57 protein-coding genes and 2 pseudogenes (1 of these 59 running past the window's edge) are annotated in these 57671 nt (G+C 40.6%); 34 read left to right on the top strand and 25 right to left on the bottom strand.

The features are described 5' to 3' along the window. The 3 genes and pseudogenes from V7L31_RS12600 to V7L31_RS12610 all read right to left on the bottom strand — a co-directional run. The coding region (locus tag V7L31_RS12600; RefSeq protein WP_334696535.1) for a hypothetical protein at positions 1–495 on the bottom strand (495 nt) is incomplete at its 3' end. A gap of 31 nt (positions 496–526) precedes the next feature. Then, entirely contained in the window at positions 527–802 is a 276-nt protein-coding gene (locus V7L31_RS12605; RefSeq protein WP_334696536.1) for a hypothetical protein, read from the bottom strand. Positions 803–845: 43 nt separating this feature from the next. Next, positions 846–2217: pseudogene (locus tag V7L31_RS12610) on the bottom strand (site-specific integrase). Between the two features lie 265 nt (positions 2218–2482). On the opposite strand from V7L31_RS12610, the pseudogene V7L31_RS32605 reads away from it, so the two are divergent. From V7L31_RS32605 to V7L31_RS12670, 13 genes and pseudogenes are all read left to right on the top strand, one after another. Further along, positions 2483–2650: pseudogene (locus V7L31_RS32605) on the top strand (nitrogenase molybdenum-iron protein alpha chain); the annotation flags it as partial. 230 nt (positions 2651–2880) lie between these two features. Beyond that, positions 2881–4416 (top strand): nitrogenase molybdenum-iron protein subunit beta, encoded by a 1536-nt coding sequence (gene nifK / locus V7L31_RS12615; protein WP_334696537.1) that lies wholly within the window; start codon positions 2881–2883, stop codon positions 4414–4416. A 194-nt stretch (positions 4417–4610) separates the two neighbouring features. Beyond that, positions 4611–4958, top strand: a complete 348-nt coding sequence (locus V7L31_RS12620; RefSeq protein WP_334696538.1) for a Mo-dependent nitrogenase C-terminal domain-containing protein — start codon at positions 4611–4613, stop codon at positions 4956–4958. 166 nt (positions 4959–5124) lie between these two features. Beyond that, positions 5125–6507 (top strand): nitrogenase iron-molybdenum cofactor biosynthesis protein NifE, encoded by a 1383-nt coding sequence (gene nifE, locus V7L31_RS12625; protein WP_334696539.1) that lies wholly within the window; start codon positions 5125–5127, stop codon positions 6505–6507. After that, the gene (gene nifN / locus V7L31_RS12630) at positions 6508–7845 is read left to right on the top strand and encodes a nitrogenase iron-molybdenum cofactor biosynthesis protein NifN (RefSeq protein WP_334696540.1); all 1338 of its coding nucleotides are present in this window, start codon (positions 6508–6510) and stop codon (positions 7843–7845) included. A 253-nt stretch (positions 7846–8098) separates the two neighbouring features. Then, the gene (gene nifX, locus V7L31_RS12635; RefSeq protein ID WP_069069804.1) at positions 8099–8512 is read left to right on the top strand and encodes a nitrogen fixation protein NifX; all 414 of its coding nucleotides are present in this window, start codon (positions 8099–8101) and stop codon (positions 8510–8512) included. Next, on the top strand, positions 8509–8985 hold the full coding sequence (locus tag V7L31_RS12640; protein WP_118163723.1) for a NifX-associated nitrogen fixation protein: 477 nt from the start codon (positions 8509–8511) through the stop codon (positions 8983–8985). Before nifX ends, V7L31_RS12640 begins: the two co-directional genes overlap by 4 nt. Positions 8986–9184: 199 nt before the next feature. Continuing rightward, positions 9185–9400, top strand: coding sequence for a CCE_0567 family metalloprotein (locus tag V7L31_RS12645; protein WP_322667906.1), 216 nt, complete (start codon positions 9185–9187; stop codon positions 9398–9400). Next, the gene (nifW, locus tag V7L31_RS12650; RefSeq protein WP_251959881.1) at positions 9397–9714 is read left to right on the top strand and encodes a nitrogenase-stabilizing/protective protein NifW; all 318 of its coding nucleotides are present in this window, start codon (positions 9397–9399) and stop codon (positions 9712–9714) included. Before V7L31_RS12645 ends, nifW begins: the two co-directional genes overlap by 4 nt. Before the next feature lie 10 nt (positions 9715–9724). Beyond that, positions 9725–10522 (top strand): HesA/MoeB/ThiF family protein, encoded by a 798-nt coding sequence (locus V7L31_RS12655; protein ID WP_334696541.1) that lies wholly within the window; start codon positions 9725–9727, stop codon positions 10520–10522. A gap of 86 nt (positions 10523–10608) precedes the next feature. Continuing rightward, a complete protein-coding gene (locus tag V7L31_RS12660; RefSeq protein WP_094327427.1) occupies positions 10609–10980 on the top strand; it encodes a HesB/IscA family protein in 372 nt (123 codons plus the stop codon). A 215-nt stretch (positions 10981–11195) separates the two neighbouring features. Continuing rightward, positions 11196–11495: a 2Fe-2S iron-sulfur cluster-binding protein gene (locus V7L31_RS12665; protein ID WP_069069799.1), complete on the top strand. Its 300-nt coding sequence runs from the start codon at positions 11196–11198 to the stop codon at positions 11493–11495. A 104-nt stretch (positions 11496–11599) separates the two neighbouring features. After that, on the top strand, positions 11600–11860 hold the full coding sequence (locus tag V7L31_RS12670) for a FeoA family protein (RefSeq protein WP_334696542.1): 261 nt from the start codon (positions 11600–11602) through the stop codon (positions 11858–11860). Positions 11861–12396: 536 nt separating this feature from the next. Here V7L31_RS12670 and V7L31_RS12675 read toward each other — a convergent pair. Next, positions 12397–12606, bottom strand: a complete 210-nt coding sequence (locus tag V7L31_RS12675; RefSeq protein ID WP_334696543.1) for a TOBE domain-containing protein — start codon at positions 12604–12606, stop codon at positions 12397–12399. A 317-nt stretch (positions 12607–12923) separates the two neighbouring features. Here V7L31_RS12675 and V7L31_RS12680 point away from each other — a divergent pair, with 317 nt between their 5' ends. The 5 genes from V7L31_RS12680 (at position 12924) to V7L31_RS12700 (ending at position 17438) form a co-directional block, all read left to right on the top strand. Further along, on the top strand, positions 12924–13805 hold the full coding sequence (locus V7L31_RS12680) for an AAA family ATPase (protein ID WP_334696544.1): 882 nt from the start codon (positions 12924–12926) through the stop codon (positions 13803–13805). 35 nt (positions 13806–13840) lie between these two features. After that, positions 13841–14980: a homocitrate synthase gene (gene lysS / locus V7L31_RS12685; protein ID WP_334696545.1), complete on the top strand. Its 1140-nt coding sequence runs from the start codon at positions 13841–13843 to the stop codon at positions 14978–14980. A 327-nt stretch (positions 14981–15307) separates the two neighbouring features. Then, a complete protein-coding gene (locus V7L31_RS12690; protein WP_334696546.1) occupies positions 15308–15796 on the top strand; it encodes an ankyrin repeat domain-containing protein in 489 nt (162 codons plus the stop codon). Then, complete coding sequence (locus V7L31_RS12695) at positions 15759–17045, top strand: SagB/ThcOx family dehydrogenase (RefSeq protein ID WP_334696547.1); 1287 nt, start codon at positions 15759–15761, stop codon at positions 17043–17045. The genes V7L31_RS12690 and V7L31_RS12695 overlap by 38 nt, the downstream gene beginning before the upstream one ends. An 18-nt stretch (positions 17046–17063) precedes the next feature. Then, positions 17064–17438, top strand: a complete 375-nt coding sequence (locus V7L31_RS12700) for a hypothetical protein (protein WP_099099965.1) — start codon at positions 17064–17066, stop codon at positions 17436–17438. Between the two features lie 32 nt (positions 17439–17470). Here V7L31_RS12700 and V7L31_RS12705 read toward each other — a convergent pair whose 3' ends face one another. From V7L31_RS12705 to V7L31_RS12720, 4 genes are all read right to left on the bottom strand, one after another. After that, entirely contained in the window at positions 17471–17941 is a 471-nt protein-coding gene (locus V7L31_RS12705; protein ID WP_334696548.1) for a hydrogenase maturation protease, read from the bottom strand. Between the two features lie 18 nt (positions 17942–17959). After that, the gene (locus V7L31_RS12710) at positions 17960–18301 is read right to left on the bottom strand and encodes a XisI protein (RefSeq protein WP_334696549.1); all 342 of its coding nucleotides are present in this window, start codon (positions 18299–18301) and stop codon (positions 17960–17962) included. Further along, positions 18289–18705 carry a XisH family protein gene (locus V7L31_RS12715; protein ID WP_334696550.1) on the bottom strand — a complete coding sequence of 139 codons (417 nt, stop codon included), beginning with the start codon at positions 18703–18705 and terminating at the stop codon, positions 18289–18291. Before V7L31_RS12715 ends, V7L31_RS12710 begins: the two co-directional genes overlap by 13 nt. A 195-nt stretch (positions 18706–18900) precedes the next feature. Beyond that, complete coding sequence (locus V7L31_RS12720) at positions 18901–19323, bottom strand: hypothetical protein (RefSeq protein ID WP_334696642.1); 423 nt, start codon at positions 19321–19323, stop codon at positions 18901–18903. 263 nt (positions 19324–19586) lie between these two features. Between V7L31_RS12720 and V7L31_RS12725 the strand changes: the two genes are divergently transcribed. Together V7L31_RS12725 and V7L31_RS12730 are read left to right on the top strand one after the other, a co-directional pair. Next, entirely contained in the window at positions 19587–20255 is a 669-nt protein-coding gene (locus V7L31_RS12725; RefSeq protein ID WP_334696551.1) for a DUF1294 domain-containing protein, read from the top strand. Positions 20256–20419: 164 nt separating this feature from the next. After that, the gene (locus V7L31_RS12730; protein WP_442936104.1) at positions 20420–21028 is read left to right on the top strand and encodes a Uma2 family endonuclease; all 609 of its coding nucleotides are present in this window, start codon (positions 20420–20422) and stop codon (positions 21026–21028) included. Between the two features lie 82 nt (positions 21029–21110). Here the strand turns inward: V7L31_RS12730 and V7L31_RS12735 are convergent, their stop codons facing one another. The 3 genes from V7L31_RS12735 to V7L31_RS12745 form a co-directional block, all read right to left on the bottom strand. Further along, the gene (locus V7L31_RS12735) at positions 21111–22706 is read right to left on the bottom strand and encodes a nickel-dependent hydrogenase large subunit (protein WP_334696552.1); all 1596 of its coding nucleotides are present in this window, start codon (positions 22704–22706) and stop codon (positions 21111–21113) included. A 235-nt stretch (positions 22707–22941) separates the two neighbouring features. Continuing rightward, entirely contained in the window at positions 22942–23904 is a 963-nt protein-coding gene (locus V7L31_RS12740; RefSeq protein WP_334696553.1) for a hydrogenase small subunit, read from the bottom strand. A 539-nt stretch (positions 23905–24443) separates the two neighbouring features. Further along, positions 24444–25223, bottom strand: coding sequence for an Rpn family recombination-promoting nuclease/putative transposase (locus tag V7L31_RS12745; RefSeq protein WP_334696554.1), 780 nt, complete (start codon positions 25221–25223; stop codon positions 24444–24446). A gap of 446 nt (positions 25224–25669) precedes the next feature. Between V7L31_RS12745 and V7L31_RS12750 the strand changes: the two genes are divergently transcribed. The 11 genes from V7L31_RS12750 (at position 25670) to hypB (ending at position 36264) form a co-directional block, all read left to right on the top strand. After that, entirely contained in the window at positions 25670–26638 is a 969-nt protein-coding gene (locus V7L31_RS12750) for a hypothetical protein (RefSeq protein WP_334696555.1), read from the top strand. 97 nt (positions 26639–26735) lie between these two features. Then, a complete protein-coding gene (locus V7L31_RS12755; RefSeq protein ID WP_334696556.1) occupies positions 26736–27002 on the top strand; it encodes a hypothetical protein in 267 nt (88 codons plus the stop codon). A gap of 8 nt (positions 27003–27010) precedes the next feature. Continuing rightward, complete coding sequence (locus V7L31_RS12760) at positions 27011–27235, top strand: hypothetical protein (protein ID WP_334696557.1); 225 nt, start codon at positions 27011–27013, stop codon at positions 27233–27235. A 56-nt stretch (positions 27236–27291) separates the two neighbouring features. Beyond that, positions 27292–28137: a NifU family protein gene (locus tag V7L31_RS12765; RefSeq protein ID WP_334696558.1), complete on the top strand. Its 846-nt coding sequence runs from the start codon at positions 27292–27294 to the stop codon at positions 28135–28137. A 630-nt stretch (positions 28138–28767) separates the two neighbouring features. Further along, positions 28768–29985, top strand: coding sequence for a hypothetical protein (locus V7L31_RS12770; RefSeq protein WP_334696559.1), 1218 nt, complete (start codon positions 28768–28770; stop codon positions 29983–29985). Then, positions 29975–32323 (top strand): carbamoyltransferase HypF, encoded by a 2349-nt coding sequence (gene hypF, locus V7L31_RS12775; RefSeq protein WP_334696560.1) that lies wholly within the window; start codon positions 29975–29977, stop codon positions 32321–32323. The genes V7L31_RS12770 and hypF overlap by 11 nt, the downstream gene beginning before the upstream one ends. A gap of 95 nt (positions 32324–32418) precedes the next feature. After that, entirely contained in the window at positions 32419–32679 is a 261-nt protein-coding gene (locus tag V7L31_RS12780) for a HypC/HybG/HupF family hydrogenase formation chaperone (RefSeq protein ID WP_334696561.1), read from the top strand. 77 nt (positions 32680–32756) lie between these two features. Further along, positions 32757–33935, top strand: a complete 1179-nt coding sequence (hypD, locus tag V7L31_RS12785; RefSeq protein WP_334696562.1) for a hydrogenase formation protein HypD — start codon at positions 32757–32759, stop codon at positions 33933–33935. A gap of 60 nt (positions 33936–33995) precedes the next feature. Beyond that, positions 33996–35099, top strand: coding sequence for a hydrogenase expression/formation protein HypE (gene hypE / locus V7L31_RS12790; protein ID WP_334696563.1), 1104 nt, complete (start codon positions 33996–33998; stop codon positions 35097–35099). 20 nt (positions 35100–35119) lie between these two features. Further along, positions 35120–35461, top strand: coding sequence for a hydrogenase maturation nickel metallochaperone HypA (gene hypA / locus V7L31_RS12795; protein WP_334696564.1), 342 nt, complete (start codon positions 35120–35122; stop codon positions 35459–35461). Then, positions 35452–36264, top strand: coding sequence for a hydrogenase nickel incorporation protein HypB (gene hypB / locus V7L31_RS12800; RefSeq protein ID WP_334696565.1), 813 nt, complete (start codon positions 35452–35454; stop codon positions 36262–36264). Before hypA ends, hypB begins: the two co-directional genes overlap by 10 nt. 220 nt (positions 36265–36484) lie before the next feature. On the opposite strand, the gene V7L31_RS12805 is transcribed toward hypB, so the two are convergent. The 3 genes from V7L31_RS12805 to V7L31_RS12815 form a co-directional block, all read right to left on the bottom strand. Beyond that, positions 36485–39442, bottom strand: a complete 2958-nt coding sequence (locus tag V7L31_RS12805; protein WP_334696566.1) for a beta strand repeat-containing protein — start codon at positions 39440–39442, stop codon at positions 36485–36487. 263 nt (positions 39443–39705) lie between these two features. Next, positions 39706–39933 carry a hypothetical protein gene (locus tag V7L31_RS12810; protein WP_334696567.1) on the bottom strand — a complete coding sequence of 76 codons (228 nt, stop codon included), beginning with the start codon at positions 39931–39933 and terminating at the stop codon, positions 39706–39708. 37 nt (positions 39934–39970) lie between these two features. Continuing rightward, a complete protein-coding gene (locus V7L31_RS12815) occupies positions 39971–43666 on the bottom strand; it encodes an NB-ARC domain-containing protein (protein ID WP_334696568.1) in 3696 nt (1231 codons plus the stop codon). 119 nt (positions 43667–43785) lie between these two features. Between V7L31_RS12815 and V7L31_RS12820 the strand changes: the two genes are divergently transcribed. After that, a complete protein-coding gene (locus V7L31_RS12820) occupies positions 43786–45639 on the top strand; it encodes an adenylate/guanylate cyclase domain-containing protein (RefSeq protein WP_334696569.1) in 1854 nt (617 codons plus the stop codon). Positions 45640–45867: 228 nt separating this feature from the next. Further along, entirely contained in the window at positions 45868–47451 is a 1584-nt protein-coding gene (locus V7L31_RS12825; protein WP_334696570.1) for an alpha-amylase family glycosyl hydrolase, read from the top strand. A gap of 106 nt (positions 47452–47557) precedes the next feature. Here the strand turns inward: V7L31_RS12825 and V7L31_RS12830 are convergent, their stop codons facing one another. The 6 genes from V7L31_RS12830 to V7L31_RS12855 all read right to left on the bottom strand — a co-directional run bounded on the left by V7L31_RS12830 (position 47558) and on the right by V7L31_RS12855 (position 50783). Then, on the bottom strand, positions 47558–47932 hold the full coding sequence (locus V7L31_RS12830; protein WP_334696571.1) for a hypothetical protein: 375 nt from the start codon (positions 47930–47932) through the stop codon (positions 47558–47560). Next, on the bottom strand, positions 47922–48929 hold the full coding sequence (locus tag V7L31_RS12835; protein ID WP_334696572.1) for an LLM class flavin-dependent oxidoreductase: 1008 nt from the start codon (positions 48927–48929) through the stop codon (positions 47922–47924). Before V7L31_RS12835 ends, V7L31_RS12830 begins: the two co-directional genes overlap by 11 nt. 123 nt (positions 48930–49052) lie before the next feature. Further along, positions 49053–49415, bottom strand: a complete 363-nt coding sequence (locus tag V7L31_RS12840) for a hypothetical protein (RefSeq protein ID WP_334696573.1) — start codon at positions 49413–49415, stop codon at positions 49053–49055. Positions 49416–49734: 319 nt separating this feature from the next. Then, a complete protein-coding gene (locus V7L31_RS12845) occupies positions 49735–50046 on the bottom strand; it encodes a hypothetical protein (protein ID WP_334696574.1) in 312 nt (103 codons plus the stop codon). 2 nt (positions 50047–50048) lie between these two features. Next, positions 50049–50321 carry a hypothetical protein gene (locus V7L31_RS12850; protein WP_334696575.1) on the bottom strand — a complete coding sequence of 91 codons (273 nt, stop codon included), beginning with the start codon at positions 50319–50321 and terminating at the stop codon, positions 50049–50051. Between the two features lie 39 nt (positions 50322–50360). After that, positions 50361–50783 carry a hypothetical protein gene (locus tag V7L31_RS12855; protein ID WP_334696576.1) on the bottom strand — a complete coding sequence of 141 codons (423 nt, stop codon included), beginning with the start codon at positions 50781–50783 and terminating at the stop codon, positions 50361–50363. Between the two features lie 1088 nt (positions 50784–51871). Between V7L31_RS12855 and cysK the strand changes: the two genes are divergently transcribed. Further along, positions 51872–52831 carry a cysteine synthase A gene (gene cysK, locus V7L31_RS12860; protein ID WP_334696577.1) on the top strand — a complete coding sequence of 320 codons (960 nt, stop codon included), beginning with the start codon at positions 51872–51874 and terminating at the stop codon, positions 52829–52831. 591 nt (positions 52832–53422) lie between these two features. Here the strand turns inward: cysK and V7L31_RS12865 are convergent. The 5 genes from V7L31_RS12865 to ctaD form a co-directional block, all read right to left on the bottom strand. Beyond that, positions 53423–53908 (bottom strand): ArsC/Spx/MgsR family protein, encoded by a 486-nt coding sequence (locus V7L31_RS12865; RefSeq protein WP_334696578.1) that lies wholly within the window; start codon positions 53906–53908, stop codon positions 53423–53425. A 58-nt stretch (positions 53909–53966) separates the two neighbouring features. Next, positions 53967–54578 carry a cupin gene (locus V7L31_RS12870; protein WP_334696579.1) on the bottom strand — a complete coding sequence of 204 codons (612 nt, stop codon included), beginning with the start codon at positions 54576–54578 and terminating at the stop codon, positions 53967–53969. A gap of 199 nt (positions 54579–54777) precedes the next feature. Further along, positions 54778–55263: a hypothetical protein gene (locus V7L31_RS12875; protein WP_334696580.1), complete on the bottom strand. Its 486-nt coding sequence runs from the start codon at positions 55261–55263 to the stop codon at positions 54778–54780. Between the two features lie 107 nt (positions 55264–55370). After that, entirely contained in the window at positions 55371–55967 is a 597-nt protein-coding gene (locus V7L31_RS12880) for a cytochrome c oxidase subunit 3 (RefSeq protein WP_334696581.1), read from the bottom strand. Positions 55968–56100: 133 nt separating this feature from the next. Continuing rightward, positions 56101–57671: the 3' portion of a cytochrome c oxidase subunit I gene (gene ctaD / locus V7L31_RS12885; RefSeq protein WP_334696644.1), read on the bottom strand. 118 nt of this gene lie beyond the right edge of the window; the window shows 1571 of its 1689 coding nt (coding positions 119–1689); its start codon lies off the right edge, out of view; it ends in the stop codon at positions 56101–56103.

A 57671-nucleotide genomic window follows, 5' to 3' on the forward strand; every position in this document is an offset into this window, starting at 1 on the left:
AATCACAATCAAACTAATATATTTTAAGCCTTCGCCCAAAACTACCATATTTTGGGTTATTTTTATCGAATTTTTCTTAACATTCAACACTTTTGGCTCTATTTCAACCACTTCTTTAGGAATATCATTGCAATAAATTGGAGCAATTTGACATTTTTCCTGCGTTCCCACAAAAAAGTATCCATCATCCTCGACCATAAAAAGGGGAAACAAATGAAAAGAACCTTTCCAATCTTGAGCAATACTAATTGCTTCTTCCAATGAGAAGAATCTGGCAATATCCCAAGCATCGGGGTGAGGAAGAAAAGGATTTACACCACCGTTTTTCCATTGATAAAGTTCATAAATTTCTTCTGGTAAATAAAAGGGAAGTTCTTTAGCTTTTGCCTCAATTGCATCACGGCTTAATCCTTCGTTCATTTCAGCAGGATGATTTGGCATATATTGCTGCACCCAATCAAAAACTAACTCAAGAGCTTCAGTTAAAGCGGACATATCTTTTCATTTATATTAACTGCATTTGTATCTAGGAGATAGGCCATTGAATCTCCTCCCGTTCCTCAAAGGGAAGCTGTTCTGGACGTTCAAGCGGATCACCTTCCCAACTACCTATTACTTCTTCAACAAATTTACGAGAGTATCCTAGTTCTTCCGGCGTTTTAGTTGGAGGCTCTGAGGATTTTTGTATAACAGGTTGAAAGACAATCACTACATCTAATTCTTGGTTGGTAATTTCCGGCGGAAGCTGAATTTGCAGAATTTCATCATCACCAATATATGTTCTAATCTTAATGCTTTCCATAACTGACCTCCAAGTTTATTATATTATCAGTATTTGGGCAAGTTTAACTTTGTTTATAAATCATTTCCATCCTTAACTTTTCAATCTCCAACTTCAAATTTTCATTCTCCATCCTCAACTTAGCATTCTCCTCCCTAATCAACTCAACTTCATTCCTTTTACTCAAAGCCTGATTAATCGCTAACTTCCGCATATCTAGCGAAAACCAACGCTGATAAGTTTGGGTGTGAACTTGTACACTATGACCCAAATTATCCGCCGCAGCTTTAATTGGTATCCCCAAAATATGCGCCCGAATTGCCCAAGCGTGACGTAAATCATAGGGTTTAAAATCTAATCCTATCTTGCGAAACCACCAACTAACTCGCTGTGTTAACGCTGTTATCTCAGCATGATTTGTGTTATCTTTTTTAGCGATCGCACTCCCCAACATCTCTGCATATTTAGGATTCCTCAAATCAAAGTCATCAATCCATTGCCGATGTAATGGTAATGCTTGTCTCTCACCAGTCTTAGAATCCTTATGAACTTTCCATGTCAAATCTAGATTTTCTGGACTCAACCACCAATCAATATCGGGATTAATAAAAAGTTCCCGTGGACGTAAACCAAAAACTGCTAACATTCCATACGTCCAGCGCCAAAGTTGCCAGCTATCTTGAACATTTTGATTAACTTGATTACCTCTGTTATGTTGGTAATCTTCAAACTTGATAATTCCCTCAAATATTTCTGCATCGGTCGGTATATTTCTGGAATTATTCTCCGGTATTTTGGAATATTTCGATAAATCAATTTCGATATTGAATGTCACACAAAATGCTGCGATCGCTCTAGCTGCATTATACTTAGCCCATTCTTTATCGATTTGCTCAATTGAACTTATCAGATTTTCAGCAGTTGCCAAATCTTGAGGATTAGTAAATCTCTTGGTGCGGGAAAAGTAATAAAAAAAAGTATGTTCGCTTTTAGTTGTGCGTTTGTGAGTTTTAAAATATTCTTCTTCAAACTTTTCAAGTAATTCCCTTATAGATTGAGAATCTTTTCTAATTGCTTCATTACCTAAATATTTATCATTCCATTCAAACGTTTTACGAGCAATTAACTTCCCTAATTCATAAGCTTCTTCCTCAGCCGTCTTGAGTCCATCCAAGTTAGCGGGAATATTCAAACTGAGATTGTATTGCTTTCTCCCAGTTCCGTTGCTATCTTTGTCTCCCGGTTTAATTGGTAACGTCGCCCGTAATTGCAGACTTCCATTCGATTCTCTAATTGTCACCTTTGCCTTTGCAGACTTCAAACGCAGATTAACTTTCTCTAATTCTAGTAGTACTTTCGTTCTCATCGTGCGCTCTTTGTTGCTGTGATTGCAGAGATAAACATAAACAGCGGGCGGAGTTGCATATTTGCGGCATGATTTTGCTGGTTTTGTGGGATGGGCATCTTGCCCGTCCTTTGTATTTCCAGGCGGGCAGGATGCCCACCCTACAAGAATCATCCCTTGATTCAGCAACGCCCTGGCTCAGGACAACATTTAGATGATGGGTGAGTCCTAAACCTGATTATGCATCGCTGTGTTTTTAGCCTATATTTAGGCTAAAAATAAATGTGTTCTCAGAAAACAATGTTTAGCAGAGACATTGCTTACTGCAAACATTAGACAGTTGAAAAGAATTAAACCACAAAAAGGATTACTCCGGCCCTTATCATGGTTATGACGGCTTCGCCATCTTCGCTCGTGATATGGACTTGGCACTCAACAGCCCAACCTGGTCATTAATTGGCGCTCCTTGGAATGAAAAAGCTCAGGCTAAGAAGGCTGAAGCTAAGGCTAAGGCTGCCGTCTAGAGAAATGGGAGAGAGCGATAAGTAAGGATAACCTGGGGCTAAAACCCCAGGGGGGAGTTGGGAATCCAAAATTCAAAACTGAAAAATTAAAAATTTCTTTTGATTTTTGCATTTTGAATTTTGAATCATATTCCCACCTCCCTTGTACAGACGCGATTAATCGCGTCTCTTCCGCCTCAAATCCTCATTCCTCGCTCAGTAAAGAATTCAGTAACCTTGGAGATCCAGAAATGCCTCAGAATCCAGAAAAAATTCAAGATCACGTCGAGTTATTCCACCAGCCTGAGTACCAACAGCTATTTGAAAACAAAAAGCAGTTTGAAAACGGTCACGAACCCGAAGAAGTAACACGGGTTGCAGAGTGGACAAAGGGTTGGGATTATCGTGAAAAGAACTTCGCTCGTGAAGCTTTAACCGTTAACCCTGCTAAAGGTTGTCAACCATTGGGAGCAATCTTTGCTGCTGTTGGTTTTGAAGGTACTCTACCTTTCGTTCAAGGTTCTCAAGGTTGCGTTGCTTATTTCCGCACCCACTTAACCCGTCACTACAAAGAACCATTCTCTGGTGTATCTTCTTCAATGACTGAAGATGCAGCCGTGTTTGGTGGTCTGCAAAACATGATTGACGGGTTGGCGAACTCTTACCAACTGTACAAGCCTAAAATGATCGCTGTCTGCACCACCTGTATGGCAGAAGTAATTGGTGATGACTTGCAGTCTTTCATCAACAACGCCAAGGAAGCTGGTTCAGTTCCTCAAGATTTCCCAGTACCTTACGCTCACACCCCTAGCTTTGTCGGTTCCCACATCACTGGTTACGACAACATGATGAAGGGAATTCTTTCTAACTTGACCGCAGGTCATAAGAAAGAAACCAGCAATGGTAAAATCAACTTCATCCCAGGTTTTGACACCTACGTAGGCAACAACCGCGAAATCAAGCGGATTGCTTCTTTGTTCGGCTTTGACTACACAATTCTAGCCGACAACAGCGACTACTTGGATTCACCAAACACAGGTGAGTTCGATATGTACCCAGGTGGTACAAAGCTGGAAGATGCAGCAGATTCAATCAATGCGAAAGCGACGATCGCTCTGCAAGCACACTCTACACCCAAAACCCGCGAATACATCGAAAAAGAGTGGAAGCAACCAACCTCAGTTTCCCGTCCTTGGGGTATTAAGGGTACTGATGAGTTTTTGATGAAACTCAGCGAATTGAGTGGTATCCCCATTCCTGAAGAATTGGAAATCGAACGCGGTCGTGCAGTTGATGCCATGACTGATTCTCACTCATGGATTCACGGCAAGCGCTTCGCTATCTACGGCGAACCAGATTTAGTATACAGCGTAGTTGGCTTTATGCTAGAAATGGGTGCTGAACCTGTGCATATCTTGGTTCACAACAGCAACGAAGTATTTGAAGCAGAAATCAAAGAATTGCTGGCTTCTAGCCCCTTCGGTCAACATGCAACTGTTTGGCCTGGTAAAGACTTGTGGCACATGCGATCGCTGTTGTTCACCGAACCAGTAGATTTCTTGATCGGTAACACCTACGGTAAGTACCTGTGGCGCGACACCAAGATTCCCCTCGTGAGAATCGGCTACCCCATCATGGATCGCCACCACTTACACCGCTACGCCACCATTGGTTATCAAGGTATAATCAACCTCCTCAACTGGACTGTAAACACCCTGTTTGAAGAAATCGATCGCAACACCAACATTCCTTCTAAGACAGATATTTCCTACGACTTGATTCGTTAGAAATTGCGTAGAAACACAACGTGTTAATTAAAGGGTAAAGAAGGGGAGTAGGGAGTAGGGAATAGGGAATAGGGAATGGAGACTAGGGACTGGGAAAACACCCAATACCCAATGCCCAATACCCAATGCCCAATACCCAATTCCCAATCCCCAACTCCCCTTTTTCTTGATAGCATTTACCCAAGGAATTGATAATGGAAACCATCAATCACACTCACGAACACACTCACACTCATCCTCATCCTAATTACCATCCACCTAATCAGAAAAAACCAGGGTGGTTCCACAATCTTCTTAATCCGTTGCGCCGTGTAGTGGATGGAATTCAGGTTAAACATAATCGCTTCGCTCATCTAATTTGCCAAACAATTCCTTGTTGTTGTCCCTTTGAGCGACAAATTAAATTATTTGGGAAGTCTATTGATATTCCACCACTATGTAAACTCAATCCTTTATATGACGAATTTGTAGGATTGCGTTTTCGCGCCTTATCTTACCTTGCCGATGTATGTGGAGAGGATGTCACAAGATACATTTGTTAGTCATTGGTCATTGGTCATTAGTCATTGGTCATTAGTCATTAGTCATTAGTTGTTAGTTATTCAAATGACAAAGGACAAATGACGAAGAACAATTAGTCATTAGTTGTTAGTTATTCAAAGGACAAATGACAAATGACAAAGGACAATTAAAATTAAGAGAAGAGAGATGAAAAGCACCCAAGGCAAAATCAACGAGCTGCTGACTGAGACAGGATGCGAACATAATCAGCACAAACAAACGGAAAAGAAAAACAAGTCTTGCGCCCAACAGGCACAACCTGGCGCGGCTCAAGGGGGCTGTGCCTTTGATGGTGCAATGATTTCTTTAGTGCCGATCGCAGATGCAGCGCATCTAGTCCACGGGCCGATCGCCTGTGCTGGTAATTCCTGGGGCAGTCGTGGTAGTCTGTCGTCTGGCCCTCTACTCTACAAAATGGGCTTTACCACTGACTTGGGTGAAAATGATGTCATCTTCGGTGGCGAAAAGAAACTCTACAAGGCGATTCTGGAACTCAAAGAGCGCTACCAACCAGCAGCAGTATTCGTCTATGCCACTTGCGTTACAGCCTTAATTGGCGATGATATGGATGCTGTCTGCAAAGCGGCGGCTGAGAAAATTGGTATTCCTGTTGTTCCCGTCATTGCCCCAGGATTCATTGGCAGTAAAAATCTCGGCAACCGTTTTGGCGGTGAAGCTTTATTAGAATATGTTGTCGGAACAGCAGAACCGGAACATACAACGCCCTATGATATTAACTTAATCGGTGAATATAACATCGCCGGTGAAATGTGGGGAGTCACACCACTGCTGGAAAAATTAGGCATCCGTATTTTATCTAAAATTACGGGCGATGCTCGCTACGATGAAATTCGCTACGCCCACCGCGCCAAACTCAACGTCATGATCTGCTCACGAGCGTTGCTGAATATGGCGAGAAAGATGGAGGAGCGTTACAACATCCCCTACATTGAAGAGTCTTTCTACGGCATTGATGATATGAATCGCTGTCTGCGAAATATCGCCGCTAAATTAGGCGACGCTGATTTACAGGAGCGGACAGAAAAGCTCATTGCAGAAGAAACGGCTGCTTTAGATTTGGCATTAGCTCCCTATCGCGCTCGACTCAAAGGTAAGCGAGTTGTGTTGTATACAGGTGGTGTTAAGAGTTGGTCGATTATTTCGGCTGCTAGAGACTTAGGCATTGAAGTTGTTGCTACCAGTACTCGCAAAAGTACTGAAGAAGATAAAGCCAAAATCAAGAAGCTGATCGGCAACGACGGTATCATGCTGGAGAAAGGCAACGCTCAGGAATTGCTACAACTGGTTAAAGACACTCACGCAGATATGCTGATTGCTGGTGGACGTAACCAATACACAGCTTTGAAAGCTCGAATTCCTTTCCTTGATATCAACCAAGAACGCCACCATCCTTATGCAGGTTATGTGGGAATGATTGAAATGGCGCGGGAATTATACGAAGCTCTCTATAGCCCGATTTGGGAACAAATACGCAAACCCGCTCCTTGGGAAGAAGAGGAGGAAGTTTAAATGGCGATCGTTACCGTTACTAACAAAGCACTGACAGTTAATCCCCTCAAGCAAAGTCAAGCTTTGGGCGCAACCTTAGCCTTTCTGGGATTGAAAGGGACGATGCCCTTATTCCACGGTTCTCAAGGTTGTACTGCTTTCGCTAAAGTTGTCCTCGTGCGGCATTTCCGGGAAGCGATTCCTTTAGCTACCACAGCGATGACGGAAGTCACTACCATTTTGGGTGGTGAAGAGAATGTGGAGCAAGCAATTCTGACTCTGGTGGAAAAAGCTAACCCGGAAATTATTGGTTTATGTAGTACTGGGTTAACGGAAACTAGAGGCGATGACATTGAGGGTTTTCTTAAAGAAATCCGCGATCGCCATCCCGAATTGAATAATTTAGCGATCGTTTTTGCACCTACCCCAGATTTTAAAGGTGCGTTGCAAGATGGCTTTGCTGTTGCTGTTGAAAGCATAGTTAAGGAAATTCCTCGCGCAGGTGGACTCAGAACTGAACAAGTCACAGTTTTGGCGGGTTCTGCCTTCACACCTGGGGATGTACAGGAAATCAAAGAGATAATCACGTCCTTTGGATTAGTGCCGATCTTTGTACCTGACCTTGGTGCTTCTCTAGATGGACATTTAGAGGATAATTATAGTGCAGTTACAGTCAGTGGGACTACCTTAAAACAGCTACGAGAAGTAGGTAGTTCTGCTTTCACCTTGGCATTGGGCGAAAGTATGCGGGGTGCTGCCAAGATTCTGGAAGAACGCTTTGGCACACCTTACGAAGTGTTTGGCGAACTGACGGGATTAGAACCAGTAGATGAATTTATCCAAGCATTGGCGATTTTGAGCGGTAACAGCGTACCCGAAAAATACCGCCGCCAACGTCGTCAGTTGCAAGATGCGATGTTGGACACCCACTTTTACTTCGGTGCAAAACGAGTTTCTTTAGCACTAGAACCAGATTTGTTGTGGTCAACAGTGCATTTCCTGCAATCGATGGGAGCGCAAATTCATGCAGTGGTGACAACCACGCGATCGCCTCTCTTAGAAAAACTCCCAGTTAAAAGCATTACCATCGGCGATTTAGAAGACTTAGAGAGTCTAGCAGGCGGTTCTGATTTGCTGATTGGTAACTCGAATGTTGGGGCGATCGCAAAACGCCTCTCGATTCCTCTTTATCGTTTAGGATTGCCCATTTATGACCGCTTAGGTAATGGTCAGTTTACTAAAGTTGGCTATCGAGGCACGATGGAGCTTTTATTTGGCATCGGCAACCTGTTTTTAGAGGCAGAAGAAGCGAGAGTTAAACAGTTCCAAGAGTTCGGAACTGTGAGCGCAGAGTTTTGAATTCTTCTTCAAGAATTCAGAAGTCAGAATCCAGAATTCAGAATACAACCACTAATACCAATTCTTTCTTTGTGTCCTTCGCGTCCTTTGCGGTTCGTTCCTCATATAATTTGGCGCATCTTAAACAGAATTGGTCTAAATATGCAGATTTGCTTCTGCCGGTCAAACTCTAATTACTTCTGAATTCTGACTCCTGACTCCTGAATTCCTTCTTTCCAATTCAAAATTCAAAACTTTAGAGAGGAGAATTACAATGAAAATAGCCTTCACGACGAGTGACCGAGTTCATATTAATGCCCACTTTGGATGGGCAAAAATGATTGATGTTTACGAAATTACAGATGAGGGATATCACTTCGTAGAAACCCTCACCTTTGAAGGCGAACTCAAAGAAGATGGGAATGAAGACAAAATCACCCCAAAACTTGAGTCAATAGGTGACTGTACGATTATTTACGTAACAGCAATTGGTGGTAGCGCTGCCGCTCGGTTAATCAAGAAAGGTGTCACCCCAGTGAAGGCGCGATCGGAAGAAGAAGAAATTAGTGAAGTGCTAAATAAGTTAGTGAAAACCCTCAAAGGTAATCCTCCACCTTGGTTGCGTAAAGCTTTACAACCAAAAACCACAAACTTTGCTGATGAAATCGAAGACGAAGCAACAGTATGACCGCAAATAACAGTGTTAACGGAACCGCTACAACTGAAGTCTTGAACTCGCCTTTTCTTAAGGTATTAATCAAACAAATCCGTGGTCAAGACAGTTATGGAGTTTATCGTACTTGGTCGGATGAGTTGATTCTCAAACCCTTTATTGTTACCAAACAAAAGAAACGGGAAATCTCCGTTGAAGGCGAAGTTGATGCGGTAACTCAAGCCCGGATTATGGCATTTTTTCGAGCTGTAGCTGCTGGGATTGAACAAGAAACAGGTTTGATATCCCAGGTTGTAGTTGATTTGAGCCATGAAGGATTTGGTTGGGCGCTAGTTTTTTCTGGTCGTCTTTTGCTAGCTGTGAAAACTCTGCGAGATGCTCATCGTTTTGGCTTTGACTCGCTAGAGAAGTTAGCAGAAGAAGGAGAAAACTACGTCAAAAAAGGTCTTGATTTGGCGAAGCGCTTTCCTGAAGTTGGCAAAATTTAAGAGTGCTGAGTGCTGAGTGCTGAGTTAAGAGTTAAGAGTTAAGAGTTAAGAGTAAATAGTGAAGAGTTATAAATTAAAAATTATATAATTTATAACTTTCAACTCATAACTTCTAACTTCTAACTTCTAACTCATTACTCATTACTTATAACTCATAACTCAGCACTCAGCACTCAGCACTGAAAAGGAGTGGCTGATTGTGCAAGCAGAAGAAACAAGTATTGAGGAACTACAAGGGCAAATCAGACGCCTCAATAGCAAAGCAGGTCAAATGAAAATGGATCTGCATGATTTAGCTGAAGGTCTGCCAACAGATTACAACCAACTTATGGATGTTGCTGCCGCAACTTATGAAATCTATCGCCAGTTAGATGAACTTAAGCAACATCTGAAACAATTGGAGAATGCTAAATGACTGGAACTATTGATGAATTCAAGAAGCTCGTAGATGCAGAAGAATTTTTTCAATTCTTTAATATGTCCTACGACTTAGAAGTTGTGAATGTGCATCGTCTACATATTCTGAAAAAGTTTTCTCAACACATACAGGAAATTGATGATAATTCTCCTGACTTGAGTCAAGAAGAGAAATTAAATCAATATTCTTTGGCTTTGCAAAAAGCTTATCAGTTATTTACCGAATCGACAGCTTATGAACAAAAGCTGTTCAAAGTATTTAACGACAAGCCGAAAAATGTAGTCACACTGACAGAAATCACTTCTGATTAGGAGGTATAAATTGGTTAACCTGACGCCTACCGAATTAGAACGCTATCGTCGCCAAATGATGCTTCCAAATTTTGGCGAAACAGCACAGAAACGCCTGAAGTCAGCGACAGTTTTGGTTACAGGTGTGGGGGGATTAGGCGGTACGGCGGCGCTTTACTTAGCAGTAGCAGGCGTTGGGCGGCTAATCTTAGTCCGGGGTGGTGATTTGCGGCAAGATGATATGAATCGTCAGGTTCTCATGACTGATGATTGGGTAGGTAAGCCAAGGGTATTCAAAGCTAAAGAAACTCTGGATGCGATTAATCCTGATGTCCAAGTGGAAGCTATTCATGATTACATCACCCCGGAAAATGTAGATTCGTTAGTGCAATCTGCTGATATGGCTCTTGATTGCGCCCACAATTTTACAGAGCGCAATTTGTTAAATGAAGCCTGTGTGCGATCGCGCAAGCCAATGGTGGAAGCCGCAATGAATGGGATGGAGGCTTATCTTACGACGATTATTCCTGGTGTGACTCCTTGTTTATCTTGTCTGTTTCCAGAAAAGCCTGATTGGGATCAGCGCGGCTTTTCAGTTCTAGGCGCTGTCTCTGGAACCCTAGCTTGTCTAACGGCTTTGGAAGCTATCAAGCTGATCACCGGGTTTAGTCAGCCTCTATTGTCGCAATTGCTGACAATGGACTTGAATCGGATGGAATTTGCTAAACGCCGTTCTCACCGCGATCGCTCTTGTCCAGTATGCGGCAATAGTGCGCCTTGGAGACACGCACAATCCAATTCAATGGAACCCACAGTCAATAGTCATTAGTCATTAGCAAAAGACAAATGACAACTGACAACTGACAATCCCCACCTGAAATCAGAACAACTAATCGCTACAAATCAGGAGAACTGATGGCCGTTATCTTATCAGAAAAAGCAGAATTTCATCTGCGGGCATTCCTCAAAGGTTCCGCACCCGACGCTAATGGCGCAACTAAAGGTGTTCGCATCTCGGTAAAAGATGGTGGTTGCAGTGGCTATGAATATGCGATCGATATCACCAGCAAACCCCAACCAGATGATTTGGTAAGCCAGCAAGGCAAAGTGCTGGTTTACGTTGATGCCAAAAGTGCGCCCTTATTAGACGGAGTTATCGTTGACTTCGTTGAGGGAGTGATGGAAAGCGGTTTCAAATTCATCAACCCCAATGCAACTGATACCTGCGGTTGTGGAAAGTCCTTCAAAACAGACGACGGTACGCCTACTGGTGTACCTTGCAGCTAACATCATTCCGTTAGCGCCAAGTCAATTTTAGAAGCACTCCGCAGAATTTCAATGCTCTTGAGGTAGCTTCTAATTCGCATTGCATCCCTTACCCCTATAAAGAAGCTAACTAAACTTAGCATCTCTGTAAGAAGAATGGAAGCAAAAAGTAGGATAGGTTGCTCAAATACTTCAGAAATTACACCAACTGTATAACGTTTGAGGAGAATCGGAAAATGGCTTCCTATCAAGTTAGATTAATCAACAAAAAAGAAGACATCGACACCACAATTGAAGTTGACGAAGAGACTACCATCTTAGAAGCAGCAGAAGAAAATGGTATTGAGTTGCCCTTTTCATGTCATGCAGGTTCTTGCTCTAGCTGTGTTGGAAAAGTTGTCGAAGGTGAAGTTAATCAAGACGATCAAAACTTTTTAGATGACGATCAGGTTTCTAAAGGATACGCTTTGCTTTGTGTAACTTATCCTCGTTCTAATTGCACAATTAAGACACATCAAGAAGCATATCTGGTCTAAGTTACTACTTTGGTTGCTGCCTTTAGGAACCAAATAAAATATGAAGGATGAAGGATGAAAATATACTTCCTTCTTCCTTTCACAATTTCTAATTTATAATTAAAATGTTTACCAGCTTTAGTGTTACTGGCTGCTCATTAGAGTTATTGAGAGCAGGAGAGCGAGGAATCGTAATTTTATGTAAAACTCAGGATAAAACAATTTTAAAAAAACTTATATTAATAGGAATAATAGAAGGAGCTAATATCACTATAAAACAACACTCTCCTTCTTTTATTCTCAATATTGATAACAGAGACTTTGTACTAGATTTAGAAAGTGTCCAAGCCATTTATGTTCGCATTATTGATAATTACATTAGTTAGCATCTATGTATAGCCTTATACTAATCTCTTATGAAGCTGCATAAAATTCGATCTCCCCTAACCCCCCTTAAAAAAGGGGGAATCAGAGTCAAAGTCCCCCAATTTATCAGGGGATTTAGGGGGATCAAGATATGTGCAACTTCACATTAAATTGGTATTACTTGATTTCTGCTAAAAAAATACCCGATTTTTTAAATAAATTGGGTATCTATAGGACTAGTATTTGATTTTTGAAATGCACGTAGTGGACTGTATAGGTAAAATAGTGAATGAATTAGACGTAGACGTAGGTTGGGTGGAGCAGAGCGCAACCCAACATATATCAGGATGTTGGGTTACGCAAAGCCTCCACCCAACCTACAATTTTTTTGCTTATTTAAAAAGTCGGGGATCTATGATTTTCAATTCTTAAAAATCTAATATGATTGCTGTAATTACTCTAAACTAAGCTATTGTACTCTTTTGGTCACTAGATTATATAAATGCAATTTGATATGAAAAATAGAGTGGCTTGCAAAAGAAGCCAACTCTATTTTTTAATCAACAGCAACTATTACATCTGATGCTTTAATCACGGCATAAGCCTGTTTACCTTCTGCAAGTCCTAGCTTTTCTGCTGATGATTTTGTGATTATTGACACTAGCTCTACTCCTGGCGCTAGTTCTAAAGTTATCTCAGTATTAACTGAACCATGTACAACTTTTTTGACAGTACCCTTAAGAGAATTACGAGCGCTAATTTCCATGTTTTTAATTCACTAACTTGAACTATTTATACCTTAGCTAAGTTAACAAGTTTTGATTTTAAAACTAGCTTTCTTTAAGATATCTTAATAATTTTGAAATAATCATCATTTAATTAATAGTAATATCTCTGCTTGACAAGAATTACAAAAATGGGCTAGACAGTCATTTACTGAAAAAAGCAAGATAAAAAATTAAAAAAACTAACTATTGATGGATATTATCATCCATTTAACACAGCAATTTAATTATGTATAAGTACTGAGGTTAGAGAATATTTGTGTATTTATAATAACTAAATTAAAAAGAGGTTTATATTGTGCAGCATCAAGTTAATACAACAAGGCCAAATCTATTTTTTGAACATTTAAGTCCAGTTGTAGGCGTAGGATTTCCTGTTCCTAAAGACTGGTTGCCAATAACAAGTTTTCCCTTACTTATTCTAGTAGGTATGACTGGCGTGGGAAAAAGTACGATTGCAAAAGCTTTGGCTGAAGAAGGCTTGGATTTTACACTTTTACCTAATCGTCGTGTTTTAACCGAACGTGTGATAATTGCACCAATGTTAAAAATGCAAGAGAAACTCGTGCAGCCTCATTGCCGGATTAAACGTTTAACTTATACTCGCCTTTATCGAGAATACTTTCCTGGTGGAATGGGTCACATTTTAGCTTCTCTACACATCAATCCACAAGAAGTCAACTCTATGTTAGTTTTCGATAGTTTGCGTGGTGAAAATGAGGTTCCCTATGCAGCTACAGCTTTAAAAAATGCTAAATTTGTAATGTTGACCGCACCAAATACGGTGCGTTTAGAAAGGCTTCTAAAACGTCATGATTCTTTCGATAGAATTGCTCATCAAGAATTAGACGATCCTATGCAAATTATCCCAAAAGTACTGAGCAATTTTGCTAGTTTGGGCGTACCAGAGGCTTCTGCTTATTTTACTCCTAAAGAAGAACAACAAATCTTAGAACTTGTAAGCAAACAAGTTGTTACAGATGTAGAATTGCGGGATAAACTAAAAATATTTGTCGAAGAGAGCCAGACCTATGATTCGGTTCCGACAAAACAGATTTTAGAAGCGATGGATACAAGCGATCGCTCTCTTATAATTAATACTATAACTAGTCCCCAACAATCAGCCAAATTAATTATTTCTCGATTATGTAAATCTGTTAATATAAAAAGTAATAAGTGAATATCCTTAGTAAGAATTAGTATAGGGATTGCTCAATGTCGCTATCTGAATTTGCAATTGTAGAAAGTACTCTCCGTGAAGGTGAACAATTCGTCAAAGCCAATTTTTCTTCAGATGATAAAGTTGAAATTGCTGAGGCCCTTGCTGCATTTGGAGTGGAATATATAGAGTTAACGTCACCAATCGCTTCACCTCAATCTAGACGAGACTGTGAACGATTGGCTCGGTTAGGCTTGCCATCGAAAATATTAACTCACATTCGCTGTCACTTAGAAGATGCTAAAGTCGCTTTAGCGACAGGCGTAGCTGGGATTAATTTAACTATTGGTAGTTCTTCTTTGATGCGTCAGTTCAGTCATGGTAAAAATATTAATCAAATTATTGATTTAGCATCTGAAGTTTTAACTTTTATTCATCAGCAAGCTCCCGATATTGAGTTACGGTTTTCGGCTGAGGATTCGTCACGCACTTCTATAGAAGATTTAATCACAATTTACTCGGCAATTGAGAAATTAGGATTTATCAAACGCATAGGAATTGCCGATACAGTAGGAATTATTACTCCGATGCAAGTATTTGAATTAGTGAAGACTTTGCGCCAATTCACTAATTTAGATATTGAGTTTCACGGTCATAATGATACAGAATGTGCAAATGCTAATAGTTATACGGCATTAGAAGCAGGAGCAACTCATATTGACACTTGTGTTTTGGGAATTGGTGAGCGCAATGGTATTACCTCACTAGCTGGATTTATTGCGAGGTTATATGCTACAAATCCAGAGCAGATTAAGTCTAAATATCGCTTGGATGAACTTGGTTCCTTGCATGAATTAGTTGCGAGAAAAGTTGGGATTTCTATTCCTTTTAACCATTGTGTTTTTGGGGAAAGTGCTTTTAGTCATAAAGCTGGTATTCATACTAAAGCTATGCTCAATAACTCGGAGACTTATGAAGCTATTAATCCCCGGAGTTTTGGCGTAACGCGCTCAATTTTAATTAATCATAAATTGGCTGGAAAACAGGCGGTTAATCACCGAGCGAATGAGTTAGGACTTTCCTTTAATTTATCCCAACTTAAAGATATAACTCATCGATTGAAAGCTTTAGCTGATAACCAAAGTCTTACCATCGAAGATGTAGATAATATTTTATATTCTTATCATTGCCAGTAAATTTAAAAATATACGCACTTACTGTCTAAGTGCAGATTCCCGACTTATTGAAGAAGTCTGGGATCTAAATCCACCTATATCTGCTATTAATCTATTTTATGTAAGAAAACTGTAAAAATTACTGCTTTTCCATTATTTATCAAGCTTTTTTAATAAGAATATTTACTGTTCTTTATAAATGATTCATAATTTAAACTTATAAAATTGATAGCATATATGTAAGTTAAAAGAATTTGGATAACATTTTTGCAAAAATGGTGAGCATTGCTCACCATTCTGTTTGCCAAGCAAATTTATATTAGTAAAAAAGTTAACTGAGGAGTACTTATGAATCGAACCAAAAGTCAAAATTTGAGTGAAGCTACAACCCAATGGCTAATAGCAAAAGGCTATAATCTTAACGATTTAAATCAGCCGGGTGAAAATGGCGATACAGCTTTAATGAAAGCGACAAGAGAAGGAGTTTATGCAGTCGTTCAAGAACTCATTGATACGGGTGTGAATATCAATGCTCGAAATAGCGATCGCAACAATGCTTTGTGGTTTGCTTGTTTTGGTAATCACTACGATTTAATTAATTTACTCTTGGCTCATAACATTGACATTAATAACCAAAATGATAACGGTGCAACTGTTTTAATGTACGCAGCATCAGCCGGCAAGACAGAAGTTGTCAAGTCACTTTTACAACATCATCCTAATTTATATTTAAAAAACTTAGACGATTATAAAGCAATAGATTTTGCTAGCAATGTAGAAGTCTTAAGGATAATTAAAAATGCCATCAAGTCAGATATCGGGCAAAGCTTATCATGACGCTACCAAGCATTCTTACTTATCGGTACAACTTGACCCAAATTATGTAGATGCCTCAACACAGCCATCTACATTTAAAGTTTATCCGAAGTTTTATCGAAGAGTGAAATTAAATCTCAATAATCCTGTTCACTCTTTTATTTCATTAACCAGTGCGATAACACTAGAAAAAGTATATAAAGATGGCCCTTATAAACTGCGGGTGAATCCATCAGCAGGCGCTCTGTATCCTACAGAAGTTTACGTACAGATTCGCGGCATTGAGGGAATAGTAGATGGTATATATCATCTAGAAGTTGAGAATAATTGTCTAACTCTCATCTATGAATTAATTGATGATGGGTTAGAGAGTTATATTATACCGGGTAAATGTATCAACGGATTCATCTTTTTAATTAGTTGTGTTTATTATAGGTCTAGCTGGAAATATCAAAATAGAAGCATGAGATATTGCTTATTAGATAGCGGACACCATTTAGGTGCTGTTGCAGCTTCAGCTTATCTCCATGAAAAAAATATACAACTAGTTTTTGACTTTGATAAACTTGCGCTCAATTCAGATTTGGGTTTTGAGAATAAGGAGTTTATTACTGGTTGTGCGGTGTCAGGAGAAGTACAAGACAAAAAAATCAGAACCTTAAGGCTGAAAGTTCCTTTTGTCTCTGGTACTGATTATTTTGAATCCAATCAATTTATTGAAGATACCTATCAAGCAACTGCTCTACAAAAGAGTCGTCAGCAGAAATTAGAGTATCCTCAATTTGACTTCGACAAGGATAAATTTTATCAAGTTGTTTGGAATAGACGTTCTATTAGACGTTTCCGGAAAGAGTCTATTTCTCAAGAAGATTATTTATATGTAGTGCAACAACTTCAACAATCAATACCGACAGAAAACTATGAGGAAATAGAAATTTACTCAGTGGTGCATCGAGTAGAGGGAATGACACCTGGGTTATATAGAGGTACACATCTGATTAAAACGGGTAATTTTAGTGAAAAGACAGGTTACTTATGTATTAATCAGGCTATTGCCAGAGATGGCGCTGTAACTTTATTTTTTGTGTCGGATTATTTAAATTATCAAACTGCTATGCAAATAGCTGGTTTTCTCGGACAAAGACTTTATTTAACTAGTAATTATTTGGGAATTCAGTGTAGTGGAATTGGTGCGTATTATGATGACGAAACCCAAGAATTATTAGAAACAAGTAAAGATGTACTTTATGGAATGGTGATTGGAATATAAGCAGGAAGCTAAAGAGAGATGGCTAGAAAGATGTATTACTTTAATGGTGATGACTCACATCCTATACAACCGACATCTGCGGATATTATACTGCGGCAACAGCTAGAGGATTCTATTAGCAGATACTTTTATGACGCGTGCGATCGCACAATTCAAAATCTTCTATCTGATTGTCGGTGGTATGTCACAACCCACGCCAATGCTCTGACATTGGTTATTGAATGTCCCGATCAAGTTATTAATTGGCGTGTTTTACAAAAAATTGTGCCAATGGGGACATTGTTATATGGAATTGTTAACAGTGCTAAAATCCGTGTTTGTCCGCCAGAAAGTCAAGGAATACCTTTTGAAATGAGGGTAGATGAACTTTCTGTTTATCGGGATTGGGCATAAGAGAAAAGTTAGGAGTTAGGAGTTAGGAATTTTTACTTATTATTCTGGCTGATGAGTGCAGCTACCTCTTCAAAAACCAAATCAGCAGAATGTTTGACAACAGGACTTAACTCTAGTCCCAAACCAAGATTTGCCGCTTCAATTAAATATACTGTCACATCTTCGGGAAAATCATTTTGAAAGATTTTCCGTCCGGCGGCTAAAGCATTATCCCAACGAAAATCGTGCAAGTTATAACTAGGTTCGGGCATTGCTTCCAGTTCTTTTCCTGGAACTTTAAACACAGCACCCGGTTCAGAACCAGTTGAACTTGCATCAATAATTACTAATTTTTGACTACCTCTAGCTTGAAACATTACTTCCATCCCTGCTGTGCCACAGTCATAAACTTGCACGTTAGGGTGAGGGTTTTCAGCTAGATATTTTTGTAAGCGTTGGGCAATGATTACGCCTACTGCGTCGTCATTGCGATTGAGGTTGCCACAACCAATAATAGTTAGCATGGGATGAGGTTTAATTGTTTAAGCAGTTGCAAATTCAGTCAAAGCGCGATCGCTTGGAGGATGAAAAGCTAACACAATATCACTTTGGGGAACCCCGGCGTTTAATAAGTCGGTGGCAATACCTTCTTCAGTCCAGTCTTCTTCGATCCAAATTTTGTGATTTTTAATCCGAATATGTACAGTAATACCTTTAATGCGGCGATTTTTTTGCCAGCCAATCTGAAACCATAGATACTGATCGCGTTCATCATCGAGTGCTAAAAGGCTTTCTAAGTCCTCATCAGGTGAGCTATTGCAGAGGCGATCGTACTCTATGAGAATATTTTTAATAATATTTCTGTAGTTAGTTAGTTTATCCATTGAACTATAACCTCATTTTCGACATCTACAATCATTAATAAGAGTTGATTCTGCTGAACTACTAATGTAATTGCTTTTAGCTGGAAAAAATTTTCATAAGTGCTTTGCTTGATTGCTAAATAAAGTTTATATTGAGGTTCTGTAACTTGAATCAGATTACGATAAAGAATATATTGACCTAAAGCATTTTCAAAGTCATTTATTGGCGATTTACCCAGAAAGCTTTTAATTTCAACAATAATTTTCGTTCCATTGCGTTCAGCTGCAAGTGTTCTCTCAGCTGCTAGATCAGCAAATAACTTAGTATTTTCATACTTGATGATGTAAGGGTCATCTGTAATTATCCAACCGTCTTTGATGAGGGCTGCTTTTACAGCATTATGGTAGAAATCCCTAGCGGGCATAGAGTCACAAAATTATAGTAAGTATATTCTAGCAATACCACGGTGGGTATGTAGTTGTCAGGTTCCTGGTGGGGCGATCGCTATTCAACAATTAGTAAGTAAAGTTTCTTATTTAGGCAATCAGTAGTGACTAAAACAGAGGCTCTGACTAATAATACAGACAAAGCCTCTGAAAAATAATTTATCAGCAGGAAACTATAAAGCTACACCATGTTTTTTGGCAACTTCAGTCAGTTTCTCATACTGATGTTGTGATGCTTGAGTTAATATCTCTTCAGCCTGCTCTTTAGTACTTCCCTCTTTAGGAATTAAATACTTGACATAAAGAGATACAAAATCAGCTGCGATTGCTAAACCAGATAAAGCGTGTTTGTCAGCTTCCTTACCTGCGATCGCAGCTACCAAACCAGCTTTAATTGGGTCTGGTTTAACTTTCATGAATTGCTCGACCAGTTTAGGAACATAGTCTTCTGGTGGCAAATTATCTAACTTACTTCTATCAGGAGTAAAATTACATTCTGCGGCTTGAGCTTGCTCTAAAACACACCATTCTATGTATTCTTGCAATGCTGCATCGGGAACGCGAGGGAGATAATTATGTAGCGCTAAATCAGACACAAGCTTACCGTGTAAATTGCTGTTTTGTGGGAGTTGCATTAACGCAAGCCTAACGCACTGTTTCTATAAGTTTTAGTGTGTTACGCTACGAGTTTTGAATATAAGACATTAGGAATAGTCCATTGGTTATTACGACATTTTTGCCAAATTAAAAGAGTTGGTGGGGCGATGTCTCCGACAGGCTACGCCTACGCATTTTTGGTGTTGTCTATTTGTGTAGACAAGGGCACACTATAAGAAAGGTATAAATATATGATTTATTCATGAAACCTACTTTACACAAAGGCCAATTAATTAGATGGAATGACAATCGCGGGTTTGGTTTCATACAACCCGATGATGGTAGTCAAGAAGTCTTTCTACACATTACAGCATTGAAAGACGTTAACCGTCGTCCTCAAGTTGGTGATTTTGTTTGTTATCAACTGACAGCTAGTAAAGACGGCAAAGTACGCGCTTTTAATGCTTCCATCGAAGAAGTTAAATCAAAATCCTTATCTTCTGCCGTACCAAATAAATCTATATCCAGAACTGTAGACAAATCTTTATCATTAGTATTAAATACATTACTTTTATCTTTACTACCAGGGTTAGGTTCAATCCATCTTGCACTAACAACTGGCAACCCAATTCCGCTAATTCTTTATCCTGTCATGAGTTTCATTACCTTTGGACTATATGCCGATGATAAGTCTCGCGCACAAGAAGGACGATGGAGAAGGCAAGAAAATACTTTGCATCTGTGCGAATTTATGGGTGGTTGGTTAGGTGCATTTGTTGCTCAACAGAAGCTACATCACAAAAGCAGCAAAGTTTCTTATCAAGTTGTATTTTGGGTAATAGCAATTCTTCACATTGTATTTTGGTTAGATTGGCTATTTTTTGGTAAAGCGTTGATCAATCTGTTTTTCAGTATTGCTTCTAGGGGGTAAGTAATTTTAGTCTGATTGTCATAGATCGCTCAGTTCGATGACCAATCTAGTAAGCTGTAAGTGAGCGTTGTCCATGATTATGATATGAAAACTTTTACTGCGATCGCTGAAATGGAAATTGAAGGCGCAATCTCACAAGCTGAAATTGTGATAATAGTAAGCTAATGATGTTTTTACCAGAAGGTAAGGTGATTATGGCAATCACATTAGATAAAGCTGCATCTGGGAATATGACTCTTGAGGAATTCTTTAATTATGACGATGGTACAGATGCTCTCTATGAGTTTGAAGATGGAGAATTGCTTCTGATGACGGCTGAGAGTGAGATAAATCGACGAATTGCCATGTTTATCCTTGTCTGCTTTGTGCAACTGGGTATTCCTGCTTATCGGCTGTCAATGAAAACGGAAATTATGACTACTGGCTCACGGGTGCGCGTTCCTGATTTAGTGGTGTTTTCTGAGGAGTTGGCGACGGCGATGGAGGGAGCTAAACGATCTACGGTAATGCCAGAGATGCCACCGCCGTTATTAGTGGTTGAAGTGGTGAGTCCAAATCAGAGTAGTCGTGATTATCGCTATAAGCGATCTGAGTATGCCGCACGGGGTATTGCTGAGTATTGGATTGTTGATCCAATACAACAGCGAGTGACAGTTCTGGAATGGGTAGAGGGTTTTTATGAGGAGAAGGTGTATCTAGGAGATAGTGCGATCGCTTCACTGGTATTTGCCGATCTAAAGTTGACTGCTGTTCAAGTTTTGCAGTGCCATTAACGACGACTAAATGAGTCTTGAACAGCTACAAGAACTGATGGATTGAAGAAACGGTGATAGAAAGCCAGAAGAATTTTGAGAATTAAGCAGTCCGAAAACGCGCCAACTCTTCACCAGTCTTCGCATCATGGGCGTGAACTGTACACACTAAACATGAATCAAACGATCGCGCCACATGACCAACTTCCACCGGATCGCTAGAATCGTAAATGGGTGTGCCAATTAACGCTTCTTCAATGGGGCCGCGAATTCCTTCACCGTCACGAGGGCCAATATTCCAAGTACCTGGGGCAATCACTTGGTAATTCTTAATTTTACCGCCCTCCACTTCTACCCAGTGACTCAAGGAACCACGTGCTGCTTCCGTTGCACCCCAACCCTTGCCATCTTTTTCTGTGGGTTTGATATACCAAGGGTCGTTTAATTTGAATTCGCGCAAACAGTGTTCAGCTTGACGATATAACTTGACAATTTCGTGAACTCGTGCTAATTGACGCACATGAATACTAGCGCCACCCATCTCCTTGAAGACATCAAGGATGAAGGGGTCGTAATGTTGCCAAGATTCGCCATGTTTACCACCAGCTACTAATTGACGCGCTAAGGGGCCAGTTTCCAAACGTCCGAAGTCTTTGTGAAGGACTGCACTCGACCAAGAGTAGGCGTTATCAAAGTCTTTGGTATTGATTGCAGTGGGTTTAGTGGTGCGATCGCTAGGGTGAATATCTGCTGTCCCTTCATCGTACCAAGAGTGAGTTGTATTCTCGCGGGTAAATGACTGATCCATCAAAACGTGAGTGTCTGCGAAGCTATCGTACACTCCACTTTTCATGATCATCGCCGCATTTCGCCCTTCAATAGTCGGCTTTTGGTATTTATCTTCATGGGCTAAATATCCCCAAGTCACATATTTACCAACACCAGCACCATATCTATCTAGACCGATGTCTAAACCCATTCGCCAATAAAAACCTAAGTCGGAATCTCGATGATTGCGGTCTTCATCTAACCATTCCCTAAAGTCATCATAAGTTTGGATTTGTTCGTAGCGTTCTAAAGAACAACCCAACCACACTGGTTCTAACCAATTGGTGCGGAAATATTCGAGAAGTGCCCAAGCGCGGGTAATATCTGTAAGAGTAGGCGCGCACATCACACCACCAGGCACCATATAACTGCTGTGGGGCCATTGTCCGCCTAATAGTGCATAAATTTCTACGGGTTTCGCAGAAATTGTGATGCCTAATTCATAAGATTTGCCTGTGAAGGCGGCAAAGCGTCTAACGGCTTCTTCATAGTAACGACTATGGCGGTATTTTTTATTGGTTAAATCGATGGCAAACAATCCATAAAAATAACGAGGGATGCTTTGGATTGTTTCGACAATTTGACCGAGATTTCTGGCCAAAATTGCATTGCGCGGAACTTCTGTTTCCCAGGCTGTATCTAATGCCCAAGATGCACAAGTTAGGTGAGAACCGCCACAAATTCCGCAAATGCGAGGCGTGACAATTAATCCGGCTTGGGGATCTTTACCGCGTAGAATAACTTCAAATCCGCGAAATAATTCAGCGTGTGTCCAGGCGTTGACTACCCGCCCATTCTCAATATCGACTCGGACATCTAAATCGCCTTCAACTCTACCGACGGGCGAAATGTCTAATGATTGAATTGTCATTTGTTATTTGTCCTTTGTCATTGGTCATTTGTCATTGGTCATTGGTCATTGGTCATTTATTGTTCAATAAAAGGTTGTTTGAAAAATGGTAACTGAGGTATCCAAAACTTTAGATCCTCCTAAATCCTCCTTAAAAAGGAGGACTTTGAGAAGGTTATTCCCCCCTTTTTAAGGGGGGCTAGGGGGGATCTCGATACAAGCGTAGACTTTTCAAACATCCTCTAATGACTAATGACTAAACTGTAAAAAAGTCTTCTTCCGCCCAAGGTGGTGCTGCATCTTTGGCAACCATTGTGAGTAAGGCGTAGTCTTTTTTGTTCACCCCTGGCGGTAATTCTTTGGGAACTCCCATGACTGTTTGGGTTTTAAATACGGTTCCTGGTTTGAGATCAAAGAAGGGAAATTCTGGTTCGGTGCAACCTAAACAAGGCATCCCAGCGCGAGTTTTGGAAGAGACGCGGTTCCATAAGATGCGGTTGCAGGAAGAATGAGTCATGGGCCCACGACAACCCAAGTCATAAAATAGGCAGCCTTTGCGCTGACCAAATTCGGCGGTTGAGGCTTTGTAAGCAAAGTGGACGTTGCGGGTACAACCTGTTTGGGTGTAGGTGTTGAAGAAGGTTTGGGGACGATTTAGTTCATCAAAAGCAATGTCTGCTATGCGTCCAGTAGCGATCGCCACTAATATCTGCGTAATCCAGTCGGGATGGGCGGGACATCCAGGTATATTAATTACAGGTAATCCGGCTTGAGACACAAAGTCTTTACCTAAAAAGCCGCCTTCTTGACGCTTGAGAAATTGCAAACCTTCTGATTCGCTGGGGTTGGGTGACATGGCAGGAATTCCACCCCAGGTTGCACAGTCTCCTACCGCTACAATAAATTTAGCAACTTTGGCGAGGTCTGCTAACCAATCTTTCATGGCGCGATCGGCAAACCGATTCCATTCACCAGTGCCATTGGGGGCGTTAACAACACTGCCTTCAAATACCAAGATATCTAAAGAAATTTTGCCAGAAATGCAATTCCGTAGCAGTGTTTGCAAATCGTTGCCTAATTCCAGCCCCAAGGAAGGATGCCAAAGTATATTGATACCAAAGTCGGCAATTAAATCGCAGACTGTCGGTTCTTCGGCGTTGAGAAATGACATGGTGTTGCCTGAACAAGCACCACCCTGTAGCCATAGTACGTTAGTCATCGGCTAGGTATTTTTGTATTGTTTCCCATGCATGATGTAGGTGATAATGCTTGTAAAGTCTCACCTGCTTATCAATATTTGTTTTTCAATACTAAGATATTTTTTTCTTTAATTCTCTTTCATTAAAAAAGAATTAATCATTAACAACAGCTTGGATTTAATTAAGATTATTTTAAAGGTATATGTCTGTTATGTATGTAACATCTTTAAAGAATAAAATAAAATTGTCTTTTTATTTTAACTCCTCACATTCAATAACATAAATATGCTTAGTTTATTGCGGTTAAAGCTCTGAAATTATTAGTAACAATTATTGCCAAGTATCAATCTGTACGAAAAGATGAATATTTTAAGCCAAAAACCTCATGTAGAGACGCGATTTATCGTGTCTTCAAATACTAATTATCTACACCAATAACCCTTAACCCAAGCGTATTGTATTTTAAGTAGTCAGATTTTAATGCAATAACCAAGTAAGTCAAATTTAGCAAAATATTGGGGTGCAAAGTCTTGCACCCCGTCAGCTATATATCAGTTTTTTAAGATTTTGGTTGTGCAGCTTGCCTAACAACTTGTTCGTCCAAGCCTAAGCCTTGAGCTATCTGCTCAATACTTAAACCTAACGCTAATAACCGGGGTATCGTTTCTAACTTACCTTCTTGTTTCCCTTCTGCAAAAACATCTTGGTAAAATCTAGTTTGCTTTAACTCATTTGCTCCAAACATTTTTCCGATCTCCTCCTGGGTCAATCGCGGCAACTTGTAGATTAATATCGTCTCTATCAATTGTATAATTTCCCTAATAGTAGCGACATCTAGAATTTGCTCTCTAGCACTGTTGACTATTTCGATCGCTCTTGTTGTCGCCGTTGATTCGGGTTCGATGATGAGTTTAACTGTCTCTATGCCGACTGATGATGTCTCAATTGAGCTTAATTCGTCAAGATAGACGCGAGTGACTCGTTGTGAGTTGAGTAATTCTGTATATCTTTCGGTATCTCCAGTATCAACGCTACGGTTGGGGTAGATGACAACACCGCGCCAATTGTTGGTTAATTCGGTTTTGTCGAGATAGTTAAAGATTTCGGTAAATAAACGCGAGTAGAACTTTTTGTTTGGTTGAAATTGCACTTCGGCAAAATAAATGGGTAGTTCTGCTGCATTTGGGAGGAAAACGCCATCAATTCTAAAGACTAGTTGTTTGACTTCGACTGAAGAAAATTGGTAAACACTAGCTAGTTGGGGCGGTTGGTTAATTAGTTCAAAGAAAGTAGTAGGGATACTCTGAAAGATCCGATAGAAGATGCTATCTGTTTTCAAGGTGGCTTGTTTTACAGTTGATGAATATATTTTACACTTCGACGATACCGTGGCGACTATTTTGAGTACAATAAATATTATGTATGTCAACAATTCAATAAAAAATATTTAAATTGTATAACACGATGATACAAAAAATATTTAAAAAAAATTAGGTGTTTAAAGCTGACATTAATATTAGCAATTTCCCCCTAGAATTTTAGAAATAGGGTGTTTTATATTTTAGAGATTGGGGACTAGGGATTGGGTATTGGGTACTGGGAAAACTCTTCCCAAATCCCCAGTCACCAGTCACTAATTCCTAGTCTCAGATAAAAAGGGGAATTTTGCCTAAAGGACTCGAAGCCTGCGTAAATCAGTATGGCCCGTGATGAAATGCGATCGCGTGTTTCGATTATTCATGGGTGTTGGACTCAATTCCCAATTGGCTAGAGTACGGCAGAGTTATGACCCCCAGCATTACAGATTCGGCGGTGAAAGCTGCGGTAGCAGCTGTTGCATCGGAGTCAGCTTCAGCAGAAGAAAAAATCCAAATGCTGATTGAGATCGCACAGGGTTTTCAAAAAAAGCCCAAAACAGCCCAAGACTTGCGGAATGCAGTTGGCTTATATTACCGGGCTTATGAAATGTGTGGTGAGGAGTATCCCCTACTGAAAGCCAGGGCGAAAGTGGGGATGGCAGGGACATTACAGGCAATACCGGATGCTGATTACCAACTGCTGACGCAAGCAAAAGCAGGTTATGAAGAAGCACTGCCAATTTTACAGCAATTAGCTTCACCAGAGGAAGTCGCAGAGACGCAGATGAATTTTGGGCTGGTGTTGCAGTCGCTTGTGCCCTTCAATTTGGCGCGGATAACTGACAGCATCCAGGCTTATCATGAGGCTTTGCGAGTGTTCACTTGGGAAGATTACCCCCAAGAATACGCGATTTTGTATAACAATATTGCGATCGCTTACCTTTCTATGCCACTGGCATCAGAACGAGAATACTTGCGTCAAGGGTTAGCTGTGCAATCATTTGAGGTCGCACTCAAGCATATTAATCTGATCGATCATCCCAGAGAATATGCCATGTTGCAAAACAACTTGGGTAACGCTTTGCAATATTTAGTAAGTTCCCATCCTGTAGAGAATAACTTACGTGCGATCGCAGCTTATGATGAAGCGCTAAAAGTGCGTAATCCCAAAGATACACCACTAGAGTACGCTAACACAATTTCCAACAAAGCCAACGCTCTATTCAACTTACCTGACGACCCCGAAAAACCAGAAATTGGTAATCCTCAAAATCTTTTGCAAGCCCGTATCTACTATCAAAATGCTTTAGAAATATTTACGGAATACCAACAAGTTGCACAAGCAGAGGTAGTAGTCCAAGCATTACAAGATGTAGAAGCAGAAATGAAGGGTTAGGAGTTATGGGTTCAATACAGTTCAGATAAGACCAAAACCCTTGTAGAGACGGCAATTTATCGCGTCTCAAAAACCTTAAATAATGAGGAAAAACAGCATGAGAGACATTTTAACAACGCCAAATCTAATAAATTTTCTCACAAGTTTAGCAGATGGCGATCTTAACCTAGCAACAGAATTGGTGTGGCTAATTATAGCAACAGCCTTAGCTATGGTTGGCGGTGCGATTGGTGGAATGCTATTAGCTGGTAAAGATATAGGATATCAGCTTTCAGCAATGCTTGGTGCATTATTTGCCCCTGCGGGTGTAATTCCTGCCATCTTCTTAGGGCTTGTTGCTTTAAATTTCTTGACAAATTATTAGGAGAAAATATGTTAGAGCTAGGATGGTTATCTGCCAAGCTATTTTTTAAAGGAAAGCTAATACGCAATCCAATATTTTTTGTCAAGCAAACTACTATTGGTATTGCCGTAGGTTTCTTACTGCTAGTATTACTTGCACAAGCCCCCATTCCCTTCTACTTCCCAATCATCTTATCTAGTTTAGTGACGGGCATGATTATGCCGTTTCTCTTCAAGGATTTTAAAACGAAGTGAATTGTCATTGATAAACAACCAATACCTAATGCCCAATGACAAATGACAAATGACAGATGACAAATCTTGAAGAATTAATTCAGGAAATTAATCGTTTTGAGGCAATTATATCCGAGTGGGATGAAAGCCAACGATGTGTAGCAGTAGGTCTAAAAAGAGCAATTGAAGCTTTGCATAAAGCTGCATTGACTAATTTGATTAAAAATCTAAAACAAGAATCAATGCCAGCTTTGCGCCATGCTGTTGCAGATGAATTAGTGTATGCAGTGCTACTGTATCACGAGTTAGTCAAACCACCAAAACCACCATTAGCACAGCGAATTCAAACAGCCCTCGAAGAAGTTCGCCCAGGTTTAAAAAGCCATGATGGTGATGTAGAATTAGTGGCAATTAAGTCACCAGATACGGTAGAAGTCAAATTAATCGGAACTTGCAGCAGTTGTCCGGCTTCTACCTTGACTTTATCTCAGGGAGTAGAACAGGCAATAAAAAACCATTGTCCCGAAATTACCAAAGTTGTTGCAGTCAATAATAGCCCTGCTGTTAACAACGCTAATTCTAGTTTAATCAGTCCATTCTCTGCAAAAATAACTTGTACTTGGATGAAAGTAGCGACCCTTGATGAAGTTCCTGAATTTAGTGTCGTGGTAGTACAACTTGCTGGTACTTCACTAATTTTACATCGCCAAGGTGCTACAGTAAAATGCTATCGTAATGGTTGCGCTCATCTAGGATCTCCCTTAGAAAAAGGTAAAGTTGAAAATGGTATTATTACCTGCCCTTCTCACGGATTCCAGTACAAATTAGAGACAGGTAAATGCTTAACCGTGCCTGATATTTCGCTTCAGTCGTATCCAGTCAAGGTTAAAGACGATAAGGTTTTTGTAAAACTACAAAAATGATCGTGCGAAGGTAAGATTTCAGCAAATATACTTGGCGATTAGTCAATCATGGCTAATTTGCTTTTTCATTTCAGTAGTTCGCGCATTCACTCTAGTGTTTTGTGCAAGTGAAATGCCCGAATGCTTTCTCAATATCCCTGAATTCATTCTCATTTGTGTAATTCAGGTATTGATTTTAGTGTTTTGAGAAAGTAAAAAGGCATATTACTTTCTCAAAAGGTCATTTGACTTATTCAAACCCCAGTTTGCTTATTCATTTTAGTGTTTTCCGCAAGCAAAATAAGCTTTTACTTATTCAAACTCCAGTTTGCTTACTCATTTTGGTGTTTTCCGCAAGCAAAATGAGCTTTTACTTACTCATTTTAGTGTTTTCCGCAAGCAAAATAAGCTTTTACTTTCTCAAACCCCAGTTTGCTTTCTCATTTCAGTAAATCGCGCACTCATGTCAAAGATTCGCTATGTAGCAAAACTTACTAAAAGCCATATTAATTTTTTTAAGCTTGATTAATACAGAAGTTGATTAGAGGTTTTAACTTAATTTGAAAAAAACATAATGCAAAACCGTTACTGTTGTTACATGCTAATCAAGATTAATGTTTTTAAATAATTATCAGCGTCTATCTGCGGTTCATGGATATCCCAATCATAATTAATCCCATATCACAATTACCGCTAGAAGCAACAGATATTTATCAATATTTACCTCTATCACCTCAAGGTGCAGAGGTAATTTTAGGTAACATTATTGAACCCGAACAATTAGTGATACCTGTAGCACCCAACCCCACAACAATGTTTGGGCCTCGTAGTGCTTGTTTGTTATCAGAAACCGGCCCTTTATGGGTATCAGATACAGGACATCATCGATTATTAGGATGGAAAAAATTACCCACAATAGATAGTCAAGCTGCTGATTGGGTAATTGGACAACCTGATTTTTATCATGAAGGACAAAATGCTAAAAGTACACCGGGAAGTGCAACCTTAAGTGTACCAACAGGGATTTGTGCTTGTGGTGAAGGGTTAGCTGTTGCAGATGCTTGGAATCATCGAGTTTTAATTTGGAAAAACTTACCAGAAGATAACAACGTTCCAGCAGATTTAGTCTTAGGACAAGCTAATTTTATCGATAATGAACCAAATCGGGGAAGTCAACAAGCATCCGCCAGTACAATGCACTGGCCCTATGGTGTTTTCTATCATCAAGGACAGCTATTTATTGCCGATACTGGTAATCGCAGGGTATTAATTTGGCATCAATTACCAACAGAAAATGGTCAGCCTGCTGATGTAGTTTTGGGACAACCAGATATGATATCTCGCAATGAAAACGGCGGTGCTTCTGCAACCGCAGCGAGTATGCGTTGGTGTCACGACATCACCCTTTGGGGAGAAAATTTGGTTGTCAGCGATGCAGGTAATCATCGAGTGATGATTTGGCAGGGAATACCAACAGAAAATAACACCCCTTGTGCAGTGGTTTTAGGACAAAAAAGCTTTGATTTTGTGGAAATGAATCAAGGAGTTTATTTGCCAAGCGCTAGTAGTTTGAGTATGCCTTATGGTGTTGGGGTGGCTGGAGATTGGTTAGTAGTTGCAGATACAGCTAATTCTCGGTTGCTAGGATGGAGAAAACTAGAATCAATTTTATCACTGCAAGGTGCAGTGGCAGATGGGTTAGCAGGACAAAGAAATTTTCAAAATAAAGGTGAAAATCGTAATTTCGGACTACCTAAACGAGATAGCTTAAATTGGTGTTACGGGATAAAAATTTGCGGTAATACAGCAGTGATAGCTGATTCTGGAAATAACCGAATTTTGCTGTGGCACTTTAACTATGCCGACTGAAGAAATTAGAGTTCGCGGTACTGTTCAAGGAGTAGGATTTCGCCCTACTGTCTATCGTCTGGCTAAAGCCTGTGGTTTGCGTGGAGATGTCTGTAATGATGGACAAGGCGTATTAATTCGCGTATCTGGTAGTGAAGAAGCAATAACAGAATTTCTTGCCAGATTGCAAACAGAATGTCCACCTTTGGCAAGAATTAATCAACTAACAAGAATTCTTTCTGAAAGTGAAGTAAAATTTGATAATTTCGTGATTTCTAATAGCGTCAATAACGCTATTAAAACAGAAATTACCCCTGATGCAGCCACTTGTTTGCAATGTCAACAAGAAATATTCGACCCCTTTAGCCGCTTTTTTCGTTACCCCTTTACTAATTGCACTCATTGCGGCCCCCGCCTGAGTATTATTCGTGCCATTCCTTATGACAGATGCAATACCAGTATGTCTGCGTTTGCCGTATGTTCAGAATGTGGAAAGGAATACCACGATGTTGAAAATCGCCGTTTTCACGCCCAACCTGTCGCTTGTCATGTTTGCGGCCCCACAGCTTGGTTAGAACGCGCTGATGGTAAATCGGTTACTGCTTCCATGTTCTCTATGTTGGATGATGTTGATGCCGTTTGTAGCTTGTTGCAAAAAGGTGAGATTGTGGCAATTAAGGGCTTAGGTGGTATTCATCTAGCTTGCGATGCAACACAGGAAACCGTTGTACAAAAACTGCGTCAGCGAAAAAAGCGCTATCATAAACCCTTTGCTTTAATGGCGCGGGATATTGAAATAATTGAACAATATTGTATTGTCAACGCCAAAGAAAAAGAATTATTAACAAGTTCTGCTGCACCAATTGTTTTATTGCAGGCTTCAGATACAAAACAATTAGCATCGTCAGTTGCATCAGGGCAAAATACCCTTGGCTTCATGCTTCCTTATACGCCCCTGCATCATTTAATTCTGCGGCGGATGAATCGCCCAATTGTTTTAACAAGTGGCAATCTTGCTGATGAACCACAATGTATTGATAATAACGAGGCAAGAGAAAAATTAGGCACAATTGCTGATTATTTTCTCTTTCACAATCGAGATATTATTAATCGGGTAGATGATTCTGTTGTGCGTGTTCTTGGTGATAAAGTTCAAACAATTCGCCGTGCCAGAGGATATGCACCAGCATCAATTAGTTTACCACCAGGATTTCAAAATGTACCGCCAATTTTAGCAATGGGTAGTGAGTTAAAAAATACCTTTTGCCTATTGCGTGAAGGAGAAGCGATTCTCTCTCAACATCTAGGAGATTTAGAAAATGCTGCGGCTTTCAATACTTATCAAGACACTTTAAATTTATACTTAAATTTATTTGAGCATCAACCAGAAATAATTGCCATTGATAAACACCCTGAATATCTCTCAAGCAAACTTGGTAAAGAACTTGCGGAAACAAATCAAATCAAAGTTTATCCAGTTCAACATCATCATGCCCATATCGCCGCTTGCATGGCAGAAAATGAAATTCCTTTAGATTCACCTCCAATATTAGGCATTGCTTTAGATGGTTTAGGTTACGGTGATGATGGTACACTCTGGGGTGGAGAATTTCTTTTAGCAGATTACCGGAAATTTAAACGCCTAGCAACATTTAAACCAGTAGCAATGCTTGGTGGCGAACAAGCAATTTATCAGCCTTGGCGTAATACTTATGCCCAATTATTAGCTGCTAACCTTTGGGATGATTGCGAACAAAAATATGCTGAGTTAGAAATATTTAAGTTTTTGAAAAACAAGCCACTTAAACTACTCAATCAACTTATAGAGAAAGGAATTAACTCTCCTCCAGCTTCATCAGTGGGGCGATTGTTCGATGCAGTGGCAGCGGCTATCGGTATTTATAGAGATGAATGTAGCTATGAAGGACAAGCTGCGATCGCAATGGAAGCTATAGTAGATGTTAGCAGCTTAAATAATGATAAAGAAACGCTAATATATCCTTTTAGTTTTAGCTTTTCAGATAGTATTTACTGTATAGACTCACGCCCAATGTGGCAAGCCTTACTCCATGACTTGCAACAGCAGATTCCCCAACCAGTTATAGCTGCCAAATTCCACAAAGGTTTAGCAAATGCGATTATGGAAATGGTTAAGCATCTTTGTGAAGAAAATCTGATTAATCAGGTAGCTTTAACAGGAGGAGTCTTTCAAAATTGTATATTGTTACAGCAAGTTACCAAACAATTACAAACATTGGGAATAAAAGTACTCACTCACAGCTTAGTTCCAGCTAACGACGGCGGCTTATCTTTAGGACAAGCAGTTATTACAGCCGCACAATTAATACATGATTGTTGATATTTGACAATCTTTTTCTCACCAGTAATTCTCTCTGTATTCTCCGCGCCTCTGTGGTTATTTAATCTTCAAAAATAATCTTCAAAAATAACAAAATGTGTTTAGGAATCCCCGGACAAATTGTAGAAATTACCAACGCTAACCATAAATTAGCCATAGTTGACATTGGTGGTGTTAAGCGCGAAGTAAATATTGCTTGTATTGTCGATGAACAACATCCCCCCGAAGGTTGTATTGGCGATTGGGTGTTAGTACATGTTGGCTTCGCCATGAATAGAATTAACGAACAAGAAGCAGCAGAAACATTACAACTCTTCCAAGAATTAGCAGCAGCACAAGCAGGAATTAGTACTTAATTTAACAAACCGCAGAGGGCACAGAGAGAAGAAAGAAATACCCATATTGAGATAAAACCTACTATTTCCCAATCCTTATGAAATATGTTGACGAATTCCGCGAACCGGAAAAAGCTGAAGCTATATGCCGTGAAATCACCAAATTAAGCTACCAGTTAGAAAAACCCATCAAAATCATGGAAATATGTGGCGGACATACCCATTCCATTTTTAAATATGGTATTGAAGAAATATTACCCCAAACCATCGAACTAATTCATGGGCCTGGTTGTCCAGTATGCGTGATGCCAAAAGGCAGATTAGATGATGCGATCGCAATCTCCCAAAATCATAACGTCATTTTTGCCACCTTTGGCGACGCAATGCGAGTTCCTGGTTCCAACACCACATTACTGCAAGCCAGGGCACAAGGCGCAGACATCCGTATGGTGTACTCTCCCTTAGATAGCCTGCAAATTGCCAGAGATAACCCCGACAAAGAAGTAGTCTTCTTCGCATTAGGCTTTGAAACCACAGCCCCCAGCACCGCCTTCACCATCCTGCAAGCCGCAGCCGAAAAAATTCCTAACTTTAGTATGTTTTCCAATCACGTCCTCGTGATTCCCGCCCTCAAAGCACTACTAGATAATCCCGACTTACAACTGGATGGATTTGTTGGCCCTGGCCATGTCAGCATGGTAATTGGCACCGACCCATATCAATTTATTTCTCAACAATATAATAAGCCGATAGTCGTCTCAGGATTTGAACCCTTAGATATTCTCCAATCAATTTGGATGCTATTGCAACAGCTAGTAGAAAATCGTTGCGAAGTTGAAAACCAATATAATCGAATTGTCCAAAAATCTGGAAACACAGTAGCGCTACAAGCCATAAATAAAGTTTTCGCCATCCGAGATAGTTTTGATTGGCGAGGCTTGGGTGACATCCCCTATTCAGGATTAAAAATTCAACCTGAATATGCCCAATTTGATGCCGAACTTAAATTTACCATTCCTAACCTCAAAGTAGCCGACCATAAAGCTTGTAAATGTGGAGAAATTCTCAAAGGAGTCTTAAAACCTTGGGAGTGTAAAGTATTTGGTACAGCTTGCACACCAGAAACACCAATCGGTACTTGCATGGTATCTTCCGAAGGCGCTTGTGCAGCCTATTACAAATACGGGCGACTCTCCACAATTGCCAAAAGAACAATCACCCAAAAACTAAAAATAACTCAAGAACCTCTCCCCGCCTGCGGCTTCTCCTCAGACTAAATACTCAGCGTACCTCTGCACTTCTCTCTGCGTTCCTTTGCGTTTAAAAAAAAGTTTAATATGAATTTTCCCCCCACAAACCCAATCCAAAATCCCCTATTTCAAAAAATAGAACAAGTCCGCCGCCGCAAAAGTAAAGTGCAAGACACTCATATCACACTCGCACATGGCAGCGGTGGTAAAGCCATGCGCGATTTAATAGATGATATCTTTGTCAGCAATTTTGATAACCCAATTCTCTCACAACTAGAAGACCAAGCCAGCTTCAACCTAACCCCTCTCCTCCAACAAGGAGACAGACTCGCATTTACCACAGACTCTTATGTTGTAGACCCCTTATTTTTCCCCGGTAGTGATATAGGAGAATTAGCTGTAAACGGCACAGTTAATGATTTAGCTGTTAGCGGTGCTAAACCTTTATATCTAACTTGCAGCGTAATTTTAGAAGAAGGATTACCCGTCGAAATCTTACGCCGTGTCGCAAACAGTATGAAAGCAGCCGCAGAAAAAGCTGGTGTTCAAATTGTCACTGGTGACACAAAAGTTGTACATCGAGGTGCTGCTGATAAACTCTTTATTAATACTGCGGGTATTGGCATCATCCCACGAGGAATTAATATTTCCACCAACAATATTAAACCTGGAGATGCAGTCATAATTAATGGTGAAATAGGCAATCATGGGACAGCAATTTTAATTGCCCGTGGCGAGTTAGCCTTAGAAACTAATATTGAAAGTGACTGTCAACCATTGCATAGTTTAGTAGAAACTATTCTCCATGTATGTCCCCAAGTTCATGCTATGCGAGATGCCACACGCGGAGGTTTAGCCACAGTACTAAATGAATTTGCCCTCAGTTCCGATGTGGGAATTCGCCTCTTTGAAGAATCTATTCCAGTACGGGAAGAAGTCAACGGAGTTTGCGAAATTCTCGGTTTAGACCCATTGTATTTAGCTAATGAAGGTAAATTAGTTGTAGTAGCTGCAAAAGAGAATGCTAACAATATTTTATCTGCAATGAAATCCCACCCAGCAGGCAAAGATGCTTGCATTATTGGCGAAGTTATTACCTCACCCCCAGGTATCGTACTATTAAAAACAGCTTTTGGTGCTGAAAGGATTGTTGATATGTTAGTAGGCGAACAACTACCACGAATTTGTTAATTTTTGATAGATTTTATAGTATGCACGAACTTGGAATTACTCAAAATATTGTGGCAATTGTGACTGAGAATGCCAAAGGTGCAAAAGTGCAGCGAGTTTTATTAGAAATCGGTAAACTTTCAGCAATTATGCCCGATGCTATCCGATTTTGTTTTGATATTTGCACTCAAGGTACAGTTTTAGCAGGGGCAAAATTAGAGATTGTAGAAATCCCCGGTTTAGCAAAGTGTCGCCAATGTGGTGCAGAAATTTCTGTAGATAAACCTTATGGTATCTGTAACTGTGGTAGCGTGCAATTAGATTTAATTACTGGTGAAGAACTGAACATTAAAGAAATAGAAATCGAGGAATTATGTGTGTAACATGCGGTTGTTCTGATGATGGTGAAGCTAAAATTACAAATTTAGAAACAGATAAAGCGGAACATAGTCATACTCACACTCTACCAGATGGAACTGTCATCACTCACTCCCATAGTCATGATACTCATATAGAAGCACCTCAAATTCATGCCAAAATACATAACACAATCATATCCTTAGAACAGGATATATTAGCAAAAAATAACCTACTAGCTGCCCAAAATCGGGGATGGTTTAAAGGTCGAAATATTCTCGCTTTAAATTTAATGAGTTCTCCCGGTGCTGGCAAAACAACTCTTTTGACTCGCACAATCAATGACTTAAAGCAGCAATTATCTATTAGTGTCATTGAAGGCGACCAAGAAACTGCTAACGATGCCAAAAAAATTAAAGAAACAGGTTCTAAAGTCATCCAAATCAACACTGGAACAGGCTGTCATTTAGATGCCTCAATGATAGAAAGAGGTTTACAACAACTAAATCCACCACTGAATTCAGTTGTGATGATTGAAAATGTCGGAAATTTAGTTTGTCCAGCCTTATTCGATTTGGGAGAACAGGCAAAAGTAGTAATTCTCTCAGTCACGGAAGGAGAAGATAAGCCGCTAAAATACCCGCATATCTTCCGCGCTAGTGATGTAATGATTCTCACAAAAATTGATTTGCTACCTTATGTAAATTTTGATGTGAAAAAGTGCATAGAATATGCTACGCAGGTGAATCCCCAAATTAAGATTTTTCAGGTTTCTGCCACTACTGGTGTAGGTTTAGATAATTGGTATAAATGGGTAACTAAGAATTAAGACAAGAAACGCGATGAATCGCCGCCAAGACAAAAGACTGATTATTGTAGAGACGGTGATTTATCGCGTCTTTTTGATGATTTATCGTAAATGAAATGTCTTGAATTTTGAATAGTCATCTTGACAATGAAAAAATTACACCCGAAACTAAAAAATAATTTCCGGGTGTAAATTTGTTCGCTTCAAATTATGAACTTGTCAGACTAATTTCTCGAAAATTCTAGATCAGCTGGATATCCACACTAACTGCGAAATTAGCAGGCTTATTCTCAAGAGTCGCAAATTGAGTTCCTTGGAATAACAACGCACCAGTAGCGTCATTGTAGCTGAAAGCACTAACATCAGTAACACCAAATCCGATTCTAGAAATCTGAATCTTGTCACCTTCCACCCGACTGAAGTCCTTGATAATGTCAAGTCCTTCAAGTTTAGAATTGAAGACAAACTGATCGGCACCAACACCACCAGTCAGAATATCATTGCCAACTCCGCCAACCAGAAGATCGTTGCCAGCACCAGCAATCAGCTGGTCATTACCAGCGCCACCAGTGAGGATATCATTGCCAGCAGCACCACGCAAGACATCGACGTATTGTGAACCGGTGAGTTCAAATCGCTCAATATTGCTGTAGCTGAGTAAAGAACTTCCATTCAAGCGGCTGAAGATGGCATTCTGTGCATTAAATCCGACATCAACACCAGCCCCATTGCTCAACTGGCTGTAATCTGCAACTAGAGTATCAGTGCCAGCACCACCATCGACAATACCATCTGTGTCAGTGATTCTGTCGTTGCCATCGCCACCGTTGAGCGTATCATAGCCAGCACCACCAAAAAGCAAGTCATCACTAGCGCCGCCATTGAAGATGTCATTGCCAGTACCACCACGCAGGACATCGGCGTATTGTGTGCCTGTAATTTCAAATCGCTCAATATTGCTGTAGTTGAGTACAGGATTTCCAGTAAAGCGGCTGTAGATGGCATTTTGACCCTGGTATGCCACATCAATACCAGCACCATTGCTGAACTGGCTGTAGTCTGCAACTAGAGTATCAGTACCAGCACCACCATCGACAATACCATCTGTATCACTTATTCTGTCGTTGCCATCGCCACCGTTGAGCGTATCATAGCCAGCACCACCAAAAAGCAGGTCATCACCAGCACCACCATTGAGAATATCATTGCCAGCAGTACCACGCAGAACATCGGCGTATTGTGAACCAGTAATTTCAAATCTCTCAATATTGCTGTAGCTGAGTAAAGAATTTCCATTCAAGCGGCTGAAGATGGCATTCTGTCCATTAAATCCGACATCAACACCAGCCCCATTATTCAACTGGCTATAATCTGCAACGAGAGTATCAGTACCAGCACCACCATCAACAATACCATCTGTATCAGATATTCTGTCGTTGCCATCGCCACCGTTGAGCGTATCATAGCCAGCACTACCAATCAGCACGTCATCACCAGCGCCACCATTGAGAATATCATTGCCAGCAGTACCACGCAGGACATCGGTGTATTGTGTGCCTGTAATTTCAAATCGCTCAACATTGCTGTAGTTGAGTACTGGGTTCCCAGTAAAGCGGCTGAAGATAGAATTTCTACCCTGGTATGCCACTTCAATACCAGCCCCATTATTCAACTGGCTGTAGTCTGCAACTAGAGTATCAGTGCCAGCACCACCATCGACAATACCATCTGTGTCAGTTATTCTGTCGTTGCCATCACCACCGTTGAGCGTATCATAGCCAGCAGCACCAAAAATCAGGTCATCACCAGCACCGCCATTGAGAATATCATTGCCAGCAGCACCACGCAGGACATCGGCGTATTGTGTGCCTGTAATTTCAAATCGCTCAATATTACTGTAGTTGAGTACCGGATTTCCGGTAAAGCGGCTGTAGATGGCATTTTGACCCTGGTATGCCACATCAATACCAGCCCCATTATTCAACTGGCTGTAATCTGCAACTAGAGTATCAGTGCCATCGCCACCGTTGAGGGTATCATTTCCAGCACTACTAATCAGCACGTCATCACCAGCACCGCCATTAAGGATGTCATTGCCAGCAGAACCACGCAGGACATCAGTGTATTGTGTGCCTGTAATTTCAAATCGCTCAATATTGCTGTAATTGAGTACCGGATTGCCAGTAAAGCGGCTGAAGATAGAATTTCTACCCTGGTATGCCACTTCAATACCAGCCCCATTATTCAACTGGCTGTAATCTGCAACTAGAGTATCAGTGCCAGCACCACCATCGACAATACCATCTGTGTCAGTGATTCTGTCGTTGCCATCGCCACCGTTGAGCGTATCATAGCCAGCACCACCAAAAAGCAAGTCATCACTAGCGCCGCCATTGAAGATGTCATTGCCAGTACCACCACGCAGGACATCGGCGTATTGTGTGCCTGTAATTTCAAATCGCTCAATATTGCTGTAGTTGAGTACCGGATTTCCGGTAAAGCGGCTGTAGATGGCATTTTGACCCTGGTATGCCACATCAATACCAGCCCCATTATTCAACTGGCTGTAATCTGCAACTAGAGTATCAGTGCCAGCGCCACCATCAACAATACCATCTGTGTCAGTGATTCTGTCGTTGTCATCGCCACCGTTGAGCGTATCATAGCCAGCACCACCAAAAAGCAGGTCATCACCAGCACCACCATTAAGGATGTCATTGCCAGCATTACCACGCAGGACATCGGCGTATTGTGAACCAGTAATTTCAAATCTCTCAATGTTGCTGTAGCTGAGTAAAGAATTTCCATTCAAGCGGCTGAAGATGGCATTCTGTCCATTAAATCCGACATCAACACCAGCCCCATTATTCAACTGGCTGTAATCTGCAATTAGAGTATCAGTACCAGCACCACCATCAACAATACCATCTGTGTCAGATATTCTGTCGTTGCCATCGCCGCCATACAAGCTATCAAAGCCGATTCCACCATATAGGTTATCGTTACCAGTTCCGCCGTCTAGGATGTCGTTACCAGCTCCACCAAGTAGGTTGTCATTACCTTCATCGCCATAAATTGTGTCGTTCTGAGATTTACCCGCTAGGTAATCATCGCCTCCTTTTCCTGAAAGTAACCAAGGTTGTCCGTCTTCGTCAGCGATAAAAGTGTTGTTAGAATTATCACCAGTGTATGTTCCCATTTGAATTTCTCCTTAATTGTTGAAAATAATGTTTTCGATGAAGCGATCAGCTTCGTTTTAAGTTGGGAAATATCCTGTTTTTTGGGTGCTTTACCCTTTCGTTTTTCAGGACTCCTTTACTTTAGGTTTGTTGTTCGATCGCGTCGATGAGGATAAGTTATGAAAAATTAAGGAGATAATTAAGTCGAATTCTTCTAAAAAATTAAGGTTGAAGAAGAGGACAAGTAGATAATTGGTCTTTGAAGACGCGATAAATCGCGTCTCTACATGAGGGTTTTGGGCTTATCTGAACAGTATTGACATGTAACTCTTTTGACCTGCACCTTGATTGCATCGACCTGCACCTTGATTGCATCAACCTGCACATCGATTGCATCGACCTGCACATCGATTGCATTGACCTGCACCTTGATTGCATTGACTTGCACCTTGATTGCATCAACCTGCACATCGATTGCATTGACCTGCACCTTGATTGCATCGACCTGCACATTGATTGCATCGGCTATTGTTTGCGTAATTTTTGACTCAAACCTCGAAAGCACCTAACGCTTTGAGGACATCTTTTTGAGCTATCGTGATTCCAGTTACGCCTGTAATATTGGTTCCTTGATAAGGTCTGTCAGGATTGAGTGTTTTCAAAGATTTGCCCGTTTGGGCATCCCAAATCTGAATAGTGCCGTTTTGGCTGCCGCTAGCGATCGCATAATGTTCTGTAGATTTACCAAATGCAATATGCGATCGCATTGCATGAGGCATGACAGGCAGCACTTTCAGGCAAACCCCTGTATGTCTATTCCAAATTCTCACTGTTTGATCTAAGCTGCTACTTGCCAAAATATCACCTTCTGGACTAAAGGCAACTGACCAAACACTATTACTGTGTCCCTCAAAAATATTGAGACATTCACCTGTATCAATTGACCACAGGCGTACTGTTTCATCTTCACTAGCGCTACTGAGAATTTGCCCATCTGGACTAAAAGCGATCGCTTGCACTCTACTAGTGTGTCCTTCTAAAATTTGGAGACATTCACCAGTGGCAATCGACCACAGGCGAATGGTTTGGTCTTCACTACTGCTAGCAAGGAATTTACCATTGGGGCTAAAGGTAACACACCAAATCCAACTGGAATGACCTTGCAATATATTGAGGCATTTTCCTGTACTGACAGACCATAAGCGAATGGTTTGGTCGTCACTGCCGCTTGCTAAAATTTGTTTATCGGGACTAAAGGCTACTGATTGTACCCAATTTATATGACCTCTCAAGGTTTGCAAACATTGCCCTGTGCTAACTGACCATAAGCGGATGGTGCGATCGACGCTGCTACTGGCTAGCAAATCTCCATCTGGGTGAAAGGCTACGGAACTTACCCAACCGCTATGTCCGGTGAATTTTTTCAGGCAAGTCCCCGTAGTGACATCCCATAGTCTTACGATTTGGTCTGTGCTGCCACTGGCAATTTGACCATCTGCATTAAAAGCAACTGAAAAGACAGAATTACTATAGCCTTTTAAAGTTTTAAAGCATTTACCTGTACTAACATCCCATAGCTTTACGGTTTGGTCTGCGCTACCACTGGCAATGGTTTGACCATCTGCATTAAAAGCCACTGAAAATATCGAATTGGTATGTCCTGGTAAAATATTCAGGCATTGCCCTGTACTAGTTTCCCAAATTCTGACTGTTTTATCGTCGCTGGCGCTGACCAGCATTTGGGCATTGGGGCTAAAGACTACTGAACGGACGCGATCGCTATGTTCTTGTAATATATTGAAGCAGTTTCCAGTACTAATTTCCCAGAGGCGAATTGTGAAATCGGCACTGGCACTGGCTAGGGTTTGACCATCTTGACTCCATGATACTGACCAAATGCGATCGCTATGTCCCTCTAAAATGCGATCGCATTCTCCATTAATTTTCCAAAGTCGAATCGTGAAATCGGCACTACCACTAGCTAGAGTTTGACCATCGGGACTCCATGATACTGAGAGGATGCGATCGGTGTGACCCGACAAAATTTTATAACAGTCCCCAGTGTTGACATTCCATAATCTGATTGTTGGTTCATCGCCTCCACTAGCGAGGATTTGGCCATCGGCACTAAAGGCAACTGACCAAATCGAACTTGTGTGTCCTGACAAAGTTCTCAGACATTTACCAGTGTTGACATCCCACAGCCGAATCGTTTTGTCACTACTGCAACTTGCTAATAATTGCCCATCTGGACTAAAAGCAACCGACCAAACCCAACCTAGATGTCCGGCAAAATTGATAACTAGTTGCCCAGTTGCAACCTGCCACAGACGAAGCCCACCTTCCGCATCTCCCGTAGCTAATAATCTTCCATCTGGGCTAAAAGCAATACCAGCAAACACCATACCAAAGGTTTCAGCAAAAACACATTGACTCAAATCAGAATATTCAAAATTAACATTATGCAAATTCACATCTTGTAAATAGGCTTGCCAAATCGTTAAATTGGAAAAATTGTAGTTAGTTAAAGTTGATTGTAATTGACAAAGTAAATTTAAAATATTACCGCCTGCATATCCAGTTTTAAGTGACGATGTACCTCGTAACTTGTTTAAACATTGAGTAAGTAGGTTTTCAATTGCGAGTTTTTCTTTGACTTCGATTAATAAGCGATCGAGTAATAAGCGTTCTAGAATCGGCTTGAGAATAAAACGAACTTGCGTTTCTCGCACGTAGTCTTTTGCTTGGGATTTGAGTAACGCATGAGTTTTGAACAGCAGATTTTTTTGTTCAGCATTCGCTTCTAAGCCTCTCAGAATTTCTTGGCAAACTTGAGCGACTAATTTTTCGGTGACATATTCCATTACTACAGGCTGAAGTGAAAATTGTGTACGATGTTTTTCAATCAATGTCGCTTTAGCTTTCTCAATTAAAGAGCGTTGCTCTAGTGATTCTAAAATATCAATTAATTCTTGGGGCGTTCTGGGTGGAAAAATATCCGATCGCAGTTCTGAAAATGAAGCCGGAGCGCGATAAATAGCCAACCAATAAATCACCGTTTTCTCCGACTCAGAAAGTCCTTCAAATTGCTGATCTATGAGATTTCTAATATTCCCAAAAACAAAAGCTTGTTGGTTGAGAAAATCAGAAATACTACCATCAAACAACTTTTGAATCGTAGTTGCAATAATTTTTAATGCTAAGGGATTTCCGGCATAACCTTCAACCAGCCGATTCCATTCTTCTATTGAGCCTTGAAAATTACCTTTTAACTGCAAAAGCTCTTGTGCTTCTGTTTTCTTCAAGCCAGTTAATTGAAAAGCCCGAATAGGTAAACTTGCTCCTTCTAATAAGCGGACTTCTGGAGGCTGATATCGACTAGTTAGGACTAAGCAACTTTGATGGCGAATTTCTCCAACTTGTCTAAATATTTCGCCATAAGCTTCATAGCCTTCCAGATAAGATGATTTAGATTGATCGTTGGGTTGTAAGATGGTTTCAACATTATCGAAAATTAATAAACAACGCTGCGATCGCAAATAATGTAACAGCCGCGAAATTTTACCTTCAACTGTTTCTGGATAATCAATTTCTTGCTGATTAGATAATAATTTTAATAAATCGATTAATATCTCTTGTACTGGTGGCGCATTTCGCAAACTTCGCCAAATCACACATTTAAACTCGCCCTGTAATTGTTGCGCCAGCTTGATAGAGAGAGAAGTTTTTCCCATCCCACCCATTCCTAACAAAGCCACAAGCCGACACCGCTCGACTAAAATCCACTGTTGTAACTGAGCTAGTTCTGCTTGTCTTCCGTAGAAAAAATCAACATCGATTGCATCTCCCCAATCTTGATACGAAGTCTTAACTTCTGTAATCAGTAAATTATTAGTAACTTTTACTCGCGTTTCTTCTTCAAGATTATTAAATATATTTTCTTTTTCTGAAGTTAATTGTACCGTCACATTCTCTATTTTAAATCGACGCTCAATTGCGGTTCGGAAACTTGTTTTATTAACTTTTTCTCCTAACACGTCTGAAAGTAATTTCCATAGCTTCGGGCCAATATCATGTTTTAAGTAAGCTGGAGAATAGCCATAAATATCGGCAATGCGATCGTAACTTTGACGTTCCAAAGACCAGGACTCACGCAACATAGCTTGTTGGAGATCGCTCAAATGAATTCTTGACTTGGCAAAAACGAGAGCGTCTGTAAATGCGAGTGCTTGCTCAATATCCATTGCTGTGATCGGCGAAAGTTAAATACACTTTAAATTCTCTAAGTAGAATGGCATAATTCATTTATCAGATAATAGCAAAAACAATATGCAGTATTTTACAAATTCTTTACATAAAGCTTATGCTTCAGTCATTAATTAGTCGAATTTGGGAATTACTTTTACGCTTACTCTTACAGAGGATTACTCTTGTACTCACGCTGATGTTATGTGCAGCGATCGCGATCGCAATTTCTAATATGTCTGCGCTTTCATCGAGCTTGATTGAATCCCAAGGAGTTCAAAATGCTGCCTTGAATATCCAATCATTGACTCAAGCTTTTGACCTCTACAGCGCCGCCGCCGCCGAACGAGCTAAAGTTGTGCCTGGAATTACCGTTACCCACGCTTACCTCAATGCCAAAGGTGCAATCCCTTTACCCTCAACTTTTGCGATCGAACTTGGCGAGCAAATTAGTGAAAAAAATACTGAAATGTCTGTACGACTGTACAGTAACTATCCATATCCTTGGCGCACGGCGACAGGGGGAGCAAAAGACGCATTTGAGCGCGACGCACTCAACTTCTTGAGAGATAATCCTCGTCAAAAATTCTATCGTCTTGAGAAGCAAAATGGATCTACTACCTTGCGTTATGCCCAAGCCAGCTTGATGAAACCAAGTTGCGTAACTTGTCATAACACAGATCGTACTAGTCCCAAGAAAAACTGGGAAGTCGGAGATGTTGCTGGAGCTTGGGAAATTTCTCAATCTCTCGATAATTTAGTCACCAAAACCAACCAAAGTCTGCAAGGAACCTTCGCCATGTTAGGCGGTATGTCAGTCTTAGGAATTTCAGGATTGACACTTGTTATTGGGAAACTCCGAGAAAACGCGAGAAGTTTAGAGCATCGAGTCAGAGAACGAACCACAGATTTAGCAGAAGCCAACACCGAATTAGAAAAAAGGAACCAATTAATTCGTCAAGTTTTCGGGCGATATTTGAGCGATACAGTTGTTGCTAACTTGTTAGAAAGCCCTGAAAGATTAAAACTCGGTGGTGAACGACGCAAAATCACTATCCTTACCTCCGACTTACGAGGCTTCACATCTCTCTCAGAACGCTTTCCACCGGAAGAAGTAATTCACATTCTCAACCTCTATTTAGAATACATGGCTGATGTAATTAATCATTATCAAGGCACAATTGATGAGTTTATGGGAGATGGTATTCTAGTCTTATTTGGTGCGCCGATCGCTAAAGAAGATGATGCCCTCAGAGCCGTTACCTGCGCCTGTGCCATGCAGTTAGCAATGGGTGGTGTTAATGAAAAAATGAAAGCCCTTGGTTGGCCACCATTAGAAATGGGAATTGGTATTAACACAGGCGAAGTTATAGTTGGTAATATTGGTTCCGAGAAACGGACTAAATATGGAATTGTCGGCAGTCAAGTAAATCTCACTTATAGAATTGAGTCATATACTAGTGGCGGTCAAATTCTCATTTCTGAGCAGACTTTCCAAGAAGTCGGATCGAGCGTCAGAATTATTGGACAAAAGCAAGTTCAGCCGAAAGGTGTGAGTCAGGCAATTACCATTTATGAAGTATATGGTGTGGGTGGACGATACAACCTTTATTTGCCCAAAGAAGAAGAACTGTTTTTTCCTGTTCCTCAAGAAATACCGCTTTTATACACTATTTTACATGACAAGCAAATGGTTAATACAGTATTTTACGGGCGTTTAGTCAAACTATCAGCTAAAGGAGCCGAATTACAGGTAGATATACCAAATGAAATCCCACCTCAATTAACTAATATTAAAATAAATCTTTTAACATCAAAAAACTCCTCGCAAGTAAGTGAAGATATCTATGCCAAAGTCTTAGAAAAACTGGCAGATAAAGGAAGCTTTTTTATTAATTTCACCTCTGTTCCTCCAGCAATTTTAACTCAGTTTGATAACCTATATCAGATAATTTCTCAAAAATCTAATTAAACATAATATCAACTAGTACACCGTTGCGGAATTTTGGCTACATTTAACAAACATACAGTCCGCCTTATAGTAAAAACTCTGTCGCCCTTCTGCATCTAAACTAAAACCTATCATCATAAAATTAAGTCACTAACTTATAAAATCCCTCTGTGGGTTCATCAAAATTGTAAGTATTTTTTATAACATATAGAATGCACACTTCCATTTTCCATCAGTGCGTAAATCCTCATGGCTAAAGTTGAAGAATTGACACCCCAGCAACTCTCCGAAACAGACCTGAAACCACGAGGGAGAGTTTATGCGAGTCCTATCAGTTGGCGCGACCAGTTTTTGTACCAATTGATAGTAGATAGATTCAGTAATGATAATGAAAATCAAAGAGAACTTTTTGACCACAACAACCCTGCAAAATTCCAGGTTAAAGACAAAGCCGACTGGATGGCAGCAGGTACGGAGTTTGTAGGTGGTACTCTTAGAGGAATTAAGAGTAAATTAGACTACTTGCAGCGATTGGGAGTCACAACGCTGTGGATTAACCCACCTTGGCAACAACATTCTCAGTTAGAAACTTACCACAGCGATCGCATCCAAGAATTTTTAGATGTTGACCCCCATTTTGGCACTCGTCAAGATTTAAGAGATTTAATTGATGCAGCCCACGATCGCCGGATGTATGTCATCCTCGATGTAATCTACAACCAAAGTGCCGATAACTGGTTCAACAGAGATGAAGTAATTGCAGCACTAGCCAGAGTTTATCAATATTGGATTGCTCTTTCTGACTGCGATGGCTTGCGGATAGATAGCCTTAAGCATATTTCTCCAGAAGATTCGCGCAAATTCTGCACCGCAATTCGTGAATACGCCGAATCTATCGGTAAAGAAAACTTTTTACTGACTGGAGAAATCACCTCCGGTAGTATGGCTAGTGCATACATAGATATTATTGGGCGTAACCTCAGTGCTGTATTAGACATTGTGCAGTCCCCTAATGAATTGACCGCATTAGCAAGGGGATTAGTACACCCAAAGCAATTTTTTGATTTGTATAGCGAGAAAAATCTTGCCGGAGAATACCGCCAAGTTGGGATATATCATCTCTCTATCTTAGATGACGGTGATATGTCATTCCGTGCCAATAAGCAGCGATTTGCCGCATACAGCACAGTGCCTAATCTCTATGAGCAAGTTGCCCATGCTGTAGGTGTGCAATTAACAATACCAGGAATTCCTGTGATTTATTATGGAACAGAACAGGCTTTTGATGGAAATGAAGGCGATCACGATTACAGTATAGAAGGTGAACGGTTTGCGGAAAATAGATATATCCGAGAAGCAATGTTTGGCAGTGCTTTTGGCGCATTTCAAACAGCCGACTGTCATTTCTTCAATATCGACCATCCTACCTATTTGCGGATAGCTGCGATCGCGCGGATTCGCAACCGTCACGATAAAATTGGCAAAGCACTACGCCGTGGACATCACTACCTGCGCGAAACATCCTTTCATAACTCCCCCTTCTCCATTCCCGGACAAGGTGAATTAGTTGCTTGGTCACAAGTTTTATTTGACACTGAAGTATTGATGGTGTTGAATACCAACGGCTTAGAAAATCGGCGTGCAGAAGTGACAGTAGATACTTACACGCATCCTCAAGGCTCAGAAATGACTTTTTTATACAAAAGTGATTGGAGCAATGCCGATTTACGTAATTCACGGCAAAATCAAACTGTAGCTGTGCAACATCACGATGATGGTCGCGCAACTGTGGAAATTGATTTGCCTCCTTCAGGAATGGCAATTTTGGCATAGTTACAACAGTTACAACTTTGATAAAAATTGCAACACCCTGCACTTTAGAAGTACAGGGTGTAAAACAGCTATATTTTGTGTGATTCCCAATTCTGGCCTATTTACCTCAAAGCCAATCTCGATAAGCTGATATTTCATTTACGCTGATTTCAAATGGCGTTCCTTTGCCAAATGGCGGATAAACGCGGATTTTGCCATTGCTAGCAAACCGCTCTAACCTATTACCTAACTGGGGAATATTGCTGACAATATGCCAGTAAGATACTAAATCAGGGCAATCAATAATTAATGTGAGGATGCTAGCATTTGTTGTCAGATACCACTGACAATTAGATAATAGGACTCTCGTAATGCGATCGCAAGCTAGATAAAAACATCTGCCAGTAGACTGCTCTAGCTCCATTTGCAGCATTCCATCCTGTTTCGTTACCTCAGCGGGAGGTAAATCATCGGGAGGAAGCAAGTATAGTTTAGAAGACATAATTTCGCACCTCTTGGTTGTAGCGCGTCAAACTGTCCAGGTTTTTTTGCAAATCCGCAGACGAGGGTTTGAGTGCTAGCGTACCTAAATTTAATTCGTCCTGAAATTTCTTGATTTTGTCTCGACAAGTCTCCACATCACCGATAATTGAATTCTCAATCAAATAATCTTCATCGAAACAAATATTTGTGCGGTCGAATGGTTTTTGGTTGGGATTCGCACTATTTTTCAAAATTTGAGCCGAATTAGCTTTCATTTTCTGGCTAAATTTGCGAACGAAAGGTAACGCTTCACTCACTGCCTCGTCAAATGTTTTGCCAACAAAAAAGAAGCGTGCCAACACTAATTTTTCCGCACCACTAGAATTTAAGGCTCGATATTTGCTAACAGTATCCTTCAATCTTTCTAGAGAAAATGGCGGCCCACCCATCAAGCTGAAGGAATGTTTAGCAGCTAACTCGATACCATCATCGCCGCCAGTGGCAACATACACTGGTATTTGACTCTGCAATGGTTTTGGGTAAATGGTCAGGCGATCGCACTGATAATACTTGCCATTAAATGATACGTCAGTTTCATATAAAAGCTTTTGAATCAGTGCGATCGCCTCTAGCGTCTTAGGACGGGCTTCACTTGGTAGGGTCGCAAAATGCTTATTTTGTTGAGGAAAGGGGCCGCCTTTGGCAACTCCAAATAATAATCGTCCATTACACAAGTTATCCAAAGTGGCAATATCTTCCGCCACCCGAATCGGGTTATGGAATGGCAGCAACACCGCCGCAGTGCCTAATTGGATAGTTGAAGTCAATCCCGCCAAATGTGCCATTAACAGCAACATAGATGGGCTGAGATTGGATTCACTAAAATGGTGTTCGCTTACCCAAGCTTCCTCAAAACCCAAGCTTTCAGCCTGTTTTACCAGCGTGACTTGCTCAAACATGGCACGACGAGCATCTTGGTGAAAATTATCGTAATTGCAGAAAATTCCAGTTTTCATTACTTATCTTGATACTTTGTATTCACCGTAGGTGCTGGTTATTCTAGTGGTCGATAGATTGCAGTAAATACTTTAGTGCTTACGACAAAAGCATTTACCCCTCTCAATTAATGCCATGAATCATTAAGTTGCAACCCACTGCAATTCCAACCATAGACGTGGGTTGTTCTCTTTGACCTTCGACATCGGATCGCGCAATAATCGCTTGGCATTCATACAAACAACCTGGATTAAACCCATATTGCCTGCTACTTCTCTGAGTATTTCTTTTTGAGCTTGCACACAGGAAATCATTTCGTCAGAGCAATAAATTCCTATATATTGCAAACGTCTGGCAGGTCGTCCCCAAAAACAGGTGATGACTTTCACATAACACCCATCCAGCAATTCTCCAACTTGCGGGTAGTAATCGTTGACGACTCTTGTGAATTCTTTGGCTAAGACATCTTCAGCAATCATTGGAACTGATATTTCTGTAGCATCCATCACGCTATTTAATATAACATAATTTTATCAATTAAATATAATAAAATAGCCTATTAGGCTTAAATAAAATATTAAATATTACACAAAAAAAGAGGTGTACCTTATTTAGTATCACCTCAGATTGGCGTAAAGCGTATTTATACAATTAACTCTTGTGGGGTAGGCAACATGAGCGCCCAGCTTATATGCGGTTCATGTTGCCCACCCCACAATATTGGATAATTTATTTCTTGGATTTCCCTAATCGCCAGGTATATTTGTAAAGGTGAGATGCTCCCAAATACTATGATGTTGAATTCTAAGTTTTGAATTTTAATTATTACCGAGCATTGCGCTCACAAACTAAAACCTCGGCGATGATATCCGGTACGTTTACAAAATCTGTAAATCCTTCCGAACCACGGATTGGTGAAATAAATGTATAGTTTGGATCGCACGCTCCAGTGTCATATACTTGAATAAACCACCGATCGGGAAATCCTTCTATACCTAATTCCACAGTGTACCAACTCTCGCCAATCAGACGAGAGTTAAAGATTGTGAACCACTCTCGGTTCTCTTCTGAAATATTCCAATCTGCCATCAGCAGTTCTAAAGCTATTTGTCCCGCATCCGTTGAAGTCAACAGCATTTTTACTCCTTACTTGCAACTTCAGTACTGGGAACTTCTGGATATAAACCTAATTCTTTCGCCAACTCACGCGCCACAAAAAATAAAAATTGGGCCCCATCTTGATTGCCTTCATGGGCAAACATAGTTGCTACTTGTAACATTGTTTGTACTAAACCAGAATCAACCAATTCTGGCTTAGATTCTAAAATTTCTGGTTCTTGACCATTAGGACATCTGAGTAACTCATCAATCAGATTAAAATACAGGCTTTGGCGTTGATCTTGCTCTGTCATGGTAAATTTGTTGATTTGAGTGAGTGAATTGTAAATAAGTTACTGTTCGATACTTTGCTGCCACAGTCTTTCCAACATTTCAACTTGTTCTTTTAAAACAGCAGCGCGATGAACAAGATATCTGTCGTAAAAGAGAATCCCTAACCCAACACAAATGGGGGTTAATAAGAAGAACCATTGCAGGATAGTGGCAAATTTATATTGTTCAGCAACAGTCAGCATTTGATGAACCACATTACGATCAGAGGATGGAATACTAGTCTGAGGGGAATGTGTACCCTCTGTCTGGGGAGCCAAGGCGGGAGCATTTGTAGTAGTGTGGTTAACTTGGTCAGCTAAATTCTGAGATTTTACTAACTCTAGATGTCGCTCCCAAATTATGCCAAATACTATTAGTTCTGGTGAAAGCACTGCTAAGGTAACGACGCAAACTGTAAGAACATTTAAAAGTTTGGCTTTCATCGTGGCTCTCCCTTGCCAGGTAGTATGCACCTAGTAAGAAAATATCTTTTGCTGTTTATCTAAAGTAGTTAGATATTTCTACCTATAAAACAGTTTTGATATTAAAATATGTGTAATCGGTAATTTTCACAATCATTAGTTGTCAGTTATTTTTCTCAACACCACTGACTACTGACAAATAAAAAGTTACCACCCTTTTCACAAAACATAAGATTATTCAGTCAGAAATAACGCACTTAGATTCTGGAATCTGGTTTCATCCTACTCTCAAAAGAGAGATTAAGAAGTCCCCCCTAGTTCACTCAGCTTTCGCTCAGGAATGTTGGGGGGTAGAGGGGAATCTCTGCGTAAATCCTATACGATTTATATCAGCCGCTCTCCACCAAACAGTTTACCCCAGCCCTGTTAAGATTATTAAATTCATTAGAATAGTACTCAAAGCTTGTAATCCGCCCCTGATAAGTCTTATAAAATTTCATTGGGGTATGGGTGCTAGTGTTTTCAAGACGGGGTTCTAGTGTTTTAGAGGTGGGGTTCTGGTGTTTTTGTACTCAACCTAAATGCAATGTAGGCAATGCTTAAGGACTATTTAGGATGCAATTTTGGGCTGAGAAAATCTGCACTCAAAAGAAAATATCAATGTCTCTTGATAAAGATAAACCAATAAATTATGAAAAACAATTAAATGTTTTAAAAGTCAATGGTATTTTCATAACAAATAGAAAAAATAGTAAAAATTATTCATATATACAGAATTATCAAAAATTAATCTTAGCCTACAAGACAATAATCAGCAATTCCAAATGGTAAAATACAAGGATGGTGGCTAGCTGTCTGCTGAAGCGCTCGTCTCGTCAGAGAATAAGGCAAAGTAAGAGAAGCTTAACTGAACTGTATTGTTCTGAATTTTGACTCCTGAGTTCTGAATTCTTCTAATAAAAGTTCTTCCTAAACTTTCATATTTTGTGGTTTAGTTAGAATACATAGTATATGCACTCATTGGCACTAAACTGCAAAATCAATATATAAAAGCTTATTGTTATAAGTAAATACTCTGTACGAATATTTAGGATTTTAGGAGTTAAATAATGCGAATTGCTCAAGATATAACCGAACTGATTGGACGAACTCCTTTAGTTCAACTGAATAAGATTCCTCAAGCTGAGGGAGTAGTAGCAAGGATAGTTGTTAAATTAGAAGGCATGAACCCAGCGGCTTCGGTAAAAGACCGCATTGGGTTAAGTATGGTACTCTCCGCAGAAGCGGCTGGCTCGATTTCCCCAGGAAAAACCATTTTAGTTGAGCCTACTTCTGGTAATACAGGAATTGCTCTAGCAATGGTAGCAGCAGCGCGTGGCTACCGTTTGATTTTGACCATGCCTGAGACAATGAGCCAAGAACGACGAGCTATGCTGAGGGCTTATGGCGCAGCTTTGGAGTTGACACCAGGCGCAGAAGGTATGCGGGGAGCAATTCGCAAAGCTGAAGAAATTGTGGCTAAGACTCCCAATGCTTTTATGCTGCAACAGTTCCGCAACCCTGCGAATCCCAAAATTCACCAAGAAACCACTGCCGAAGAAATTTGGACAGATACAGATGGGGAAGTAGATATCGTCATTGCTGGGGTAGGTACTGGTGGGACGATTACTGGGATTGCAGAAGTACTCAAACAGCGCAAGCCGACTTTTAAAGTGATCGCAGTTGAACCCAGCAACAGTCCAGTTCTCTCAGGTGGTGAAGCTGGGCCACACAAAATTCAAGGTATTGGCGCCGGATTTATCCCCGATGTTCTCCGCCTAGAATTGGTTGATGAAGTAATTAGAGTCAGCGATGAACAAGCGATCGCTTATGGGCGACGTTTGGCAAAAGAAGAAGGCTTATTATCTGGGATATCCTCTGGTGCAGCTTTATGTGCTGCAATTCAAGTAGGTAAACGTCCAGAAAATGCCGGACGTTTAATTGTCATGATTCAGCCTTCTTTTGGCGAACGCTACCTCAGCACACCCATGTTTCAAGATTTATCTTTAGAAACTGCTGGGGTGCGTTAAGGAGATGAGGGGGACAAGAGAGTAACGAATCTCTCTGTCCTTCTCATTTGGATGAAACGTTAGCTGATATCCATTTCTCTACAAATTTGTTACAGTCTTGGCTTCGTCCAGGTAAAACCTGCGCGAATAGTTCTTCAGATGCACCTCTAATCGCAGTGTCATGGCGGACATTCTTACTAGTACAGTACGGCGTAAATAAACCACCTGATGGGGAGACAAAATAGGCTAAAAAGCTTATGAGATAAAGAATGCAGCAATTTAAATATGCCCATGCAAGTATAGTTTCGTAACATCTGAGATAAAAATAAGCATATTTTTACGAGATGTTACGAATACTAATTCACTCCAAAGTTGTCTGTTGATACTTGAGAGCATTGTCGCATCTCAAAGTTATCGAACAGAATTCAGGAGTCAGAATTCAGAATTTACAATGAATTCTGTATGACTGGCGGATAGCGAGTATTCGTACTCTTACAGAGAAGCAAGCTACGATTTTAGCGTCTGTCTGCGACACGCTGCGCGAACGCAGGGAGCGTTGCGTCTTGATTCTGACCCCTGAATTCTGACTTCTGAATTCTTCTTCAATCTGTACTAATGCTTACAGTTACCTTGCTTTTGGTGTTCGTGAGAATCGTTACCGTGATGATGATCTTTACCGTGGGAACAGTTTTGCAAATCTTGCTTCAAAAGCTTGTCGCTGATTTCTTGCAAGGATTCATCCACAGCTTGTAAGCCAATCCAAGCATCAATCTTTTGGACATCAAATCCTACCTCGCGCTGTTCGCCTACTTCTAACAAAGGACGGCGAATTAACAACGGTTCTTTCAGCATCAGCGCCAACGCAGTTTGAGCATCGATTTTTTCAGGAACCACCTCACCAGATTTTATCTTGGGAGCGGAAGGATTAAACCATTCGGCTACGGGGCGATCGCCAAAAAATGAGCGCAACCGTTCAACTGTCCAAGGTTCTTTTAGCAGGTTGTATGGTATCACCTCATGACCGGCTGCTGTGAGCAAAACTTTTTGCTTAGTACCACCTTTACAGCCTGGTTTGCTATAGAAACTTACTCTTGCCATGCAACTATCTCCTAAATTACTCATTGAGCGCTAAAGCGCCAACTACGAACCGATGAAATTAAAAATTCCTAGCTTTATGGCTAACTAAGTCAAACTCAAACCTCTCATTCGGATCGGTTTCGCCATAAATATTGAAAGTCACAGTTGGTTCCTCACCCACTGCTTCTACACTGTGAATTGCATCGGGAGTAAAGCTAATAATGTCTCCTGGGAAGAGAGTTATTTCTCCCGTTGCTTCAATTTTGTCCTGAAATTCTGGGCTATTGGTGCGTCGCCAAAAAGTATTTTTTTCCTGGCCTTTTAGCACCGCCACGATTCCCCACGTCCCATGATTATGAATGTTTGAACGGGTTCCTGGTGCAAATGTTACTGTTTGCACCGTCAACGGAAAACCCAACTCATCATATAGGAGTAAAACAGAGGTTCCCGTTTTAGGCGAAGGCTCTAAATTTTGACTTCGCACCCAGTAGGAATTTACAATCAAGCGCCTTACAAGCATCCGAATTTCTGGCAGACAATTGGTTTCATTGTCACTACTATTGAGAACATCTTCCACCTCAGTTAAAAAACGATAAAGGCGGTAATTTTCTCTCAATAAATCCCATGCTCTTACAGATTTACAGGCTTGATACTGACCGTCCCCTGTTAGCAGCCAATCCCTACCTTTCATAACTTTTAAATTGATAACGGAGAAGATTGGATCACAATGATCGGTGAGACATTAGGGATATTACCTACAGGAAATTTTGTAGGTATGTTGATAGGAGGAAAGATAGAGTTACTATCAGTAGCCGATCCTAATAGAGAATAGGATTTAGTAGATAACCAATTGTTCATGATTTTCACCTTGACTTTTCATTGCTGACTAATTAATCGTCTTCTTCTGCTGGGCGTGTCAAAATATCCAGCAGAATTCCAGAACCAAAATCATTCTTTTCGTCTATCTGTTTGACTCTGGTGCTGATTTCTTTTGCTTCCTCGATTGCTCCCAACTTTGCTAGTACTAATCCAGAAGCAGCATAAGCATTTAAGTACAATCGAATTTGTGGTTCTTCTTTGCGATTGACTAGTATAGGCTTAAGTTGCCCCCAGTCATCAGGGAATTTTTCTACTTCTTTAATTTTATCTAATAATTTGCTTGTTGTTTGTAGTGCGAGAGAATAATTATTTTTATAATAGAAAAATCTATAGGCTGCTACCAAGACATCGGTATTATCACCAGTCTGTGCTAAAGCTTGTTGAATATATTTTTCGGATTCTGATGTATTTTCCCAGTTTTGTGCAGCTAAAATTAAGAGATTTTTGATATCTTCTGGAACCTGAAACCATGAGAATTGGTTTGTATTAGTTTGCATAATAAAGTCCTGGAGAGTTAGGAGTTAGGGGTTAGGAGTTAGAAGTTGTGAATTACGAGTTAGAAGCTATAAATTCTTAACTCTTCACTCCTCACTCCTAACTTTTGTTAAAACAAAGTAAGAACGTACACCAAAGTGAATAAAACAATCCAAATAATATCTACGAAGTGCCAGTAAATTTCTGTCATTTCGATGAAAGTATGATTGGTGGCAGAATATTCACCGGGGAGACGCGATCGCCACAATGCACGTAATATCAATAACAGTCCTACAAAAACGTGCAAACCGTGGAACCCGGTCATGATATAAAAGCAGTTGGCGAAGACGTTGGTAGTCAGTCCATATCCTAATGTTGAGTACTCATAAACCTGACCACCTAAGAAAATTGCTCCCATGAGTGCAGTAATTGCATACCACAGTTGCATTCCCTTGAGGTTATTCTTTTTAATCGCTGTATCACCGAAGTGAATCACGAAGCTACTAGACACCAAAATAATGGTGTTAATTGTCGGCACAAGTAATTCTACTTCACTTCCTTCTGGAGGCCAAACTGCTGTAGTACCTCGGAAAAATAAGTAAGTGGCAAAAAATCCCCCAAACATCAGAGATTCAGAGGCAAGGAACGTTAATAGACCCCAAACTCTTAAATCTGGATGTTCTTCGTGTCTTGCACTATGATCTTCACTTGTCGTAGCTATGGTCATATTGTTTACCCTTAAAGATGAAGCGTCGGGCAATTGAATTCTTCACAATCTTGATTTTCTTGTGGGATGGGTGTCTCATCTGTCCTAGATCAAGGGCGGGCAGGATGCCCACCCCACAAGAGTTATTTCATAACTAAGCACTAGCTTCTGGTGTTGCAGATGGCTGTATTTCTGTACTATGACCGTGGCCATAGTCATAAGGGCCATGAGTGACAACCGGCAATACTTCCCAGTTTTCAATTGCTGGTGGTGAGCTAGTTGTCCATTCTAAAGTCAAAGCTTGCCAAGGATTATCACCAGCCAAAGGCCCTTTCAGCCAACTGTAGATGATGTTGATGGCGAAAGGAATTACTGATATTGCCAAAACAAATGAACCAAAGGTACAAATTTGATTGAGGTCGATAAATTGGGGGTCATACATTGCCACTCGTCGGGGCATTCCTTTCAAACCCAATTCGTGCATGGGTAAGAAAGTAAGATTAGTGCCGATAAAAGTAAGGGCGAAATGAACCCGTCCCCAAGCTTCATTCAGCATTCGTCCGGTTATTTTGGGGAACCAGTGATAAATACCGGCGTAGATGCCAAACACGGAACCGCCAAACAGAACGTAGTGGAAATGTCCGACTACATAATATGTGTCGTGGACGTGAACATCAAAGGGGGCTGTTCCCATCGTCACACCGCTTAAGCCGCCCATGACAAACATAGACAACAAGCCAATGGCGAAAAGCATCGCTGTGGTGAAGCGAATTTTACCACCCCAGAGGGTAGCAACCCAGGCAAAAATCTTCACGCCAGTGGGAACTGCAACGATGAGGGTGGAGATGGTGAAGAACATCCGCATCCAACCGGGTGTGCCACTGGTAAACATGTGGTGTACCCAGACGAACAAACCGACAACGCAGATAGCTACACTAGAGTAAGCGATCGCTTTATAACCAAAGATTGGCTTACGGGCGTGGACTGGAATTACCTCCGACATAATGCCGAAGATGGGCAGAATCATTAAATATACTGCCGGATGAGAATAAAACCAGAATAAGTGTTGATAAATTACAACGTTACCGCCTGCATCTGGTTTAAAGAAGGAAGTGCCAAAGTTGAGGTCAAACAACAGCAGAACTAAACCAGCTGCTAATACAGGTGTGGAGAGAAGCGCCAGCAAGGAAGTTGCCAAGATTGCCCAGCAAAACAAGGGCACTTGATCCCATTTCATGCTGGGAACCTTCATCATCAAAATGGTGATCACAAAGTTCAGTGAACCCAAAATTGAAGAAGTTCCCACCAAGACGATCGCTAATATCCACATAGTTTGAGCAATTGGTGCTGTCACCAAACTCAATGGTGGGTAAGCTGTCCAACCAGATTGGGAACCACCAAAAAAGAAACTACCTAAAATCAGCGCACCTGCTGGGGGATTTAACCAAAAGGCGATCGCGTTTAGCTTCGGGAAAGCCATATCCCTAGCACCAACCATCAAGGGCACTAAATAGTTACCAAATCCCCCAATAGCGCTAGGGACAATCCACAGGAAGATCATAATCGTCCCGTGATTGGTCATGAAAGCGTTATACAGATTGGGGTCGAGTAAGTCTGCATCTGGTGTTGCTAATTCGGCACGGAGAGCAACAGCCATCAGTCCGCCGATGAGATAGAACACAAACGCCGTTACTAGGTATTGAATACCAATAACCTTGTGGTCAA

This window comes from Nostoc sp. (assembly GCF_036916655.1).
In the GTDB taxonomy this organism is placed as follows: Bacteria; Cyanobacteriota; Cyanobacteriia; order Cyanobacteriales; family Nostocaceae; genus Nostoc.

Bases quoted from the DNA above. Each gene is read 5' to 3' on its own strand.
- V7L31_RS12660 (WP_094327427.1), top strand. From the start codon at position 10,609: ATGGCCGTTATCTTATCAGAAAAAGCAGAATTTCATCTGCGGGCATTC.
- V7L31_RS12760 (WP_334696557.1), top strand. From the start codon at position 27,011: ATGTTAGAGCTAGGATGGTTATCTGCCAAGCTATTTTTTAAAGGAAAG.
- V7L31_RS12830 (WP_334696571.1), bottom strand. From the start codon at position 47,932: ATGTCTTCTAAACTATACTTGCTTCCTCCCGATGATTTACCTCCCGCT.
- V7L31_RS12815 (WP_334696568.1), bottom strand. From the start codon at position 43,666: ATGGATATTGAGCAAGCACTCGCATTTACAGACGCTCTCGTTTTTGCC.
- V7L31_RS12755 (WP_334696556.1), top strand. From the start codon at position 26,736: ATGAGAGACATTTTAACAACGCCAAATCTAATAAATTTTCTCACAAGT.
- V7L31_RS12730 (WP_442936104.1), top strand. From the start codon at position 20,420: ATGATGTTTTTACCAGAAGGTAAGGTGATTATGGCAATCACATTAGAT.
- V7L31_RS12835 (WP_334696572.1), bottom strand. From the start codon at position 48,929: ATGAAAACTGGAATTTTCTGCAATTACGATAATTTTCACCAAGATGCT.
- V7L31_RS12780 (WP_334696561.1), top strand. From the start codon at position 32,419: ATGTGTTTAGGAATCCCCGGACAAATTGTAGAAATTACCAACGCTAAC.
- nifX (WP_069069804.1), top strand. From the start codon at position 8,099: ATGAAAATAGCCTTCACGACGAGTGACCGAGTTCATATTAATGCCCAC.
- hypB (WP_334696565.1), top strand. From the start codon at position 35,452: ATGTGTGTAACATGCGGTTGTTCTGATGATGGTGAAGCTAAAATTACA.
- V7L31_RS12825 (WP_334696570.1), top strand. From the start codon at position 45,868: ATGGCTAAAGTTGAAGAATTGACACCCCAGCAACTCTCCGAAACAGAC.
- V7L31_RS12870 (WP_334696579.1), bottom strand. From the start codon at position 54,578: ATGAAAGGTAGGGATTGGCTGCTAACAGGGGACGGTCAGTATCAAGCC.
- V7L31_RS12735 (WP_334696552.1), bottom strand. From the start codon at position 22,706: ATGACAATTCAATCATTAGACATTTCGCCCGTCGGTAGAGTTGAAGGC.
- lysS (WP_334696545.1), top strand. From the start codon at position 13,841: ATGTCGCTATCTGAATTTGCAATTGTAGAAAGTACTCTCCGTGAAGGT.
- V7L31_RS12840 (WP_334696573.1), bottom strand. From the start codon at position 49,415: ATGGATGCTACAGAAATATCAGTTCCAATGATTGCTGAAGATGTCTTA.
- V7L31_RS12740 (WP_334696553.1), bottom strand. From the start codon at position 23,904: ATGACTAACGTACTATGGCTACAGGGTGGTGCTTGTTCAGGCAACACC.
- V7L31_RS12805 (WP_334696566.1), bottom strand. From the start codon at position 39,442: ATGGGAACATACACTGGTGATAATTCTAACAACACTTTTATCGCTGAC.
- V7L31_RS12675 (WP_334696543.1), bottom strand. From the start codon at position 12,606: ATGGAAATTAGCGCTCGTAATTCTCTTAAGGGTACTGTCAAAAAAGTT.
- hypE (WP_334696563.1), top strand. From the start codon at position 33,996: ATGAATTTTCCCCCCACAAACCCAATCCAAAATCCCCTATTTCAAAAA.
- nifW (WP_251959881.1), top strand. From the start codon at position 9,397: ATGACTGGAACTATTGATGAATTCAAGAAGCTCGTAGATGCAGAAGAA.
- V7L31_RS12695 (WP_334696547.1), top strand. From the start codon at position 15,759: ATGCCATCAAGTCAGATATCGGGCAAAGCTTATCATGACGCTACCAAG.
- hypD (WP_334696562.1), top strand. From the start codon at position 32,757: ATGAAATATGTTGACGAATTCCGCGAACCGGAAAAAGCTGAAGCTATA.
- V7L31_RS12670 (WP_334696542.1), top strand. From the start codon at position 11,600: ATGTTTACCAGCTTTAGTGTTACTGGCTGCTCATTAGAGTTATTGAGA.
- hypA (WP_334696564.1), top strand. From the start codon at position 35,120: ATGCACGAACTTGGAATTACTCAAAATATTGTGGCAATTGTGACTGAG.
- V7L31_RS12640 (WP_118163723.1), top strand. From the start codon at position 8,509: ATGACCGCAAATAACAGTGTTAACGGAACCGCTACAACTGAAGTCTTG.
- V7L31_RS12750 (WP_334696555.1), top strand. From the start codon at position 25,670: ATGACCCCCAGCATTACAGATTCGGCGGTGAAAGCTGCGGTAGCAGCT.
- V7L31_RS12705 (WP_334696548.1), bottom strand. From the start codon at position 17,941: ATGCTAACTATTATTGGTTGTGGCAACCTCAATCGCAATGACGACGCA.
- V7L31_RS12690 (WP_334696546.1), top strand. From the start codon at position 15,308: ATGAATCGAACCAAAAGTCAAAATTTGAGTGAAGCTACAACCCAATGG.
- nifK (WP_334696537.1), top strand. From the start codon at position 2,881: ATGCCTCAGAATCCAGAAAAAATTCAAGATCACGTCGAGTTATTCCAC.
- nifN (WP_334696540.1), top strand. From the start codon at position 6,508: ATGGCGATCGTTACCGTTACTAACAAAGCACTGACAGTTAATCCCCTC.
- hypF (WP_334696560.1), top strand. From the start codon at position 29,975: ATGCCGACTGAAGAAATTAGAGTTCGCGGTACTGTTCAAGGAGTAGGA.
- nifE (WP_334696539.1), top strand. From the start codon at position 5,125: ATGAAAAGCACCCAAGGCAAAATCAACGAGCTGCTGACTGAGACAGGA.
- V7L31_RS12620 (WP_334696538.1), top strand. From the start codon at position 4,611: ATGGAAACCATCAATCACACTCACGAACACACTCACACTCATCCTCAT.
- V7L31_RS12715 (WP_334696550.1), bottom strand. From the start codon at position 18,705: ATGCCCGCTAGGGATTTCTACCATAATGCTGTAAAAGCAGCCCTCATC.
- V7L31_RS12770 (WP_334696559.1), top strand. From the start codon at position 28,768: ATGGATATCCCAATCATAATTAATCCCATATCACAATTACCGCTAGAA.
- cysK (WP_334696577.1), top strand. From the start codon at position 51,872: ATGCGAATTGCTCAAGATATAACCGAACTGATTGGACGAACTCCTTTA.
- V7L31_RS12865 (WP_334696578.1), bottom strand. From the start codon at position 53,908: ATGGCAAGAGTAAGTTTCTATAGCAAACCAGGCTGTAAAGGTGGTACT.
- V7L31_RS12820 (WP_334696569.1), top strand. From the start codon at position 43,786: ATGCTTCAGTCATTAATTAGTCGAATTTGGGAATTACTTTTACGCTTA.
- V7L31_RS12700 (WP_099099965.1), top strand. From the start codon at position 17,064: ATGGCTAGAAAGATGTATTACTTTAATGGTGATGACTCACATCCTATA.
- V7L31_RS12765 (WP_334696558.1), top strand. From the start codon at position 27,292: ATGACAAATCTTGAAGAATTAATTCAGGAAATTAATCGTTTTGAGGCA.
- V7L31_RS12855 (WP_334696576.1), bottom strand. From the start codon at position 50,783: ATGAAAGCCAAACTTTTAAATGTTCTTACAGTTTGCGTCGTTACCTTA.
- V7L31_RS12710 (WP_334696549.1), bottom strand. From the start codon at position 18,301: ATGGATAAACTAACTAACTACAGAAATATTATTAAAAATATTCTCATA.
- V7L31_RS12605 (WP_334696536.1), bottom strand. From the start codon at position 802: ATGGAAAGCATTAAGATTAGAACATATATTGGTGATGATGAAATTCTG.
- V7L31_RS12875 (WP_334696580.1), bottom strand. From the start codon at position 55,263: ATGCAAACTAATACAAACCAATTCTCATGGTTTCAGGTTCCAGAAGAT.
- V7L31_RS12845 (WP_334696574.1), bottom strand. From the start codon at position 50,046: ATGCTGTTGACTTCAACGGATGCGGGACAAATAGCTTTAGAACTGCTG.
- V7L31_RS12850 (WP_334696575.1), bottom strand. From the start codon at position 50,321: ATGACAGAGCAAGATCAACGCCAAAGCCTGTATTTTAATCTGATTGAT.
- V7L31_RS12665 (WP_069069799.1), top strand. From the start codon at position 11,196: ATGGCTTCCTATCAAGTTAGATTAATCAACAAAAAAGAAGACATCGAC.
- V7L31_RS12725 (WP_334696551.1), top strand. From the start codon at position 19,587: ATGAAACCTACTTTACACAAAGGCCAATTAATTAGATGGAATGACAAT.
- V7L31_RS12880 (WP_334696581.1), bottom strand. From the start codon at position 55,967: ATGACCATAGCTACGACAAGTGAAGATCATAGTGCAAGACACGAAGAA.